Source organism: Neokomagataea thailandica NBRC 106555 (assembly GCF_001598495.1).
Lineage (GTDB): Bacteria > Pseudomonadota > Alphaproteobacteria > Acetobacterales > Acetobacteraceae > Gluconobacter > Gluconobacter thailandicus_A.
This window is the reverse complement of record NZ_BCZB01000010.1, coordinates 57,297-99,708: the sequence shown is the minus strand read 5'-3', so window position 1 is coordinate 99,708 and position 42,412 is coordinate 57,297. Positions and strand designations below refer to the sequence as shown.

Here is a 42,412-nt window from a genome sequence, read left to right as displayed (position 1 = left end):
CCTCACGAATTCTCTCTGACACTAACCGCACGATCCTTGGGATCACATGCGGATTTTTGGGTTTGTGCTGCGTGCAATAACGCCACCAGCTTCCCTTCAAGCTTAATGCTTGTGTAGGTACGTCCGCACCGAACAGGGCAATGACGTGATCAATCACCCTCGCGGCTTCAGCCACGAAGCGAGAGGGCTGATGCTGCTGCGAAGCAGCAAGGTGTCACGACTTGTGCCTAATGATTGTCGCCAAAGCCGCATTGGCCAAAAGAGGTTTTGGGCGGGTATTCTAGTCTTCCAACACACGCACTTTCTTCGCTTCTGAGACCTCAAGGCCGCCATAACGGGTTTTCCACTTGTAAAACGTGGCATCACTCATACCGTGCTTGCGGCAAAGATCTGGCACTTTCAGCCCATGCCTCATGCTCTTGCAGGATCTTGATAATTTGCTCTTTCGTAAAACGACAGCGTTTCATAGGTCCGCTTCCTTATCTAACGGACTCTACTTTAAAATGGATATAGAACCGGAGGGCACGTCATGATGAAATGATGGTACTTCACATCTACTCATTTGGTCATTTTGCCTCTTTATAGTTCATTAAGCCGCCCCTAACCGGGCGGCTTTTTTATGGATAAAATATACATCATACACATAGATTGTTTCCATTTGGTGTGTATAATGTGTATTAATAACTCATGGACAGCGCCAAACTACTCCGAGAGCTGAAAAAAGCAGGGTGGGAAAAAGTCAGATGCTGGGGATCATATCGCATATTCAAACATCGGGAACATGGCCATTCGGTCACGGTCTCCCATCCTAAGAAGGATTTAGGCGGGGGAGTGGTAGCGGTAATTAGAAAACAAGCCAGGTTGAAATAACCTGGCTGAAAGGCATTTATGAGATACCCCATCGTTATTGAGCATGGCACGGATACGACAGCATACGGCGTCATTGTGCCCGATCTTCCTGGATGTTGCTCGGCCGGTGATACACTAGACGAAGCTATTACAAACGCTCTTGAAGCGATTGCACTTTGGATTGAGACCGCGCTGGATGATGGCCAGTCGATCCGGCAACCGTCAGCGCTGGAGGAACTGCGTGCATTATCAGAATGGAGAGGGCCTGAGTGGATCTGGGGCTTTGTTCAGGTTGACCCTGCCATCTTCGACGAAAAGGCTGAGCGCGTAAATATCACTCTGCCACGCCGGGTTCTGGCGCGTCTGGACAGCAGAGCGAAAGAGGCCGGTGAGACGCGTTCTGGCTTTATCGCGAAATTGGCGATCAGCGCTTGACCGCGATGGCCGCCCTTCGGGGCGGCTTTTTTGCTAATTAACGGAGGTGGAGGGATCGCAGAACCGTTAATTGATGTGCCTTGGTTCTAACTTCGTGCTTTTGGCGTGCGGATTGACAGTTCGGACGAACAGCCCAGTCCGTGATTTCTGGTTGGTAATGTCAAGGCTGTATCCAATTGTCAAACCCAACCAATAAATGGCAGTAAATAGCGTTTTTTAGAATTATGGTGGACCCGACGCGATTCGAACGCGTGACCTTTGCCTTCGGAGGGCAACGCTCTATCCAGCTGAGCTACGGGTCCAACAGGGCCACTCGTTAAACGGTTCTAAGTGTTTTGCCAAGTCATTTCCGACATATTGAGGCATTTTACCGCATCTCAGTTGCTTTCCAGAGGGCCGCAGCGATGTCACCGCCGGAGGGGAGGGATTGTTGAGGGGCAAAAATCCACGACACAATATCTCTGGCGGTATCGCGTTGATCCCGTTCAAGGAGGTGATGCCCGGTGGGAATCTCATCAAGGCGAACGCTTGTGGGAAGTCGATTAATGAAGCGGCTTGTGTAGAGAGGCAACACGAATTGGTCTTGGCCACCGAAGATCATGAGTGTGGGCTGTGTGAGGCGCGGAGATGCTTGGTAAGCGCTACGCATCAAGTGGGTTAGGCCATCAACCGTGTGAAAGGTGGCTTGATGCGTAGTGAGTGGATCAAAATAGAGACGGCGTGCAGCAGCGATGTTGTCCGTGGCGATATGTGTGCCGGGGACGGATGAGCCATCAAGCCGTTTATGTGGTGCCAGAGTGGCAATAAGATCCAGTGTTTGCTGCCATGGGGGGCCAATATCCATCGCAGCAGGGGCTAAGAGAATAGTGCCCGTGATGGTTGGTGATGAATGGCTTGTGGTGAGGAGGAGAGCGACGGCACCACCCATACTCGAACCCATGATATAAAGGGGAAGGTGCGGGGCGTAGTCATGCGCCCAGAGAGCAGCGTCGTGTGCGTCTTCTACCATGCGTTCTGTGTTACTCCAGTCTCCGCGTTGTGGCGCTTGGCCGAAACCGCGTTGGTCTGGTGCGATGATGGTGATGCCAGCTTGGTTGAGGGCAGGAGAGATTGTTTCCCATGCGTCGCGGCTGTCGCCATAGCCATGCAGAGCGAGGATAAGGGCGTGGGGTGTGCCTGCTGCTGGGTACAGGCGCAGGGGAATACGGGCATGGTCGGACGCGTTGAAAAAAGCGCTTGGCGGTACGAGGGCTTGTTCTTGTGCTGTTGGCTGTAGATTGGGGCGGTGTGGTAGGTTGGTGCAGGCTGTAAGTAACATTACGCAGGCAAAGAGCGATGTATGGTTTGAAACGCGCGGGAAAGCGCCTATCATCTGGCGCAATATGCCGTGCCTATTCCATGTGGGCGAGTAAGGAGAGTTATTGGTGACGTCTGAAGCGCCCCATTTAGTATTGGTTGATGGTTCTGGGTTCATTTTCCGGGCTTTTCATGCTTTGCCGCCAATGAGCAACCCGGAAGGTGTTCCGGTCAATGCTGTGTATGGTTTTACCAATATGTTGACGCGTTTGCTACGTGACCATGTTGGAACCCATCTGGCTGTGATTTTTGACGCGGGGCGGCATACGTTCCGTAATGATTTATACCCTCAATATAAAGCGCATCGCCCAGAGGCCCCGGAAGATTTGCGCCCGCAATTTAGTTTGATCCGTGATGCAACGGCGGCTTTTAATGTGCCTTCCATTGAGCTCCCAGGGTGGGAGGCGGATGATTTGATTGCCAGTTATGCACGGGCGGTTGTTGAGGCGGGCGGGCGTTGTACCGTTGTTTCATCTGATAAAGATTTGATGCAGTTGATCCGCCCCGGTGTGGAGTTGCTGGACCCGATGAAGCAAAAGCCTATTCGGGATGCTGAGGTGGAAGCGAAGTTTGGTGTGCGCCCCGATCAGGTGGTGGATGTGCAAGCTTTGATGGGCGATTCAACGGATAACGTGCCGGGTGTGCCGGGTATTGGCGCAAAAGGTGCGGCCCAGTTGGTAAAGGAGCATGGGTCGTTAGAGGCGATTTTGGCGGCGGCTCCGTCCATGAAAACGTCCAAGCGTAAGCAAAATTTGATTGAACATGCGGAGGCGGCGCGTATTTCCCGACAATTAGTGTTGTTAGCGGATGATGTGCCTTTGCCGCAGCCTATTGATGGCTTGGTTTGCCGTGATGTAGAGCCGGATACGCTGCGGGACTGGCTGGCATCAATGGGGTTCCATTCTACGATTCAGCGTATGGGGATGAAGCCCGCGGCTCCTGCCGTAAAAAAAGCGGCGCCCTCTCAGGCTGATGCGGTTTCCGGCGAGAATGAGGCCGCTGTACAAGATACTGTGGTGCAGCGTCCATTCACGGGGTATCAAACCGTCATGGAGATGGATGCGCTCGACAAGTGGATTGCGCGCGCGCATGAGACGGGTGTGGTGGCCGTTGATACTGAGACAAATAGCCTCAATGCCCGTCAGGCTACGATGATTGGACTCTCTTTGGCTGTGGCCCCGGGGGAAGCCTGTTATGTGCCGTTTGGCCATGAAGGGACGTTGGATCAGCCTACAGGAATGCAACTTGATCGTACGGCCGCTTTGGAGCGTTTGGCGCCTTTATTGGCCGATGAAAGCGTTCTGAAGGTTTTTCAGAATGCAAAATACGATCTGACCGTTTTCCGCCGTGCCGGTATTGAAACCATTACTCCTATTGATGACACGATGCTGCTGTCTTACGCACAGTCAGCCGGTGAGCATGGGCAGGGGATGGATGAACTTTCAGCGTTGCATCTGGGTCATACGCCGATCAGTTATGATGATGTAACGGGTAAGGGGCGCAATCGTATTCCGTTTGCGCAGGTGGTATTGGACCGGGCTACGGAATATGCCGCAGAAGATGCCGATGTTACGCTGCGTCTGTGGGAAGTTCTGCGTCCGGGCTTGCGGACGCGTAAGGCATTGGCGCTTTACGAGGAAATGGAACGTCCGCTCATTGGTATTCTGACTGAGATGGAACATGCGGGCATCAAAGTTGATGCTGTTGAGCTGCGCCGTATGTCGGATGACTTTGAAAAGCGTATGCGTGAGATTGAAGCGGATATTCACGCGCAAGTGGGGCGAAGCTTTAACGTAGGTTCTCCGAAGCAATTGGGTGAAATTCTCTTTGATGAGATGGAGCTTCCGGGTGGCAAGCGTACGAAAAGCGGTTCTTGGGGGACAGATCAGTCAGTCTTGGAAAGTCTGGCCGAGCAGGGACATGACTTGCCGCAGAAAGTGCTGCAATGGCGGCAATTGGCGAAGCTGAAATCCACCTATGCTGATGCGTTGGTGGAACAGATGGACCAAGGGAGCCAGCGCGTTCACACATCCTACCAAATGGCGGTGACGACGACAGGGCGCTTGTCCTCTAATGAACCAAATTTGCAGAATATCCCCATTCGTACAGCAGAAGGGGCGCGTATTCGTAAGGCATTTGTTGCCGCGCCCGGTCATGTTTTGGTTTCCGCTGATTATAGTCAGATTGAGTTACGTCTTTTGGCGCATGTGGCGAAGATTGAGCCTTTGTTGGAGGCGTTTCGTTTAGGGCAAGATATTCATGCCCGTACGGCATCAGAAGTATTTGGTGTCCCCTTGGAGGGAATGGACGCTCTGACGCGTCGCCGCGCTAAGGCGATTAACTTTGGCATTATTTACGGCATTTCGGCGTATGGCTTGGCGCGGCAGTTGCAGATTTCTCCGGGGGAGGCGCGTAAATATATTGATGCATATTTTGCGAAATACCCCGGTATCCATGATTATATGGAGCGCACCAAGGAAGAAGCCCGTGAGTATGGCTATGTGCTGACGCCGTTTGGGCGGCGTTGTTATGTGCCGGGCATTAAGGAAAAGAATGGTGCGCGCCGTGGTTATGCGGAGCGTCAAGCGATCAACGCACCGTTGCAAGGTGGTGCTGCGGATATCATTAAGGCTGCGATGGTGCGTTTGGCGCAGAAATTGCCGGAAACGGGTTTGAAGGCGCGCATGCTTCTGCAAGTTCATGACGAATTGCTGTTTGAAGTGGCGCAGAATGATGCGGACGCTTTGGCCAGTTTTGTGCGTGAGCAGATGATGGCGGCTGCGTCTTTGGATGTGGCGTTGGACGTGGAAATCGGCATTGGCCAGAGCTGGGCTGAGGCCCATTAAGAAGAGGGATGTCGGTTATGGCGCAACGTAAAATGCGTATTAGCAAGTGGTTTGTCGCGGCTGTTTTTGTGGTGGCCGCGGCGGTTGGATATGGCGCCTTTGAAATCGCGTCACATGGCGGGACGGGGTGGCTAGTACAGTCTAACGGTAATGCTGTGGGCGGGAGTTTCCGGCTTGTTTCTCTTGGGGACAGCACGGTTTCTGAGGGGGATTTCCACGGGCGTTGGTTGCTTGTGTGGTTCTATGATGCGCGCACCCCTTTGCATGAAAGCCGCCCGATCTTGACGCGTTTAGAGGCGACGCGGAATGCGCTAGTGGCCAAGGGCCTACCCGTAACGGTGATTGCTGTGTCTTTGGACCCGAATATCGAGACCGATATGGCGAAGGCTTATATTTTGCCTATCGCACCGCATGTCATGCCGTTAATGGGCACGGAAAATATGATCCGCGCCATGACGGCGTTGTATCATGCACCTTACACGATGAAAGATGGGCATTTTGAGCAGGCCCCGCAGGTTGTGGTGATGGACCCGGGCAGCCATTATGCGGGTATGCTTGATACGTCTACGGATGACAGCACGTGGATTGAGCAGATTGATCACTGGGCGGCGCATTAACATGCGGCGCTGGGGGTTAGCCTGTCTGGCTGTCATGGCGGTGTTGTGTGGTGCTGTGCCGGTTATGGCGCAAGACCACTTGCCGCTGGATTGGAACGGTCAAACATTAGGCAGCCCCCATAGAGGCGGAACTTTACGCCTCACGGCGGACGGTCCGGGCGGTACCTTAGATCCGCAAATCAATTACGGCACGCAGTATATGCAGGTCTTCGTCGTGATGTATGACCCGCTTCTTGTGTATCGGCAGGCACCGGGAAAAGCCGGTTTGGAGGTCGTGCCAGATTTGGCGGAGGAGATGCCGCAGATTAGTGCAGATGGGCTTACATGGCGTTTGACGCTGCGGGAAGGGCTGAAATTTTCGGATGGTTCGCCCGTAGAGGTTGAAGATGTTGTCGCGTCGTATCGGCGTATTTTTCAAGTGGGGAGCCCGACGGCGGCCTCGTTTTATGGAAATATCGAGGGGGCGGCTGAGTGTTTGAAGGTACCGGAACACTGCCTTCTGCCCGGTGTTAGCGGTGACCCGAAAACACGGGTGATAACTTTTCACCTTATCCACCCTGATGGTGAATTTACCTATAAACTCGCTTTTCCTCATGCCGCGATTATCCCGCGTACGACGCCATTGCATGACCTAGGTATGCAGACAGCGCCCGGTACAGGGCCGTATCGCCTTACGCATTATGACCCAGAGCATGGCATGGTGCTGGAGCGCAACTCGTTCTTCCATGTATGGAACCCGCAAGCGCAAACCGATGGTTTTGTGGATCGTATTCAATATGACTTTGGTTTGTCGGATGAGGCGCAGGTTACCGCGGTGGAGCAGGGGCAGTATGACTGGATGCTGGATGCAAAGCCTGCTGATCGTTTAGGGGAAATTGGTGCGAAATATACGGGCCAGGTGCATATAGAGCCGCTTTTAGGGCTGTATTATCTGGCGATGAATAACCATGAAGTGCCTTTTACAGATGAGCGTGTACGCCGTGCCGTGAGCCTTGGGGTAAACCGCCACGCCATGACTATCTTATTCGGGGGGAGTGCGATTTCTGAGCCCTTATGCCAAATGGTGCCGCATGGGATTCCGGGGGCAGATTTGGGTATGACCTGCCCGCAAGACGTGGCCGAGGCACGGCGCTTGGTGCATGAGGCTGGAGCGGATGGGACGTCTGTGACGCTGATTGTGCCGAACCGTACGGTTGAGTTGGGCATGGGGACGTATCTGCGGAATGCTTTGTCTCAGATTGGTCTAAATGCGCAGTTGCGCCCCATTACGGCAGGTTTGGCCGATAGTTATGAGCAGAATACGGCGAACCATGTGCAGATTGCGCTGTCCTATTGGTTCGCAGATTATCCATCGCCTTCGACGTTTTTAGATGATCTGTTCGGCTGCGATAATTACCACCCGAATGCGTCCGTCTCTCCGAATTTTACGGGTTTTTGTGACCAGCATATTCAAAGCTTGATGGATCAAGCGCGGGAGCAGGTGGATGTTGCGAAGGCCAACCCGCTTTGGGAAGAAGCGGGCCGGGACATCATGGCGAAAATGCCGGGTGCACCAATGATCCAGATGAAAACGGTGGATTTTGTATCCCGTCGTTTGGGGAATTATACCTCAACGTGGCTGGATCACATGGTGTTTTCGCATGTGTGGGTGCAGTGATGCCGTGGGGGTGTTCTTCTTTTTCTGAAGAAAAAGAAGAAAAGCAATGAACGCTGAAGAACCCTAAGCCCTCAGTATATTCTGAGGGCTCGAGAACATAATCATTACAAACCAATATCCGTGCGGAAAATCTTATCCGCCCACTCAATTTTATCAGCGGCTTCATAAGCGCGCTTACGGGCTTCTTCTGCCGTTGCTGCACGGGCGCTGATGGTGAGAACGCGGCCACCATTGGCGACCAGAATACCATCGCTCAACGCTGTGCCAGCATGGAAGACGGACACGCCTTCAACGCTCTCAGCGGCTTCAATCCCACGAATGGCGCCGCCCTTTTTCGGGGCATCTGGGTAGCCATTAGCGGCGAGGACGAGCGAGATTGAGGCTTCATCGGTAAAGCGGGCCTCGGCATTGTCCAGTTTACCCTCTGCCAGTGCCGCCAGAACTGGAAGTAGGTCTGATTCTAAGCGGATAAGCAGTGCTTGAGCTTCTGGGTCACCAAAACGGACGTTGTATTCGATGAGGGATGGGCCGGTTTCGGTCAGCATCAAGCCTGCGAAGATGATGCCACGGAAGGGTGTGCCGCGTCGGTTCATTTCACGCAGCATGGGGCGCACGGTGAGGTCGAGTGCGTGTTCTTGTGCTGCGCGGTCAAAGGCTGGTGGTGGCGCAATCGCGCCCATGCCGCCTGTGTTGGGGCCGGTGTCACCATCGCCGAGGCGCTTATGGTCCCGCGCTGCGCCGATTAATACGGCTTTGTCATCCGAGCAAAATGCAAAGAGGGAGACTTCCCGACCAATAAGGCAATCTTCAATCACCAATGGCATGCCGAGCTTTTTGATCGCGTCTTCGGCTTCGTTCACGCTCTGCGCTACGACGACGCCCTTGCCAGCCGCAAGGCCGTCCGCCTTCACAACGATTGGGGCACCCTTGCGCTGGACGTAAGCGAGGGCGGCGGCCTCATCTTCAAAGCGTTCCCATGCGGCGGTTGGGATACCGGCGGCATCGGCCACGTCTTTGGTGAAGGCTTTGCTGCCCTCAAGCTGCGCGGCAGCTTGGGAGGGGCCAGCACAGGGAATACCCGCAGCAACGCAGGCATCGGCCAGACCAACAACAAGTGGGGCTTCTGGGCCGGGCACGACGAGGTCAATTTTCTCAGCCTTCGCAAAAGCCACAAGTGCCGATACGTCATCTGCCTTGATCGGCACAAGGGTCGCATGTGCGGCCATGCCGGGGTTGCCCGGTGCAGCGTATAGCGTGGTGAGGTGTGGGGAACGTGCCAAGCAAGTTGCTAGAGCGTGTTCGCGCCCTCCGGAGCCGACCAGCAAAACGCGCATGTCACTTTATCCTTTTCTCTGCGGGTGGCCCTATCATGGGGGGCTACCGTAATGGGGCTTCGTCTTTTCGCGTCCGTAGCATAGACTGGCGCAATGATGGAGAGTGAGAGCGCCCCGGCACGGGGAAATGTGCCCCAATTTAGCGTTTCTGAGATTTCTGGTGCCATTAAACGCACTTTGGAAACAGGTTTTGCGCGTGTGCGTGTGCGCGGGGAAGTGACCGAGCTCAAGCGGTATCCTTCCGGCCACGTGTATCTATCCCTCAAGGATGATGGAGGGAAGATTTCGGGTGTTATTTGGCGCGGTAGCGTGTCTCGTCTTGGGATGGTGCCGGAAAATGGCAATGAAGTCATCGCGACGGGGCGTGTGTCCTCCTATGGTGAGCGTTCCAGCTACCAACTGGTGATTGACCGTATGGAGTTCGCCGGTGAGGGTGCTCTTCTTGCAAAAATTGAGCGTTTGCGGCGGCAATTATTGGAGGAAGGTCTTTTCGCGCCAGAGCGTAAGAAGCCGATTCCTTTCCTTCCGCAACTTGTCGGGGTGGTGACGTCCCGTTCTGGTGCGGTGCTGCACGATATTCATACAACGATTGCGCGGCGTTTCCCGCGTGACCTTTTGCTCTGGCCTGTTGCCGTGCAAGGCGAAGGGGCGGCTGCACAGATTGCGGCCGCTATTGAGGGGATGGGCCAGCGCGCGCGTCGGCCTGATGTGCTGATTGTTGCCCGTGGTGGTGGTTCTCTTGAAGATTTGATGGCGTTCAATGATGAGCGGGTGCTTCGGGCCGTAGCAGCGTGTCCGATCCCTGTGATCTCTGCCGTCGGGCATGAGACGGATACGACGTTGATTGACCTTGTTTCGGATCAGCGCGCGCCGACACCAACGGCTGCGGCAGAAATGGCTGTGCCGCCTCGCTCTGATTTGGTGGCGGATTTGGCGCATCGTAATGCGCGTTTGGCGGGGGCATTAAGTCGTATTGTTCAGACTGCGCGTGCCCGGAGCGAGCAGGTGGCCGCGCGCTTGCCGGATTTGCCGAGCCTTATGGATACGGCGCGGATGCGTTTGGATGACCGGGGGCAGAGGTTGGATTTAGCACTTCCAGCCTTCGTGCAGAAAATGCGTGCCCGAAATGATCAGGTGGTCGCGCGTTTGCCAGATCTTCCGGGCTTGGTCGTAGCCGCTCGGCAGCGCTTTGAAGAGCGTGGGCAGAGGTTAGATCTTGCTCTGCCAGCGTTTGTGCAACGGGCGCGTGGTGCTTTGAATGCTCCGCAGCGGCAGTTAACGGCACCTCAATGGTTGATTGAACGGGCGACAGCACGTTTAGCCTCGACATGGCAAGCGGCTGAAGGCGCATGGGGAAAGGCTGAGCAAGGTAGGAAACTGAAGCTTGAGCGATTACGTTTAACGCCTGAACTGATGGCTGGCCCTTTGCGCTTACAGCGTACGCGTTTGGATGGTGTGGGGCGGCATCTGGAGGCGGTGTCTCCCCATGCTGTTTTGAGGCGTGGTTATGTTTTGGTGCAGGATACGCGTGGTCGTCCTGTGACGAGTGCGGACGCTCAGCCAGCGCATGGACGGGTGGTTTTGTCTTTTGCAGATGGGGAGCGTGGGGCTAAGTTGGATGTTCTACGCCCGGATGCGGGGCAGCAAACGGAATTGGAACTGTAAGCGTCAAGGATGGCGTATGTTTGAGGAAGCGGAGAAATGATGCGTAGTGTCTTAATGGGTTTTGCGCTTTTGCCGCTTCTGGCAGCGTGTGCGGATCAGCCGCCAGCATCGGCCCCTGTTCAACCAAAGATACCTCCCCAAGATTTTGCGCCAGGGTTGGTGCCAGGTGCAGAGCCTTTAGCAGCAGGAAATACGGTACAGAATGATCCGTCTGCTGCTGTTGATACGCCTCTTTGCGGTACGGCTTTGCGGGAAGCGAACCAAGCAGGAGCTGTGGTGTACCCTCAGCCGAAGATGGCGTCTTCATCTTGCCCGCGTAATGCGTGTTTTGACGCTTTGACAGGGACGTTCATTGCGGCAGATGGGCAGAGAAGTGTTTGCCGTTAAAGTCTTGCTTGTGATGGTCACTAAAAAAAGCCGCCCAATATAGGGCGGCTTTTTTTTGTATGTTCACGACAAGGGAGGTGGAGCGCTTTAGCGCTTCCACCAGCCTGCACGTGGTTTCTTAACGGCAACGTCATCAATGTTGATAGGCTGTAGTGCCGGAGCTTCTTCTGTGGTCGGAGCGGTGACTACGTCTGCGTCCGTTTTGCGGCCACGCGTACGGCGCGGTTTGGCCGGGGCGCTAGAGGCACTGTCATCAGATGCTGCTGATGTGTCTATACTCGGTACATCGGCTACTGCGTCTTGTGGTGCTGGTTTGCGGCGGCGCACCGTACGACGTGGTTTGGCGTCAGCCTCTGCAGTCGATGCAGCGTCTTGCGAAACACTGGCGGGTGCTGTGTTTTCAAGAGCAACAGGTGAGGCGCTTACCTCTTCCGTGTGTGTTCTGCGGCGACGGCCACGACCGCGCTTTGGCGCGGTGTATTCATCCGCAGCAGGAGCACTGTGCTGTTCGGGCTGCTCACGGTCATGAGGTTGGGCCGCGTATTCAGGCTCAATCGCCTGTGCTACGGGGCGTTCAACCGGACGCTCATGAATAGCAATCGGCTTGCTGGTGCGTACCGGTGCCGGACGTGAGGACTGAGACATTTCAGCTTGTTCGATGACATCGAAAATATCAAAGCTGCCGCCGAACGGATTTGCAGGGGTAGGGCCTGCGTAAGAGCGGTTAGGTGCTTTAGGTTTTTCTTGCTCGAAACGCTGTGGTTTGGGTGCCTCTGCTGGCGTGGTTTCATTATCCTTTTGCAGGCGCTTGAAACGTGTACGACGGCGGCCGGGAATTAACCCAGTTTCTGGATCAGCTTGCTCTGCGGTTGGTGCAGTACGTGCTGGTTCAGCAGCGCGCGGCTGTTCATTGGACTGCGCATCATGTGAGTTGTGCTCACGGGAATTGAAGTCGTTTTGCTCACCTTGTTCGTAGTCACGGCGGTTACGATTGCGGCGACGACGGCGGCGCTTACGGCCTTGGTCGTTACCGTTATCGTGCTCATCGCCTTGGAATGAGGCGTTGTAATCCGCGTTATAGGACGTGTTTTCCTGTTGAGCTTCCGGTGCAGGGCGCTCGATAGGCAGGGGAGCTACAGCGGATTCATGCTCTGGCTGTTGCCGGTGCGTGGGGGCTGCATCCTCAATAATGTCAACGGTTTTGACGTGACGTGGTGCTTGGTGCTGTGCTGGAGCAGGTGTCTGCGGAGCAATCCGCTCGATACGAATATCGGATGCAACCAAGTTGTCATCGGCTTCGAAGACCACGCGCATGCGGTGGCGTGTTTCGATATCCGTAAGCCATGCGCGTTTGTTGTTCAGAATGTACAGCGCAATGTTCGAGCGAACATAGGCAGCAATCTCTGAAGCGCGCTGACGTGCCCCTTCTTCATCAATAGCACGCAGAATGTGTAGAGCGGCGCTGTCTGTGCCACGGACAAAGCCAGTGCCTTGGCAATGTGGACAGGGGGACAGAACGGCTTCTGCAATGGAAGGGCGCAGACGTTGACGAGACATTTCGAGCAAGCCGAAATGTGAAATATGCCCGACTTGGATGCGTGCACGGTCTGAGCGCAGGGCTTCCTTGAGGCGCTTCTCAACCTGTGCATTGTGACGGCGGCTTTCCATGTCGATAAAATCGATCACGATCAGGCCCGCGAGGTCACGGAGGCGTAATTGGCGTCCTACTTCTTCAGCGGCTTCGAGGTTAGTCCGCAATGCGGTTTCCTCAATGTTGCGCTGAGAGGTGGACTTACCGGAGTTCACGTCAATCGAGACGAGGGCTTCGGTCTGGTTAATGACCAGATACCCACCGGAACGCAGGCGCGCTGTCGGGGAGAACATGGCATCCAGATGCCCTTCGACATTGTAATGTGCGAAGAGGCTTTGGCCACGGTTTTGCCAGAGCTTCACCTTGTTGGCGTTATGCGGCATGAGCAGGCGCATAAATTCGCGTGCGCTTTTCCATGCCTGCTCACCATCGACCATGACGTCATCAATCTCTTTCGAGAAGAGATCACGGATGGCGCGTTTGATCAGGTTCGCTTCCTCATAGATGAGGGTCGGCGCGACGGAAGAGAGGGCGTGTGAGCGGATATCGTCCCATAATTGGAGCAGATATTCGCAGTCGCGCGTGATTTCTGGGCCGGGGCGACCGGCTCCCGCTGTGCGGACAATCATGGCCATTGCGCGGGGGAGTTCGAGCTCTGCGATGATGTCACGCAGACGGCGACGATCGGACTCGGAGGTGATTTTGCGGGAGACGCCACCGCCGCGCAGGGCGTTGGGCATCAGGACGCAGTAACGGCCCGCCAAAGAGACGTATGTAGTCAGAGCCGCGCCCTTATTGCCGCGTTCTTCCTTAACGACTTGAACCAGAAGTACCTGACGGCGGCGGATGACTTCTTGAATTTTGTAGTTGCGTAAGAAGCGTGCCGTGCGGCGTGATGCGGCGTTTTCTTCGCCGGTATCGTGCTCACCGCCAACAATTTCTGGAAGGCGGCGATCGGCGTTGTCGTCGTCTTCGTTATGTTGTGGTTCAGGCTCAGGGCTGTCCTGTATTTCAGCAGCATCTTCCTCTTGCAGGCTCAGAAGTTTTTCGCGGTCTGCGATAGGAATCTGGAAATAATCAGGATGAATTTCGCTGAATGCCAAGAAGCCGTGACGGTTTCCGCCGTAATCGACGAAAGCGGCTTGCAGGCTCGGTTCAACCCGAATGACCTTAGCGAGGTAGATGTTACCCTTAAGTAGTTTGCGTGATGATGTTTCTACATCATAGTCTTCAACGCGATCACCATTCATGACCACGACACGCGTTTCTTCCGCGTGTGTGGTGTCGATCAACATGCGCTTGTTCATGGAAAGCTGAACTCCATGGCGCGGCCGCCTGCTCAGTGAGGCTGGTCTGCGCGCCAGATTGTGCGGGGTGACGGGGGCGCAACACACTGGACAACCGAAAGCTTGACCGGGTTGATTCCGGTGCAGCAGGGTTGCAGGTTGTGATCATGTCCTGAGACATTCGACCCCTAAAAATATTATCTGGCCCTGTTAAAACAGGGGCCACTCTCAAAATGCTCCACAAGAGATTACGCATCTCATATCGGTGGAGTTGCCTGACCAAAATGGCCAAATCAGGACAGGATGCCATCATATTGGGTGGCAGCCTATCAAACGACGTGGCTTTTTGGCCCATGGATTGTTGTATTGAACAGGGGGCGGGAGGATTATCGGGTCACCGCCGCTCAAGCCAAGAGACAACTTATCCGTGTGCAAGTGTGGCTGAAAGATTGAACTCTGGCAAGTCTCAGTTGAAACTGTTGTTTCTATTCGGTGTTTGCCATGATGCCGACATGGTTTGTGGCTGTAATGCCTGACAGATGTAATTGGCCGTTATAGAATGGTGCAGGTGGGTAATGACGCTGATACGCAAATCATCAAGTGCATTGATTGCCACGCCTGATGTGCAATCTGTACCGCCTGTATCGCGCCGTATTGTGGTGGGCGGTCTCTTGAGTGTGGGGTGCGCTGGTAGCGTGTCGGCACATTCTTTACATCATGGGCATCATGTTGCGCCGAAAGCATTGGCGGCACCATACGTCAAGCGTGGGATACAGCCGCCGCCGCCGTTGATTATGTTGGATCCGGGGCATGGAGGGAAAGACCCGGGAGCTATTGGCGTTTCAGGAACGTATGAGAAGCATATCTCAGAGGCTGCTGCAAAAACGCTGCATGATTCTTTGGTAGCAACGGGGCGCTACCGTGTGGTTATGACGCGTGCGGATGATCGTTTTATACCGTTGGATGGTCGGGTTGAACTGGCTCAGAAGCATCAGGCGTCTTTGTTTGTGTCTATGCATGCGGATGCCTTGCATGACCCAGAGGTACGAGGGGCGTCAGTCTATACACTTTCGGGGGGGGCGTCTGATGCGCAGACGGAGGCTTTGGCGCGTAAAGAGAACAGTGCTGACCGTTTTGCAGGGCCGGCGTTTCATGGTGTTTCGCCGGAAATCCAACAAATTTTATCCAGTTTAGTCTCGGAAGAGACGCGGCGCGGATCGGCGCATATGGCGGCAAGTGTGGTTGAATCTTTTCAAAATCGTATTGGGTTATTGGCGCATCCGTCACGTCATGCGGCATTTGTTGTGTTGAAGGCGGCTGATATTCCATCGGTTTTGGTAGAGATGGGTTTTATGTCTAATCGTATGGATGAAGCCGCTTTGCGCCAGCAGAGCCACCGGGCGCAAGTGGCTTCGGCCATGAAGGTGGCGATTGAACGTTATTTCGCATCCCGGCCGTCACTAGCGGCAGGGTAGGGGATTTATTTTTAAAACTTCCCTTGCGTCCTGCGCAAGAATCGTTCAGGTTCCGGCTCATGATTATTGCTATCCGTCTTCTGCTTCGACTTATTAGCCCCTGAACGCGTTTTCAGCCGGGTGCGAAGCCCATTGCGTTCAGGGGGAGTGGTTTTTGATACACCTGAACATATAGACGGTAGTTCTCATGGCTTTTCAGCATCCTTCTTTCGGTAGCATTTCAGACGATCGTGTCATTATTTTTGACACAACACTGCGTGACGGTGAGCAATCTCCCGGTTTCTCAATGAACATTGAAGAAAAGCTGCGGATGGCGCATGCGCTGGGTGAGCTGGGCGTTGATGTCATCGAAGCGGGCTTTCCGGTTGCTTCTGCGGGTGATTTTGAGAGTGTACGCCGTATTGCTGAGCATGTGCGTGGGCCTGTGATCTGTGGTCTGGCGCGCAGTGGCGGTAAGCGCGATATTGAATCTGCTGGTGAGGCATTGCGCCAAGCGGAACGGAAGCGAATTCATAACTTTATCTCTACATCCCCTCTGCACATGAAATACAAGCTGCGGATGGAGCCAGAAACGGTGCTGGAGATCATCGCAGAAGGTAACCGTAAGGCGCGTCAATTCACGGATGATGTTGAATGGTCTGCGGAAGATGGTTCTCGTACAGAAGCTGACTTTTTGTGTCGCTGCGTGGAAGCGGCTATCCGCAATGGTGCCACAACGATTAACATCCCCGATACGGTAGGTTTCGCGACGCCTGAAGAGATGCGTGCTATTTTCACGATGCTGCGTGAGCGTGTTCCGGGGGCGTCTGATGTGATTTTCTCAGCACATAATCATAACGATCTTGGTTTGGCGGTTGCGAATACGCTGGCTTCTGTGGATGGTGGTGCGCGTCAGATTGAATGCACGATCAACGGTATTGGTGAGCGTGCTGGTAATGCAGCTTTGGAAGAAATTGTTATGGCGCTCAAGACGCGTCATGATCAATATGGCCGTGTTACGGGGATTAAAACGCCGAAATTGCTGGGTATGTCACGTATGCTGGCCACGATTACGGGGTTTGATGTGCAGCCGAACAAAGCGATTGTTGGGCGTAACGCATTCGCGCATGAAAGTGGTATCCATCAAGATGGCGTGCTGAAAAATGCAGCCACTTATGAGATCATGACGCCAGAAAGTGTGGGGTGGACCAAGACGTCATTGGTTTTGGGCAAACATTCCGGTCGGGCGGCCTTCCGTGATAAATTGGCGCAATTGGGTTATGCGGAACTGGAGGATGAAGCGCTGAACGCAGCCTTTGCGCGCTTTAAAGATCTGGCGGACCGTAAAAAAGATGTGTTCGATGATGATATTCGCGCGCTGGTCGATGATGAGAGCCGTGATCATGAGCGTGTTCGCCTTGTTGCGTTGGAATTGAGTGGTGGTACCAAGCAGCAAGCGCATGTGAAGCTGGAAATTACGGTTGATGGTGCGGTGCAGTATGTTGCAGTGTCTGGGAATGGGCCGGTAGATGCGGCGTTCCGTGCTATTGGGCAGGCATTCCCGCATACGGCGGAGTTGGCCTTGTTCTCTGTGGCGAATGTAACGGAAGGCACGGATGCGCAAGCACGGACGACGGTGCGTTTGAAAGAGAATGGCAAACTGGTTGATGGGCAGGGGGCTGATGCGGATACGGTCGTTTCTGCAGTGCGTGCTTACATCCATGCATTGAACAAGTTGCTGGTAAAGCGTGACCGTGCAGAGCCGGAGGCGCTTTAATAATAACCGTTACAATTCGTGATATAAAATTATAGACAGAATCGTAACGGATGATAGTGTGATCTCCTTTCGGTAAGGGAGATCACGATGCCGCATGAGTGGCTTTATTCGGCATCCGGCCTGTTGGTAGGTTTTTTAGTGGGTGTCACGGGAGTTGGTGGCGGCTCATTAATGACGCCACTTCTCATTTTATTTTTTGGTACAAAGCCGCAATCTGCTGTGGGTACGGATCTTCTGTATGCGGCGATCACCAAAATTGTAGGTACGGCGCTAAATCGTCGTTTGGGCATGGTGCAATGGCGTATTGTTTTCCTGCAAATGTTGGGGAGCTTACCGACAGGCTTGGTATGTTTGTTGTTTTTGCATCATGCAGGGCCATCTGAGGCGACGTCGCATGTGATAAAACTTGTGCTGGCAATCGCATTATTGATTATAGCGCCACTTATTGTGTTGAAGCCGTGGTTGGGTCGTTTGGCGGCGGATCGTCCGCCTTTATCGTCACGGGTGGAAATCGGTTTGACGGTTCTGCTTGGGGCCGTGTTGGGGGCATTGGTGACGCTGACCTCCGTTGGTGCGGGGGCGATTGGGATGGCGGCTTTGACGGCGCTCTATCCACGCTTGAATACGCGAATACTCGTTGCAACGGATATAGCGCATGCTGTGCCGTTAGCCTTGCTGGCGGGTGGGGGGCACTGGTTGGAAGGTGCGGTTGATACAACGGTGCTGATTGCGCTGTTGTTAGGGTCTATTCCCGGAATCTTTTTGGGGACGTTGTTTGCGGACCGTCTGTCAGATGGTGTTCAGCGTTGGGTGTTGGGGATTTTGCTCTTTGTGATTGGTGTACGGATGGTTTGAGCTGCTAGGTTGGATGGGTAAGGTTGCGAAATAAAAAGTATGTGGCGGGCATGTATTTTCGGGGATTAAAACTGCTTGCGGGCTATACTGGTCAGTATGCCCGTTATTCAATATGGTACTGATATATAATAACGAGAAGAATATAATTTCGGATGATCATTTTTGTGTTAAGCTTTGGATATTAAGTCCAAAGCTTAACGTGGTATTTATGCAGCTATATTTTTATTTAAATTATCTATTTTAACGTAGATCGTTGATGATATTAATTCAATGGATAGAACTGAATTTGATGTGGTTTTTGTATGTGATATCGGAAGGAGAGATTGCCCAGATGTCCAGCGATTATTGCTGCTTTCGATCCCATGCCACCCATTAAGGTTTGAAACGTGTAAGTGGTCTTGAATTTTTTTTGTGCAGTCTTTCTCAAAGAGTGTGACCTCTCCGATGAGAACTCCTAATGTTCGTCTGTCATCTATAAATGGTCCAACGGTTATGCTGGGAGCGCTTGCATTCGACATAAGCCAGATATTGTGAGTGCCGGCTGGAACGTGGAAAATATGATGTTTCCCGTTGATGCGAACGGTATCAAGGCGTTCACCTTTTTCGGTCATAAGGTGTAGGTCGTGCTCTTCCGTGAGATGCTCTGGTGCAGCCTGCTTTGGGAGGTTGGACGATTGGGCGCGTGCAAGAATGTTTTTGAAGAGTGGTTCTACAAAATCACGACTGGTCGAGAGTGGGGCGGCAGCATTTTTCCAAGTCAGGTTCCGAGACGTCGGTAAGGGCATAATCTGTACACCCTCGTGAAAACGGTTAATGTTACCGGTATCGAGATAGCTTTCTGTAAGGACACCATCCGCAATAATTATGGCGTGATTTTCCATTTCAACATGATAGAATGTGTAAGAAGTAATTGAACGATCATAGAAAATTGAGTGATTATTGACGAGCATACGTACGGGAACAAAGTTCCCGTTGAAGAACAGGCAATGTTCGGCTGTAATCAGCATGTCTTTAAACGGTACACCATCAGCAAGAGCATCTTTGAGAACTCTCACTGGGTAGTTGGAGGCAGTGATATGTCGGCCTTGTCTAACGGTGCGAGATGTTTTCCCGACCCAACGGACGGCTTCTACTGTCTGTTCACCGTTTCTCAGAACAATGATCTTATCATTGGCTGTAAGAGTCTCAACGGCTTTGTAGCCTTCAGGCGTCTCTATCATAGATCCCGCGAGGAAGCAGGGGTCAAAATCATCATCACCGCCAGTTAGAGCAATATTTGTTCCAGTATTTGGATTTTTTACAAAAAATGTATTTGAATTTTGATCGTACTGATACTTAAGTTCATTTAGATTAATGATGTTTTGTGAAACAATATAATATTTTCCGTCTTTGTCCTGAAATATAAATTCTTTCCGGCCTTTCCCGTTCTGGGCTGTTCCACCATATTCAGTGCTTTCATTATAAAAAGGGTAGTATAACCTTGATGAATCATTGTTTAGGTAGAAAAATTTTGTGCCTTTTTGTGAAATTCCGAAGGTGATTTCGACAGAGTTTTGAACGTTAGAGACAGCGTAATCAGTATTGCTAGAATCTGTAGGGGTAAGCCTTCCTATATTAAGAATGTAAGTTCCTGACGTTGGAATCTGTTGGTGTATGTCAGGATTTTTTGTTGCGCTCATAGGGAACTTTCTCCGATATGCTGGTTGCCTTTAATTCGGAGTGCAGTAAGCGCAATAAAATTTCTAATCAATATATATTTTAATTAAAGAATTTTATTTTATTTATTTCATATTGTGTACGCGAGAAATATATCCATTTTTTTTAGGTAAAAAATTAACACATTAATTTTATTTTTTTATATATTGTTGTGTCTAATCATTTTTTTTCAATGGAATTGGGGAGCATTGTTTGGGGCGGGGTGTTTACTGAAAGTTTATGTGTTTTGTACATGATGTTGTCGCGTTTTTTTGGGAGGTGGCGTGATGCGGCGCTATGGTTTGCGTGCCCCGCCAATGGGAAGAGATTAAGAAACGTCACTTAGCTGAGGGGAGTGTCGGTAGCGCGGATTTTGACAGTCGCTTTATTATGGATGCGATGAGTGTTGATTTGGGTCTGTCGTTAATCCGCCGCATTGTCGTCCAATGCCTTGATTAGATGCTTTCGGATAGATTGCGGAAAGCCCGTTCGATCATGACCGTTGTGTATCAACGATGTAAATGCTGATGCACGCTTTTTCAGCCTCCAAAACGCACAAGGAGGTTACGCCGAGGGATGATGGAGTGATAACGGTATTATAAACGATCTCTCCAAGTGTCTTGAATATCGTTATGACTGCTCGTGTGGGCGCGTATTCGGTGTGAATCGGATGACGTTTAACGGATGGAGCTGTTGAATGTAGGCCCCGTTATTTCAAGTAATAGGGGCCTACAGCGCTATTATTGGGTGAGAGTATGCCTTAATAATCGTTGCGTGGATGATGGCGGCTCGGTGTTGTTGCCGCGCCGAGAGCAGCCCCTGTGCCGCCACCCGCGAGTGCGCCAATGGCCGCGCCATGACCGCCGCCGGCTATTGCGCCGAGAGCCGCGCCGGCCCCCGCACCGAGAAGAGCGCCACTGCCTGCGCGTGCGCCACTATCATAGGGGTTGCCGCATGCTGAGAGGGCAAGGGCACAGAATGTGAGGGCAGCGAGGCTGTGGGAGCGTGTAGGAGTCTGCATGATAAACGGGAACCTGTGTTGAATAATGCATAGACCTTCAAGGTGAAGTGTCTACATGAAAGATGGTAGCTCATGAACTGGGCTTAATAAGGTGCTGAGAAGGTGGCTGGATTGCGGCAAGATATAATTTTTTGTTGCGACTGGGCGATAAGTTCCCTTTTGGCTATCATTTGATGCTTGTTACACGATAGTTCCTCTTGTCGTATCGTAGTGGGGTCGGTAAGTCCCATTCTGAATTGGAACTGCGTTGCTGCCGCCTTAGCGTTGCGCCAGGAGTATTAAATGTTTTCTCGTTTGCTGGGCCTCATGTCGGCCGACATGGCGATTGACCTCGGCACTGCCAACACCTTGGTTTATGTTAAGGGCCGGGGTATCGTTCTTGACGAACCATCTGTTGTGGCTATCGCGGATGTACGCGGTAAAAAGCAGGTCTTGGCTGTCGGTAATGAAGCCAAACAGATGGTTGGGCGTACCCCCGGAAATATCACGGCCATTCGTCCATTAAGAGACGGTGTTATTGCGGATTTTGAAGTTGCTGAAGAGATGATTAAGCACTTTATTCGCAAGGTGCATAACCGTCGTGCGTTTGCGACGCCGCAAATCATTATTTGCGTTCCATCTGGTGCTACGGCTGTTGAACGCCGTGCCATTCAGGAAAGTGCGGAAAGTGCCGGAGCGCGCAAGGTATTGCTGATTGAAGAACCGATGGCTGCGGCGATTGGTGCTGGGCTTCCTGTGACGGAGCCGTCAGGCAGTATGATTGTTGATATTGGCGGTGGCACCACAGAAGTGGCGGTGATTTCTCTGGGTGGGATTGTCTATGCGCGTTCAGCGCGTGTTGGCGGTGACCAGATGGATGAAGCCATTATCTCTTATATCCGTAAGACATATAACTTGCTGGTGGGGGAGAGCTCGGCTGAACGAATTAAAATTGAACTGGGGGCAGCGATGCCGCCTGATGACCGCTCTAATCCGGATGGCCCACTGACGGAAATTAAAGGGCGTGATTTGATCAATGGCGTGCCACGGGAAGTGGTGGTGAGCCAGGCGCAGGTTGCGGAAAGCTTGGCAGAGCCGGTGCAGCAGATTGTTGATGCTGTGACGACGGCTCTGGAAAACACGCCGCCTGAATTGGCTGCAGATATTGTCGATAAAGGTATTGTTTTGTCGGGTGGTGGTGCTCTGCTTTATCGGCTGGATGAAATTTTACGTCTTTATACAGGGCTCCCGGTTACGGTTGCGGAAAATGCTCTCTCTTGTGTCGCTTTGGGCACTGGGCGCGCTTTGGAAGAAACGCGGCGTTTACGTAGTGTGCTGAGCAGTATGTATTAAGAGCCAAAACGGCTATTATGCTCTCTATTCATGCCAAACAGATTGTAGCACGGGCATCTTTGGCCGTGCTGGTGATGTTAGCGGTTGGTCTTCTTGTTCTGGGCTGGGCGAAGCGTTCAGCCGTAGATGAAGCGCGTTTGCTTGCGGCTGATCTGCTCGCGCCAGCTTATCATGCGATGGTGTGGCCGCAGATTCAGGTGAGGCATTGGGTTGAAGACCTACATGGCGCGACGGACTTGGCTCGTGAGTGCAGTCGTCTGCGTGAAGAAAATCGTGCGCTGAGGCATTGGTATGACGTGGCGGTGGTGTTGGCGAACGAAAATGCGCAACTGAAAGATAGTTTGCATTGGATTCCAGAGCCGGTGCCACAATATGTAACGGGGCGTGTTACGCGTGATGATGGGGGGCTCTACGCGCGTGCGGTTTTGTTGGATGTAGGGGATGGTCATGTTGTACGCGCTGGTGATGTGGCCTTGGACGCGGCGGGTTTGGTTGGGCGCGTAACGGAAGTGGGGCCGCACACAGTCCGTGTATTGCAAATTAATGATGATGCGAGCCGGATCCCGGTGACGCTTACGACATCGCGAGCGGATGCGATTATGGTGGGGGATGATGGGGCGATGCCGCGTTTGATGTATTACCCACAGGATCAGCATCCCATCGAGGGGGAGCGTGTGCAGACACGCGGGCAAAGCACAATGCCTGCGGGTTTGCCGATTGGGAGTGTGCATTATAGTGCGCCTAATCATCCTGTTGTTGTGCCGGATGCTGATTTGGCGCGCCTCGATATTGTTCGTATTTTTGATTATGGTGGTCAAAGTTTGGTGGCGCCGGACGCACCAGGACGTGTGAAAGCACGTGTTATGGATGCAAAGCCCCTTTCGTCAGACAGTGCGATGTTTGGGCTGCCGTTTTTATTGCAGTCTTTACCGGTTCCTGCGGCGAGTGGTCATTAAGTATGGTCGCTGAGCGTTCGACCCCAAGTTTGCATTCTGCCGTAGAGCCAAAGCAAACATGGCGTTTGGTTTTGGATCGGATGTTCCGCTCTGCAATGCCAACGCTGTTGCTGATCGCTGTTATCATCTTCTTATCGGCCCCGTTTGGTGTGCCGGGGCAGGAAGAGATGCAGTTGGGCGTGGCTTTGTGTGCTGTGTGGTTTTGGGGGCAGACGCGCCCACGTCTTATGCCTACGCCTGCGGTATTTCTGTGCGGAATTGTTTTAGAGCTTTACAGCTTTGGGCCGCCGGGACTGGCGGTTTTGGCGTTACTCGTCTTTTATGGTGTGGCGAGGCATTGGCGCTATGCACTGGCGCAGGTGAGCTTTATTTTGGTTTGGCTCATTTTTGCACTTTTTGTCATACTCACATGCTGTCTTCAGTGGTTGCTTGTTTGTATCCATGCTTTTGCGTTTTTGTCACCTATGCCCGGTGTCTTTCAGGCCGTGCTGACGGTTGGCCTTTATCCAAGCCTTATGGCTTTGTTCTCTTGGGGTAGTCGCACGTTTGCGAATCCTGACTGCGCTTAGGTTTGCTACTAGAGTAGCTTTTGTCGCTCTGCTTTTTCGGACTTGAACACGCACCTCATGTTTTCACGCACGCGCAAATCTCGTTTGTTGCAAAACCTCTTCAAAAGAGGTGATGGAGCCGTACGCTCGTCGCGCGGCGTGTTTACGCGCCGGGCTTTGGCCGTCATGGCAGTGCAGGCAGGGGTGTTGGGCGTTTTGGGGCGGCGTTTACATACGTTGCAGCTTCATGAAGGTGAGCATTTAAGGCAATTAGCCGAGAGAAACCGCACGAGTAAGCGTCTTTTGGCACCAGCTCGGGGGCCTATTCAGGATCGTTTTGGCCGTTCTTTGGCAGAGAATAAAGTGAGTTGGCGTGCGCTGCTGATGCCGGAAGAAACGACGGATGTGGCTGCGGTGATTGAACGATTTGGCACGTTTATTAATTTGGATGAGCATGATCACGCACGTATTGAGCGTGATCTGAAGCATTTGCGTAAGTATGTTCCGGTAACATTGCGGGAGTTTTTATCATGGGATGATATGGCAAAGATTGAGCTTAACGCACCATCTTTGCCGGGTGTTTTGGTTGATGTTGGTTCGACGCGTCTATATCCGCTAGGGGAGTTAACATCGCATTTGGTGGGTTATGTTGCCCCTCCGAATGAGGGAGATGTTGCGCATGATGTGACGTTATCTTTACCTGGAATGCGTGTCGGTCGTGCTGGTTTGGAGCAGACGCAGGAAGCATTGCTTCGTGGAGAGCCAGGCTCGGTTGAGATGGAAGTCAATGCTCATGGGCGGGTTATTGGGGAGTTGGATCGGGCAGAAGGTCAGCAAGGTACTACGGTACGTCTGACGCTGGATTCAGTGTTGCAAGAGCAAGTGCGGGCGAGCTTGGGTGACCGTGTGGCGAGTGCGGTTGTGATGGATTGTCGTAATGGTGAGGTCTTGGCGATGGTCAGCACGCCATCGTTTGATCCATCGCTTTTTGACTCAGGCGTGAGCCATGCCCAGTGGAATGCATGGGTGGAGGACCCTAAGACACCGCTCGTTGATAAAGCCGTTTCGGGGTTATATCCACCCGGTTCTACGTTTAAGCCAGCCGTTGCCATGGCCGCTTTGAAAGCAGGTTCTGTTTCTCCGCAAGATCGTTTTATGTGTCCCGGTTATTTTGATATGGGAGGAGTACGCTTCCACTGTTGGAATAAATACGGGCATGGTTCGATTGATATGCGTGAGGCGCTTAAGTATTCCTGCGATGTTTATTTCTACGAAGTGGCTCGCCGTTGCGGAATGGATCCGATTAAGGATGTCGCCAATACGATGGGGCTCGGGGTTCCGTTGGGGATTGAGCTTCCGCATGCTCGCTCGGGTGTGATTCCAACGCCGGAATGGCGGCGCCAGCATGGTTATCACTGGAATGGTGGTGATACGGTCAATGCAGGTATTGGCCAAGGTTTTGTGCAGGTTACGCCCTTGGCGTTAGCCACTTATGCGTCTCGTATTGCGTCGGGGCGGAATGTGCAGCCGCATCTTTTACGCACGATGAATGAGCATTTATCGTCCTTATCTGCGTCTGACACGGTACCTAATTTAGAGGTGCCACAGGAGCATTTGAGCGTGGTGCGTGCAGGGATGTTTGCCGTTGTGAATGACCAGCATGGGACGGCGCCGAAAGCACGCCTTGATTTGCCGAGTATTACAATGGCTGGGAAAACGGGGTCTGCACAGGTGCGCCGTGTGTCACGAGCGATGCGTGAATCAGGGCATTTTAACTCGGCTAATTTGCCGTGGGAATATCGCCCGCATGCGCTGTTTATTTGTTTCGCGCCTTATGATGATCCGCATTATGCCGTGTCGATTGTGGTTGAGCATGGGAATGCAGGTGCGGATGAAGCGGCTCCTCTGGCTAAGAAAATTATGACGGATACCTTGCTGCGTGATCCGGCCAATCAGGCGCGTCCACCGGGTCAGACGGTTGCTCGTACAGATTCAGGGCAAGGCTGATGCGTAATAGTTTAGGGTTTTTGCGGCGTGAAAAGCGCCTGTTGCGGGCTGAGCCAGATTTTCGGCCGTTGGCGCGTTTGATGCAGGTGAACTGGTTTTATGTTCTGTTGATTTGCATGTTGGCAGGGGTTGGTTACATCGCGCTGTATTCCGCCGGGGGCGGGTCATCTCATCCGTTTGCTGGGCCGCAAATGGTGCGCTTTGGGTTGGGGTTGGTCATGATGATTGGGGTGGCGTTAGTGCCGCCTCGTGTTCTGCGACTGATGGCGTGGCCTATGTATGGTGTTGCTTTGCTTTTGCTTGGGCTTGTTCTGAAAATGGGGCATGTCGGTAAGGGGGCGGAGCGTTGGGTGAATTTGGCGGGTTTGCAGTTTCAGCCATCTGAATTTGCTAAAATTGCGCTTGTTTTGGCGTTGGCTACATGGTTCCATCGTACTGGACCTGAGCGGTTAGGTAATCCATTACGGTTAATTTTCCCGGCGATTATTACTCTGCTTCCGGTTCTTTTGGTTCTTAAGGAGCCAAATCTAGGCACGGCAACTATTATTGGTGTAATTGGGGCAACGTTATTTTTCTCCGCTGGTATGCGGTTATGGCAAATTATTGCGCTGGTAGCGCCGATACCTTTTTTGGGTAAGTTTATTTACAGTCATTTGCATGATTACCAAAAGGCGCGTATTGATACGTTCTTGCATCCTGAGCGTGACCCCTTGGGGGCTGGATATAATATTATTCAATCCAAGATTGCTTTAGGCTCTGGTGGCATGTGGGGTGAAGGCTACCTGCATGGCAGTCAGGGGCAGTTGAGTTTTCTTCCGGAAAAGCAGACAGATTTTATCTTCACTATGATTGGTGAAGAATGGGGCTTTGTTGGCGGTATAGCGGTTATTGGTTTGTTAGGCACGCTGGTCTTGGGCGGTATGCTCATCGCTTTGCGGAGCCGTAATCAGTTTGGGCGTTTGCTGGGTTTGGGCATCGCTATGGATTTCTTTTTGTATTGTGCGGTTAATCTTTCGATGGTGATGGGGGCAATCCCGGTTGGTGGGGTGCCGTTACCGCTGATTTCGTATGGTGGCTCTGCGATGTTGACGATGATGTTTGGTTTTGGGCTTTTATTATCGTCATGGGTTCATCGGAATGAGATGGACCCTGAATAAAGTCGCATTGTTCTATGAGGTTATGTTGGACACTCCCCCTGAATAAGGGGGAGTGTTTTTGTTTTTAGCCGTCGATTTGGCTGAAATCCGCAATGAGACCAGTGGTCGTGCGGAATGTTGCCAGAAGGCGGAGGCGGTTTTTCCGAATATCAGCCTCTGGTGCATTCACAATGACGGCTTCAAAGAAGTGGTCGAGCACGGGGCGCAGGCTTGCAATGGCGTGCATGGCTTGCGTGAAGTTCTCGGCCTCTAGGGCCGTCTTGGTGTCTGAAACTGCCGCCGTGAGAGCGGTTGCCAGAGCGCGCTCTTCGTCTTGCGTGTAGAGAGACGCATCAGGCTCACCTGTGTGTGGGCCGTCCTTTTTATCTTCAATGCGCAAGATATTGGCTGCGCGCTTTGCAGCAGTCAGAAGATTTTTGCCATCTTCTGACTGGATCATGGCAGAGAGTGCATCTGTGCGGGCGAGTAGACGGACGAGGTCGCCATCCAGGCCGCCAGCCAAGGTTGCCGCGAGGACATCGTAGCGTGCGCCTTCGCTGCGGAGTTGTACGCGCAGGCGTTCTGCAATGAAGGATGGCAGGGTCTTTAATGTTTCACCATTACGGCCAGCGGCGGCCTCGGTGATGAGTGCCATCAGGTCAAGACGCAGGCCGTTATCGCGGATGGTACGGATCACGCCGAGTGCAGCGCGGCGCAGTGCGTATGGGTCCCCGGACCCGCTGGGTGTTTCACCGATGGCGAAGAAACCGGCCAGAAGATCGAGGCGGTCAGCCAAGGCTACAGCTATGGAGACAGGTGCTGTTGCCGTTGCGTCAGCTTGGCCGCGTGGCAGGTAATGCTCGGATACGGCTCGCGCGACGGCTTCTGCTTCACCGTCATGCGCTGCGTAATAGCCGCCCATGACGCCTTGCAGCTCTGGGAACTCCCCAACCATGCCGGTGGTGAGGTCCGCCTTGGACAGAAGGCCAGCACGTTCAGCATGGGTAATGCTGGTGGCATCGAGACCCATGGCCTGTGCAACCTTTCCAGCAAGGGCTGAGATGCGTTGTGCGCGTGCGCCTTGTGTGCCGAGTTTCGCATGGAATGTTACGGCATCAAGGGCAGCAACGCGCTCGGCAAGTGGGGTCTTGCGGTCAAGGTCCCAGAAATGGCGGGCATCGGCGAAGCGGGCGCGTAGTACACGCTCATTGCCTGCAATGGTGAGGGCGCCTTGATCTGCAAATGGTAGGTTCGCCACAAATGCGAAGAGAGGCGCGGCTTTGCCATCTTGTGTGCGGAGCGCGAAGTAGCGCTGATTGATCCGCATGGAAACCTGCATAACTTCTGGTGGCAGGTCCATGAAGGCATCGTCAATTTTGCCAATTAGCGGAGCCGGGAACTCTACCAAGCCAGCGACTTCACTCACCAGGCCTTCATCTTCCACGACGAGTGCATCGTGTTCTGCGGCACGCGCTGCAACGCCGTCGCGGATCATGGCGCGGCGTTCATCGGCATCGACGATCACGGAGCGTTCTGTGAGGGCGCTTCGCCATTGTGCCGCGGATGTGACGGTAAAGGCTTCGGGCGCGATGAAGCGGTGGCCTTCGGATTGTATGCCGGAGCGGAGGCCGTGAGCGTCATCACCATCACGGGTGAGGTCAAACTCGACGAGCGCACCGTCTAACAAGCACACAATGCGGCGCAGAGGACGGATCCATGTGAAGAGGGAGCCATTGCCCCAGCGCATGGATTTTGGCCATGGGAATTTCCATAGCAAGTCCGGCAGGGCTTCTGCGATGCGTGCGGAGGCGGGCACCGGCGGAAGATCTCGGTTCAGCACCCAGAACCCGTTTTCAAGCGTCAAATCATCGGGGGTGACGCCATGTTTGCGGGTGAAGCCTGCGAGGGCCTTCTCGGGGGCACCGTCACGTGGGCCGCGCTCAGAGAGCGTGCGTGCAGGGATTTCGGCATCAACATCCAATGTAATAGCGATACGGCGTGTGCCGTAAAAGGTGCGGATGTTGGATGGGTTCAGGCCATCCAGCGCCGTGGTCAGCAGGGAGGAGAGGTCGTTTACGGCCTTTTCCTGTGCGCCTGCTGGGATTTCTTCAGAGAAGAGTTCAAGGAAAAATTCAGCCATTGTTCTTGTCCTCTTCGCCTGCGTCTTCACCAGCTAGCCACGCTTCACAGGAGGCTTTTGCGAGAGTACGGACGCGGCCAATATAGGAGGCGCGTTCGGACACGGAAATGACACCGCGTGCATCGAGCAGGTTGAACAGGTGGGATGCTTTGAGGCACTGGTCAAAAGCAGGTTGTGCCACGCCAGCCTCGGCTAGGCGGATGGATTCCGCTTCACAATCTTTGAAATGCGCGAACAGCATGTCTGTGTTGGCAAGTTCAAAATTATGGCGTGAGTAATCTTTCTCTGCGCGGAGGAAGACATCACCATATTTCAGGCCTTTGCCGTTATAGTCGAGGTCATAGACATTCTCGACACCTTGAACGTACATGGCCAGACGTTCTAGCCCGTAGGTCAATTCTGTTGACGGCATGACGGTTGGAATACCGCCGACCTGCTGGAAGTACGTGAATTGTGTGACTTCCATTCCGTCACACCAGACTTCCCAACCGAGGCCCCATGCGCCGATGGTGGGGTTTTCCCAGTCATCTTCCACAAAGCGAATATCGTGTTTGTCGGGGTCGATGCCAATGGCACGGTAGCTTTCCAGCAAAAGCTGCTGGCTGTCTTCTGGTGTTGGCTTCAGCAGGACTTGGTATTGGTAGTAATGCTGAAGGCGGTTCGGGTTTTCACCATAGCGACCATCTGATGGGCGGCGGCAAGGCTGCACATAAGCGCAAGACCACGGCGTACGGCCGAGGGCGCGTAGCGTTGTGTGTGGGGATAGCGTGCCGGCACCGAGTTCGGTGTCATAAGGCTGAAGAATGGCACAGCCTTTATCGGCCCAAAAGCGATGAAGGCGCAGGATGAGATCCTGAAAACAGAGCGGCCGATTGTCGGACAAGGCGAAAGGCTCCGAAGTAAGCTAAAAAATGGCCCCTACCTTACAAGGGAAGGGCCAAAACCGAAAGGGTGCTTCGGTAGGTTTCAAGTTTTGGCTTGCTACAGCTTAAAACCACCGCATCCTTAGAGATGCATGACATGTTCCAAACTGGAGCACTGGGTGAGTTTTGGCGATGTCTCGTTGATTGGCAGCCTAGGGGAGAGGCCATCTTGCTATGCGAAGCAGTATGGTCTTTCCCCGTGTGAGGCAGTGGGTGATGTTCATGACGGGCAGAAAAATGCCGCGTCAAAAGGTGCCCGCCAATAGATGCATTCAGATTTGCGAGAATGAATGTACGTCTTGCATGATCTTGAATGTATTGAAAAATGTTCCTTAAAACTTAGCGCTCAGACTGAGATTGAAAGAACGCCCTAGGCCGGGAAGTGGCGAGAGGATGCCTGTGCTGCGGTAATCCCCTAAAGATAGGCCGCCGAGGGGGAGGAAATAATGCTGGTTCATCAGATTTTCGATGCTGCCTTCAAGTGTAAAGGCGCGCCAGTGGTAGGCACTACCTAAATCGAACAGGGCATATCCTGGTGTGTGAGGTTCGTTTCGTAGGAGGTCGACCGTACTTTTCTTTTTGACGAGTGTGAGTTCGGTATAGCCGCTCCATGCGCCGTAGGTTTCTTGGAAGCGTACGGAGCCGTTAGTCGGCATTTGTTGGTATAGACCTGTATGGGTGATGAGGTCTTGCCCGCGTACCCAGTTGAGATGCGTATGGAGCACGGCCTTTCCGTAATGTGTTGTGTTCCAGAGTTGGATGAAGGCGTTGCTATTGATGCCGTAACTTTGGGCATTGTGGTTCGCGAAGGCGAGTGTGCGGCGACCATTTGCGAGTGTGGCAAGAGGCATGACGTTTATGTAGTGATGCGTATACGTGTAGTAAGGCTGTATCTGGACACTCCAACGTTTGTTGCTTTTGTCATGCCAGTGGAGTGTCGTACTGACGGTATGAGCGATCTCTGGGGTGAGGTTTGGATTGCCGACATAGCCATTCCCGTCGCCGAACCAACCGACCATCTTCATCGCCATAATGCCGCGGCCCCATGCATAACGCTCATAAAGATTGGGGGAGCGGGTTTTGCGTGCGTAGCCGCCTTCTATGGAGAAGATATCGGTTGCATCCCAATGGGTGAGGGCTGTGACGTCAAAATTATAATCGGTCCGTCCGCGGGATGAGGTGTTGAAGTGTTTTGCTGCCATGGCGTCTGCCATGCTCATCATGCCAGTCCATGAATAGGGCGTGACGGGGCCTGTATTCATCATGATGATGTCGCTGCGGAGGCCGAGTTCTGTGGAGAGGCGTGGTGTCCAACCTGCGTGCCACTGCGCATAATGTCCGAGGTGGTTACGGTGTCCATTATTGATATTATGGAATGTGTTGGGGCCCATCATCATGCTGCTTGGAATGGCGGGCCACCAATCATTGAGGCCGCTATGCTCGAAGGAACTGCCGAGGCCAAGGGCTTGCTGGGAGGAAAGGTTGATGGTGGTTTTTAGTGTGTAGCCTGCTGTCCGTCCGTCCGTGTTCATTGGCATCCCGCGGGTCGCGCTGTGTCCGCCCTTATCCGAGAGCATATTCATGGCGTGAGAGACGCGCTGCCAAAAACCGCTCGCCTCTAATGTGCCCCAATGGAAGGTGTTGGTGTATTTCCCATTAACAAAGGTCGATCGGTTATTGGTAAGGTCCATATATTGGTTGGGAAAGCCTTCATAAGGCGTGTCTTGTTGCCCTGCGGTGAGGGTGAAGAGTTGTGCCTCGTGTTGTATGCCTAGGGTAACGGCGTGGTTATAGGTTAAATAATTTGTTGACCGTACGCGCTGGTCCGCGCCACCCGCATGGTAGTCACTGGCATGGGCGTAAGAGCCAGTGTAGCGCAGGCTTAGCCAGTCATTGGCAATGGTGAGAGAGCCTGATGCGCCCGATGCGCCACCGTTGCTGCGATAGGTGCCGCGTGCTTCTCCCGTGATGAGGAGCTTGGCGTTTTTTGAAAAAACCGGCGGTTTTCGTGTAATGGTGATGGTACCGCCAGTGCTGTCTCCGCCGTCACTGACGGAGGTTATGCCTGCGGTGGCAACGGCTGAGGATACGGAATCCGGGTCGATATAAGACATGGCCGGGTTCATATGGTTCGGGCAGCCTGCTGACAGGCGCATACCATCCACAAAGGTTGCGACCCGGTCATCCGCCATGCCGTTCAAAACGGGAAGAGAGGAAATGCCGCCGGCTGAATAGGCGCTGAACCCAAGGCTATTATGTAGCAGTTTTGTGGTGTCTGCCGATGTATTGTGCTGTCGGATGCCATTTACGGTGATGATTTCTGGGCGGTCAGCCGCGTGTAACGGGGTGTGAAGGAGTGTAAATGCGCAGCCGCATGCGAGCAGCGCCAGTCTGGAAAGACGGCGTGATGTTGGAATGAACATGAAAGGGCCTTCGGTGAAACACTATCGGTGGCGATGGATGCGCGTTCGTGATCCCGTACTTCGCTGTCAGGAAATGGGTTTTTGAGGCGCATCTAAAGCATGAAAAACGGAGTTTCAGGCGAAGGTTGGAGGTCCTGTTGAGGGCGGTAAGAAGCTCGCACGCTGGGCCGGTATGAGATGTGAAGGATGTGGCGTGTAACGTGTGGGAAGGCGTAGCCGCGCGATGAGGAGCGCAATGATTGCGAGGCCCAGAATGATCACTGGCAGGTGCAGCAAAGGGCATAACGGGCATGGTATGCCGTGATGATGGGCATGCTCGGGCGTATGGTCTGTCCGCATCTGCATCATAGCTGTGCAGTGCGCGTCCATGGCTTGCGCTGCGGGGCCAATATGAAGGCCTGTGAGGCGTTCGAGGGTTATGCGGGGTGCCTCATCTGGGAGGGCGTGGCTTTGTAGGGTTAATTGTCCGCCCAACCCAAGCACAATACATGCGAGCAGGATTGGCCGCCAAAGGGCGGTCATGAGTGCTCGGAAGGACTGTGGTAGAGCGGAGATCAGGTTTTTATGTCCTTTGCGAGGGTGTTTCAGACTTTTTAAAGGTATTTTTGATATATTTGTAAAGTTTTTATTTCAAAATTTACAAATATATAGGGGTAAATTTTCATTTTTTAAATTTACTGCATTCATTTTGAGGGATAATTCATGATTATGGACTTTTATGGTCCTATATTTATCTGAAAAATAGTCTTTATATACTGTGATTTATTGGAGTTTTTTTGAGCCCTTGCCGTGACGTTAGGAGTGCATCATATTTTCAGGATATAACCACTTCTCGTCTGGAAGGGCTGAGACGATGAACAACGAAGAACGCGAGCTAATTTCCCGCTTTATCGCGCGTGTTGGCGGTGGGGCGCAGGGGCAGCAAGGGGGGGCGTTTGGCTCTTTTGGCCAACAGCAGGCACCAGCATTGCCGCCGGTGGATCCGGAAGCTGATCGGTTTATCGCCGATAACTTCCAGCGTTACCCAGAAGCGCGATACCGTGTGACGCAGATGGCTGTGGTGCAAGAAGCGGCCTTGGCGCAAGCGCAGAACCGTATACGTCAATTGGAGTTCCAATTGCAGCAAGCGCAGTCACAACTCGCACAGGCGCAGCAGCAGCGTGGTAATGCGGGTGGCGGGTTGTTTGGCGGGCTGTTTGGTGGCGGTGCGCGGCAGCAAAATGCAGCACCACCTCCAGGTTGGGGGGCGCAAGCACCACAAATGCCGCCTCAACCGCAATATGGTTATCCGCCAGGTTATCAGCAGGGTATGTTTCAACGTGGTGGCTCTGGCTTTCTCGGTTCCGCGTTGACAACGGCTGCTGGCGTTGCGGGTGGTATGATGGCGGCTGATGCACTGGAAGGTTTGTTCAGTGAGCATCATCATGAAGGTGGCTGGGGCCAAGAGGGTGGCTTTGGCGGCGGTGAAACCATCATTAACAACAATTATGGTGATGCTGGGCAAGATCCGTTCGCGGGGTCAGGAACAGATGCCGGTGGTGGCTTCTCAGATTCGGACTTTGGCGGTGGTGGTTTCGGCGGCAATGATTTTGACGATAGTTTTTAACCGTGTGATTTGAACGTTTTGGAAGCCGTCCGGGAGTGAACTGGACGGCTTTTTTTGTGTTCATCTTGTGTCAGATATACTGTGTTAAAAGAGCTTATTGCTTGTGTATCGGAGGAGCGCCGCTCATGTCAGGTTCAGGGATTCAGGCTATGAAGCTTCATGATGTTGTGGCGTTGGATGAGCTGGAGAGCGGAAAGATACGCTCCTTTTCTGTGGGTGGACGCAGCGTGGTTTTGGTGCGTGACGGGGAGGCGGTTTACGCGTTAGCCGGGCGCTGTCCGCATAAAGATGCCCCGATGGAGCAGGGGGCTTTTTGTCATACGGCGGAGGGGGCAGGGGTGATTGTTTGTCCCTGGCATAAAGCTGTTTTTGACGTGGCTGACGGTTCACTGAAGGAGCCGGTAGCGCTGGATTCTTTGCAGTCTTTTCCCGTTGAGCTGCGTGACGGCCGGGTATGGGTTGGAGAGGTGCCGCATAAGCGGAGTGTACCTGAGGCCAAACAGCAGAATGAGCATGTTCTGATTTTGGGAGCGGGTGCCGCAGGCGTTACGGCTGCGGTGACCTTGCGGCAAGAAGGGTTTGCCGGGACCATTACGATGGTCACGGAGGAAAAAGATTTGCCTTATGACCGTACTGCGCTGAGTAAAACGGTTTTATTAGGGGATGGATCTTCAGCTCGTGCACCGGCTTTGCGCGATGAAAATTATTATCAGGTGCATGATATTCATATCGTTCATGCATGTTTACGGTCTTTTGACCCTATGACTAAAATGGCAACACTCACGAATGATGTTGAACTCTTTGGGGACCATGTCTTGATTGCCACGGGTTCAGTTCCGCGTGCTTTAAACATACCAGGAGATCACTTGGAGGGAGTATTTGCCTTACATCGTGAACATGATGCTGAGGTGATTGCTGCGCGTGTGCAAGATGATCATGCTGTAACAATTATTGGGGCTGGTTTTGTCGGGCTGGAGGTGGCGTCGTTATTGCGGCAACGTGGGGTTGGCGTGACGGTTGTTACGCCGACTAACATCCCATTGGAGCGTCATTTAGGACGGGAAATTGGCATAAGATTGCGGCAGTTGCATGAAGAAAATGGGGTGGCGTTTGTCTCTGATGCACATGCGGTCAAGATCTACGGTGAACAGCGTGCTGAAGGGGTGGAGTTAAGCGATGGGATGCGTCTGCCAGCGGCATTTATTCTCTTTGGTGCTGGGGTTGTTCCTGCGTCTGAGCCTGTAATGGGGCTGGAGCGCGATGATGAGGGCGCGATTATTGTTGATGAACGGATGCAGGCGGCGCCGGGTGTGTATGCGGCGGGGGACGTGTCGGCCACGCGGTATGGAGAGAAAGTTTATCGGATTGAGCATTGGCGGCATGCACAGGCGCAGGGGCGGCAGGCCGCTTTATCCATGATGGGAAAAACCAGTCGTTTACCGATGCCGTGGTTTTGGACGCAGCAATTTGGTAAAAAAATTGAAGTGCTAGGATGGGGGGAGGCGTTTGATTCTGTGCGTTTAAAGGGCGACATTCGCGGCTTTCACTTTTTGGCTACTTATATGCAAGGAGGGAAAGCTGTTGCGGTAGCTGGTGCGGGGTATGCGGCAGAATTGGCCCGGGCTGCTGTTGATCTTGAGGCATTTTTGAACGAAGAGCCCTGAAATTGATGTGTCGTTTGGTGCGGAAACGGTGGGTATGTGCGTTTCAAAGCGCTCCTATGCTTGACATTCAGCCTGCTACTCGGCTTCCTGCGCTCAATTCTTTTGTGCTGACCTGTGTCGGCTGTTGTTGTTACGTTTAGTGAGGTCTGTCATGCATCCTTATCGTACTCATGATTGTCGTGCTCTGAGAGCCGTAGATGCGGGGCAGACTGTTCGCCTGTCTGGCTGGATGCATAGTAAGCGCGATCATGGTGGTCTGCTCTTCATTGATTTGCGTGATCATTTTGGCATGACGCAGATTGTGGTGCCGTCTGGCTTGCTGGAAAAAGTAGAGCGTCTGCGTGTTGAGAGTGTCATTACCGTGACGGGGCAGGTTGTGCTGCGCGAAGATGGTCAGCGCAACGAACATCTGCCCACGGGTGATATTGAAGTGCGCGCGGAAGATATTGAAGTGCGCTCTAGTGCGGCAGTACTGCCCTTCCAAGTGACAGGTCAGGAAAACTATCCTGAAGAAATGCGCTTGAAATATCGTTACGTAGATCTGCGTCGTGAGAAGATGCACCGTAACATCATGCTGCGCAGCAAGGTTATTGCGAGCATGCGTCAGCGTATGAATGATCAGGGTTTTACGGAATTCCAGACGCCTATTTTGACGGCGTCTTCCCCTGAAGGTGCGCGTGACTTCTTGGTGCCAGCACGTCTGCATCCGGGTAAGTTCTATGCACTGCCGCAAGCGCCGCAGCAGTTTAAGCAGTTGGCGATGGTGGCGGGTTTTGACCGTTACTTCCAGATTGCGCCGTGTTTCCGCGATGAAGCATCGCGTGCGGACCGTAGTCCGGGTGAATTTTACCAGCTCGATTTTGAGATGGCTTTTGCCACGCAGGAAGATGTGTTCGGCGTGTTGGAACCTGTTTTGGCAGGGCTGTTTGAAGAGTTTACGCCAGAAGGTTGGAAGATTACGGATGGTGCGTTCCCGCGTATTCCGTATAAAGATGCAATGCGCGATTATGGCTCCGATAAGCCTGACCTGCGTAACCCACTTATCTTGAAAGATGTGACCGAAGCTTTTGCTGAGTCTGGCTTTGGTCTGTTTGCAAAGATTGCGGCTTCTGGCGGTCAAATCCGCGCAATTCCGGCGCCGGGTGCGGGGGATCGTCCGCGTGGGTTCTTTGATAAGCTGAACTCATGGGCGCGTGAGAACGGTGCCGGTGGTCTGGGCTATGTCATTTTCGAAGAGAATGGTGGTAAGGGCCCGATTGCTAAAAACCTTGAGGCAGATCGTCTTGAGAAGATCCGTGAGATTTGTGGTCTGAAGGCTGGCGATGCAGTCTTCTTTGCCGCGGGTAAGGGCGATGAGGTTGCGAAATTCTCTGGTGTTGTGCGCACCAAGGTTGCGACTGAACTTGACCTGATTGAGAAGAATGCGTTCCGCTTCTGCTGGGTTGTGGACTTCCCAATGTTCGAACTGAACGAAGAGACGGGTAAGGTTGATTTCTCTCATAACCCATTCTCCATGCCCCAAGGTGGGCTTGATGCGTTGAATACGCAGGATCCGCTGACGATTAACGCATATCAGTATGATATTGTGTGTAATGGTGTGGAATTGTCTTCTGGCGCTATCCGTAACCATTTGCCGGAAGTCATGCTGCGTGCGTTTGAAATCGCAGGTTATGGCCCCGAAGTTGTAGAAGAACGTTTTGGCGGTATGTTGAATGCGTTCCGCTATGGTGCGCCGCCGCATGGTGGTGCTGCGCCGGGTGTGGATCGTATTGTCATGTTGTTGGCCGATGAGCCGAACATTCGTGAAGTGATCTTGTTCCCTCTGAATCAGAGCGGTGAAGACCTGATGATGGAAGCGCCTGCGCCGGTTGAGCCTGCGCGCTTGAAAGAACTGCACCTTGCTTTGGATTTGCCAAAGCCGAAGCCCGCTCTGTCTAAGTAGGATTGGGCTAAAGGTGTTTTTGGAGAGCGCGGTTCCGAATGGAGCCGCGCTTTTTTGTTGTGAGAGTTATTCGAACATGCGACCGATGAGAGAGGCTGCTCCTGCCACGCCGCCTGCTTCGGCGGCATCTGTTGCGGTTTCTACGCCCATATAGGGGGCGAGTGCGTGGGCCAGGTTAGGCATGGTGAGTGTTTGTAGCCATACGCGGCCGGGGCCGGTGAGGCGTGCCATGAAGAAGCCATCGCCACCAAAAATTTTGTTGCGAATACCGGGGAGCATGGTGATGTCGAAGTTCACGCGTTCTTCAAACATGCCGACATGCCCGGGGTGAACGTCCAACTGTTCTCCCGGTCCGAGGTCTACAGGGATGATTTCTCCGCCGAGCATGGTCCAGAATTGGCCATAGCCAGAAATGCGTTGGAGGCGGAAGCCATCACCCCCGAAAATACCAGCGCCTAATTTGCGTTGAAAGCCGAGGTCTAGTGTCACGCCATCTGTGCTGGCCATGTAACCGTGGCGGTGGACCATATAGCTGGTTGTACTATCAACGGTATGTTCCACAATTTGGCCTGGAATTTTTGCTGCGAAAGATACCATGCCGGGGCCACCTTCGGAGAAAAACTCGGTCATGAATAAGCCCCCGCCTGCAATGGCGCGAGAAATTGCTCCGAAAAAACCGCTATTCCCGGCGCCGGATGTAGTGGTGCGCAAAGAAATATTGGGCGTTTTCCATGAGAGCTCGCCGGTTTCAGCAAAAAGACGCTCACCGGGATCAAGCCTGATACTCAGGACGGGAAGGGTTGTTCCTTCAATTTTGCTTTGCATGGCACGATTCCATAGTGAGGCATAATCATAACATTACGGGTTCGATTACTTTTTAGGAAGTGATGCTTGTCATGTTCCGAAGATGACGGCTTATTTTGGTGGAATTATGAGTTTTTGGGGGTGGTGTAGGATATTCACAGCATAGAGATTTAGAAAATCACGCACTCTTCTCTAGAAATGCTGAAAGCCCCACTCGATAGAGTGAGGCTTGTAGGGTTTGGGAGAGTTTTTCTAAGAATTAAAAACCCGCAGAGAGTGTGACAAACATGGACCGTCCCGGTGCCCATGCGCAGGCAACGGAGCGTGTGCACATCGCGACGTATTTACGGTTCGCCAAGTTCGTTCCGTTTAATTGGATACGATAATTTTGATAATCGGCATGGGCTTCTAGATCCCAGACGAGTTGGCTGGGTACGTTGAAGGTAGCGGGCAGAGAGCCTGCGGTATTGCCTGTATAGCGGAAGCCACTGCCAAGCCCTGCGCGCCAGTTGGGTGTGAGTTGGACATCACGTTTCGCGAAGAGGGAAGCCATATGGGCCGGTACAGCAACCGGGCGCTGGCCAATTTGTGCGGCGATGCTGGAATGCGTGATGGTTGTCGCTTGGGTCGTGAAGGACGCGATAATGTCAACAGCGCCCGGGAGGCGGCCCATGGCTTCCAACTCTAAGCCACGGGACCGCTGCTGCCCGACTTGGATGCTATAGGTGGAATCCATGGGGTCAGACATCAACTCGTTTTTCTCAACGAGGTTAAAGACATCGGCTGTGATTAAGAGATTGCCCCAGCGTGCGTTGGATGGGGTGGCGTATTTTATACCGGCTTCGATTTGGCGGCCACGGGTTGGCACGAAGGCTGTATTGAGGCGTGTAACTCCGATTTGGGGCTGGAATGACGTGGAGTATGCCGCGTAGGGCGATAGACCGAATGGTGTACGGTAGAGCAGGCTTGCGCGGCCTGTGAAGGCGTTGTTCTTTTGTGCCGTACGGCCATTTTTGGTCGCGTTATTATCGACGGTTAGGCTCTGCGTGAAGTCTTCTCTGCCGGAAACCGTAAGGTAAAAATTCTGCCAATTGAGTTGATCTTGGGCATAAAGGCCCGTTTGCGTACCTGTCGCGTTCGTATTGGTGCGGCTGGCATAGGTCGGCCATGTGATGCTGCGATAGACAGGCGTATAAAGGTCAAGATTGGGAGCTGCACGTTGGCCACGGCGTAGGGCTGTGAAGTCACTGCGGAAATCAACACCCAAGAGCAGGTCATGATGTATGGGGCCTGTGGAAACGTGGCCCTCTGTGCGGGTGTCGAGGGTGACGGTGTTGTAATTGCCGGATTGCAGAAGGGCTTGGCGTGTGATGCTGCGCTGATCTGCTGTGAGCGCGTTTGTGGTGACAAAGCGATAGAGCAAGTCTAGATGCGCGTAACGCATGTTCTGATTGATGGACCAGCCGGGCGCGAATTCATGATGCACGCTATAGCCGATGGTTGCTTGACGTTTGGAGTATACGTCATAAGCAGCATCGCTGCTGAGCATGCTGCGTGAAATCTGCCCCCAACGGCTAGGGAGAAGGGTTCCTTGTGCGGGTAAGAATTGAGCGGTTGACCCAGCGTCAAGTTGTTCAAAACTTGAGAGAAGGGTGATGTCTGTATTGTGGTTTGGGGCCCATCGCAGAGAGGGAGCCACAAAGATTTCGTTATTGAGAATATGTTTGGCGTATGTATCGGATTTACGGATCAGGCCATTAAAGCGCCAGAGCAGGGTATGCTCTTTATTCAGGCTGCCGCCGAGATCTGCGGCGCCTTGAATACGCCCGTAAGAGCCGGTTTGTATAGCGATTGTGTTTTTCTGATCAAGGCGAGGGCGTTTGCTGACGGCATTGATAATACCGCCGAGTTGCCCGGAGCCATAGAGGGCGGCTGTTGCGCCGCGTAAAACATCTATTTCTTCAAGGCCCCAAGGTTCAATCGCCAGAGATTGGGATGTTGCGGCATTGGGTGTGCGGGTGCCATCTAGATAAATATCCGGGCTGAAACCACGAATGGTTCCGAAATAACCGCGCGGGTCATCTTTGGAGCCATAATCAGACACGCCTGCAGAGTAGCGGATGGCTTCAGATAGGGAGCGGCTGTTGAGCAGGGATAAGCGGGCTTGTGTGATGACGGTCACATTTTGCGCTGTAAGTTCAAGCGGTGTGTGTGTTTTGGTTGCGGAGCTGGTGCTTGTGGCGAGTAGGGAAGAGCGGACGCCGTGAACAGTAATTTTTTCGGCTCTATGCTGTTCAGGGGATTGCGGTGCGGTTGCTGATGGGGGACTCGCTTTTATGATTGGCGTGCAGAGGAACGACCCGAGGAGGAGGGCAAGGCGTAAGCGCATGGGTATGTTTTGAGGCCGGTGGGGCGCCTCATCCTTTTATGCGAATAATTATCAATTACGATTTCGTTTAGCGGAAGTTTAAAATATTTTTAAATGACAAAGAATGTCTCGGGCGGAAGCTTGTGATTGCCCAGTTCACAGTTGCGCTTTGTTTCAATGCGCCGGGTGCGTTGAGTGTAATGCTGTGCTGAAGCGGTGTTATCGTCTGAAATATGCAGCAAGGGCGTGAATATAATCTGGGCCAATACCGCAGAAGCCGCCAATGATATCTGTGCCTGAATCCCGCCATTGCGTAGCCAGCGCTGTATAACGTGAGGGGCCTAAATCTTCACGGAGGGGGGAGGTGACTTTATTGGCGGCGTCTGTGCTGTCATGATAATGCGGCGTGAATGCATTGGCATAAGCGCCGATTTTAGGCTGTTTACGCCGCAAGTTCGATGATGACGGGCACGTGGTCTGAACATTTTTCACGAGCGCGTTCATCGCGGTCAATGGTGATGCTCGTGAGGCGCTCTGCCGCGCGGGGGGATAGGAGAGCGTGGTCAATGCGCAGGCCAGAATTGCGCTGGAATGCAGCGGATTGATAATCCCAGAAAGTATAATATGGCCCGGTTGGATGCAGAGCGCGTAAGCCATCGGTTAAGCCTGTCCAGAGCAGGCGGCGGAATGCAGCGCGTGTCTCTGGACGGACGAGTGCATCACTTGCGGAGAGGGCTTTGGGGGCAAGGTCTTCATCGGTTGGACAGACATTATAGTCCCCGATGAACGCAAAGCATGTATGCGTGCTTAGTAGCGTGCGTGCGCGCTCTGTCAGCCCGTCAAAAAAGGCCAGTTTGCGTGCGTAGCCTTCTTCGCCGCCGGAATTTCCGTTCGGGAGGTAGAGGTTGCCTAGGGTGAAGCCATCACACTCGATCTCAATATAACGAGACGAAGGGTCCGTAACGCCGGGGAGGCCCGTCATGGTGACAGTGAGTGGGCGGCGGGAAATGATTGCCACGCCGTTATAGGCTTTCTGCCCCAATATCGCGACGTGGAAGCCAGCCTCGGCAAATGACGTGGGGAACTGGTGTTCTTCGCACTTAATTTCTTGGAGGGCGAGGAGGGTGCAGTCCGGGTTACGGTCTAGCCAATCATGGACCAGATGGGCACGTGCTCGGATAGAGTTGATGTTCCAAGTCGCGAAGCGCAGCGGGGTATTGCTCACAGGATTTATGCCAATGAAAAGCTGGTGCCACATCCGCAAGAGGATGCTGCATTGGGATTGGTGACGGTAAAGTGAGCGCCCATGAGTTTGTCAATAAAGTCGAGTTCAGCGCCTTCGAGGAGGTCAAGGCTGGTTTCATCGACAATAACGTCAGCACCGTCTCGGGTGAGGCGGTGATCATCGGCATTTTGTGTGGTGTCGAGCTTGAATTGGTATTGGAAGCCATTGCAGCCGCCAGCCAAGACCGCAACGCGTAGCGCAAGGCCCTGCGGGTCTGGTTGGGCGGCAATGATTTCGCAAATACGGGCTGCGGCGCTGGCAGAGATGGAAAAATTGGGTATGTCAGACATGTGGAGGATATCCGTTCCGGCTGGTCCGTTCCGTGTGGTGGATTGAGGAGTAGCACACTCCCATATGGCGATGGAATGCGTAGAGACCAAGAGCTGGAGTTGCGTCATGCCGTATGGAGCGTAAAATGGGATCGCCAGGGTTGTCCCTGACAGAGACCCAGCC

At 53.2% G+C, this 42,412-nt stretch carries 33 protein-coding genes, 1 tRNA gene and 1 pseudogene; 19 read left to right on the top strand and 16 right to left on the bottom strand.

The genetic code is table 11. From position 1 onward, the window contains the following. Positions 1 to 283 precede the first annotated feature (283 nt). A pseudogene (locus NTH01S_RS12065) lies at positions 284 to 467 on the bottom strand (transposase); the annotation flags it as partial. 220 nt (positions 468 to 687) lie between these two features. On the opposite strand from NTH01S_RS12065, the gene NTH01S_RS11575 reads away from it, so the two are divergent. After that, the gene (locus tag NTH01S_RS11575) at positions 688 to 870 is read left to right on the top strand and encodes a type II toxin-antitoxin system HicA family toxin (protein ID WP_084367011.1); all 183 of its coding nucleotides are present in this window, start codon (positions 688 to 690) and stop codon (positions 868 to 870) included. Between the two features lie 18 nt (positions 871 to 888). Then, entirely contained in the window at positions 889 to 1,284 is a 396-nt protein-coding gene (locus NTH01S_RS05015) for a type II toxin-antitoxin system HicB family antitoxin (RefSeq protein ID WP_068170394.1), read from the top strand. A gap of 225 nt (positions 1,285 to 1,509) precedes the next feature. Here NTH01S_RS05015 and NTH01S_RS05010 read toward each other — a convergent pair. Together NTH01S_RS05010 and NTH01S_RS05005 are read right to left on the bottom strand one after the other, a co-directional pair. Further along, positions 1,510 to 1,586: transfer RNA gene (locus NTH01S_RS05010), tRNA-Arg, on the bottom strand. Between the two features lie 65 nt (positions 1,587 to 1,651). Next, on the bottom strand, positions 1,652 to 2,656 hold the full coding sequence (locus NTH01S_RS05005; RefSeq protein ID WP_084367009.1) for an alpha/beta hydrolase: 1,005 nt from the start codon (positions 2,654 to 2,656) through the stop codon (positions 1,652 to 1,654). 52 nt (positions 2,657 to 2,708) lie between these two features. Between NTH01S_RS05005 and polA the strand changes: the two genes are divergently transcribed. Genes polA through NTH01S_RS04990 form a run of 3 tightly spaced genes read left to right on the top strand, consistent with a single transcriptional unit; the run spans position 2,709 to position 7,760 of the window. Continuing rightward, positions 2,709 to 5,486 carry a DNA polymerase I gene (gene polA, locus NTH01S_RS05000; RefSeq protein WP_068170388.1) on the top strand — a complete coding sequence of 926 codons (2,778 nt, stop codon included), beginning with the start codon at positions 2,709 to 2,711 and terminating at the stop codon, positions 5,484 to 5,486. Between the two features lie 17 nt (positions 5,487 to 5,503). Beyond that, complete coding sequence (locus tag NTH01S_RS04995) at positions 5,504 to 6,103, top strand: SCO family protein (RefSeq protein ID WP_245642188.1); 600 nt, start codon at positions 5,504 to 5,506, stop codon at positions 6,101 to 6,103. 34 nt (positions 6,104 to 6,137) lie between these two features. Further along, positions 6,138 to 7,760: an ABC transporter substrate-binding protein gene (locus NTH01S_RS04990; RefSeq protein ID WP_068170420.1), complete on the top strand. Its 1,623-nt coding sequence runs from the start codon at positions 6,138 to 6,140 to the stop codon at positions 7,758 to 7,760. A gap of 104 nt (positions 7,761 to 7,864) precedes the next feature. Here NTH01S_RS04990 and purD read toward each other — a convergent pair whose 3' ends face one another. Then, positions 7,865 to 9,094: a phosphoribosylamine--glycine ligase gene (gene purD, locus NTH01S_RS04985; protein WP_068170383.1), complete on the bottom strand. Its 1,230-nt coding sequence runs from the start codon at positions 9,092 to 9,094 to the stop codon at positions 7,865 to 7,867. Between the two features lie 93 nt (positions 9,095 to 9,187). Between purD and xseA the strand changes: the two genes are divergently transcribed. Both xseA and NTH01S_RS04975 read left to right on the top strand, forming a co-directional pair. After that, positions 9,188 to 10,759, top strand: a complete 1,572-nt coding sequence (xseA, locus tag NTH01S_RS04980) for an exodeoxyribonuclease VII large subunit (protein ID WP_068170373.1) — start codon at positions 9,188 to 9,190, stop codon at positions 10,757 to 10,759. Positions 10,760 to 10,798: 39 nt separating this feature from the next. Further along, entirely contained in the window at positions 10,799 to 11,146 is a 348-nt protein-coding gene (locus NTH01S_RS04975; RefSeq protein ID WP_068170419.1) for a hypothetical protein, read from the top strand. Between the two features lie 87 nt (positions 11,147 to 11,233). Here the strand turns inward: NTH01S_RS04975 and NTH01S_RS04970 are convergent, their stop codons facing one another. Next, positions 11,234 to 14,044, bottom strand: a complete 2,811-nt coding sequence (locus NTH01S_RS04970; protein WP_068170364.1) for an Rne/Rng family ribonuclease — start codon at positions 14,042 to 14,044, stop codon at positions 11,234 to 11,236. Between the two features lie 554 nt (positions 14,045 to 14,598). Here NTH01S_RS04970 and NTH01S_RS04965 point away from each other — a divergent pair. The 3 genes from NTH01S_RS04965 (at position 14,599) to NTH01S_RS04955 (ending at position 18,109) form a co-directional block, all read left to right on the top strand. Beyond that, entirely contained in the window at positions 14,599 to 15,498 is a 900-nt protein-coding gene (locus tag NTH01S_RS04965) for an N-acetylmuramoyl-L-alanine amidase family protein (protein ID WP_068170361.1), read from the top strand. A 187-nt stretch (positions 15,499 to 15,685) separates the two neighbouring features. Next, positions 15,686 to 17,254: a 2-isopropylmalate synthase gene (locus NTH01S_RS04960; protein WP_068170358.1), complete on the top strand. Its 1,569-nt coding sequence runs from the start codon at positions 15,686 to 15,688 to the stop codon at positions 17,252 to 17,254. Positions 17,255 to 17,341: 87 nt separating this feature from the next. Continuing rightward, positions 17,342 to 18,109, top strand: a complete 768-nt coding sequence (locus NTH01S_RS04955; RefSeq protein ID WP_084367005.1) for a sulfite exporter TauE/SafE family protein — start codon at positions 17,342 to 17,344, stop codon at positions 18,107 to 18,109. A gap of 206 nt (positions 18,110 to 18,315) precedes the next feature. Here NTH01S_RS04955 and NTH01S_RS04950 read toward each other — a convergent pair whose 3' ends face one another. Beyond that, complete coding sequence (locus tag NTH01S_RS04950; protein WP_068170355.1) at positions 18,316 to 19,788, bottom strand: Hint domain-containing protein; 1,473 nt, start codon at positions 19,786 to 19,788, stop codon at positions 18,316 to 18,318. A gap of 322 nt (positions 19,789 to 20,110) precedes the next feature. Here NTH01S_RS04950 and NTH01S_RS11745 point away from each other — a divergent pair, with 322 nt between their 5' ends. Continuing rightward, on the top strand, positions 20,111 to 20,263 hold the full coding sequence (locus tag NTH01S_RS11745; RefSeq protein ID WP_169802045.1) for a hypothetical protein: 153 nt from the start codon (positions 20,111 to 20,113) through the stop codon (positions 20,261 to 20,263). 301 nt (positions 20,264 to 20,564) lie between these two features. Here NTH01S_RS11745 and NTH01S_RS04945 read toward each other — a convergent pair whose 3' ends face one another. After that, positions 20,565 to 20,825: a hypothetical protein gene (locus tag NTH01S_RS04945; RefSeq protein WP_068170353.1), complete on the bottom strand. Its 261-nt coding sequence runs from the start codon at positions 20,823 to 20,825 to the stop codon at positions 20,565 to 20,567. A 282-nt stretch (positions 20,826 to 21,107) separates the two neighbouring features. On the opposite strand from NTH01S_RS04945, the gene NTH01S_RS04940 reads away from it, so the two are divergent. Genes NTH01S_RS04940 through rodA form a run of 5 tightly spaced genes read left to right on the top strand, consistent with a single transcriptional unit; the run spans position 21,108 to position 26,825 of the window. Then, positions 21,108 to 22,157 (top strand): rod shape-determining protein, encoded by a 1,050-nt coding sequence (locus NTH01S_RS04940; protein WP_068170350.1) that lies wholly within the window; start codon positions 21,108 to 21,110, stop codon positions 22,155 to 22,157. 17 nt (positions 22,158 to 22,174) lie between these two features. Further along, complete coding sequence (gene mreC, locus NTH01S_RS04935; RefSeq protein ID WP_068170345.1) at positions 22,175 to 23,113, top strand: rod shape-determining protein MreC; 939 nt, start codon at positions 22,175 to 22,177, stop codon at positions 23,111 to 23,113. 2 nt (positions 23,114 to 23,115) lie between these two features. Next, positions 23,116 to 23,682, top strand: coding sequence for a hypothetical protein (locus NTH01S_RS04930; protein ID WP_068170337.1), 567 nt, complete (start codon positions 23,116 to 23,118; stop codon positions 23,680 to 23,682). A gap of 57 nt (positions 23,683 to 23,739) precedes the next feature. Continuing rightward, entirely contained in the window at positions 23,740 to 25,668 is a 1,929-nt protein-coding gene (gene mrdA, locus NTH01S_RS04925; protein ID WP_068170335.1) for a penicillin-binding protein 2, read from the top strand. Beyond that, complete coding sequence (gene rodA, locus NTH01S_RS04920) at positions 25,668 to 26,825, top strand: rod shape-determining protein RodA (protein ID WP_068170332.1); 1,158 nt, start codon at positions 25,668 to 25,670, stop codon at positions 26,823 to 26,825. The genes mrdA and rodA overlap by 1 nt, the downstream gene beginning before the upstream one ends. A gap of 64 nt (positions 26,826 to 26,889) precedes the next feature. Here rodA and glyS read toward each other — a convergent pair whose 3' ends face one another. From glyS to NTH01S_RS04900, 4 genes are all read right to left on the bottom strand, one after another. Further along, on the bottom strand, positions 26,890 to 28,944 hold the full coding sequence (gene glyS / locus NTH01S_RS04915; protein WP_068170330.1) for a glycine--tRNA ligase subunit beta: 2,055 nt from the start codon (positions 28,942 to 28,944) through the stop codon (positions 26,890 to 26,892). Further along, the gene (locus NTH01S_RS04910) at positions 28,937 to 29,827 is read right to left on the bottom strand and encodes a glycine--tRNA ligase subunit alpha (RefSeq protein WP_068170317.1); all 891 of its coding nucleotides are present in this window, start codon (positions 29,825 to 29,827) and stop codon (positions 28,937 to 28,939) included. Before NTH01S_RS04910 ends, glyS begins: the two co-directional genes overlap by 8 nt. A 372-nt stretch (positions 29,828 to 30,199) precedes the next feature. Continuing rightward, a complete protein-coding gene (locus NTH01S_RS04905) occupies positions 30,200 to 32,290 on the bottom strand; it encodes a TonB-dependent receptor (RefSeq protein ID WP_068170314.1) in 2,091 nt (696 codons plus the stop codon). Positions 32,291 to 32,404: 114 nt separating this feature from the next. Beyond that, positions 32,405 to 32,812: a hypothetical protein gene (locus NTH01S_RS04900; RefSeq protein ID WP_068170311.1), complete on the bottom strand. Its 408-nt coding sequence runs from the start codon at positions 32,810 to 32,812 to the stop codon at positions 32,405 to 32,407. Between the two features lie 331 nt (positions 32,813 to 33,143). Between NTH01S_RS04900 and NTH01S_RS04895 the strand changes: the two genes are divergently transcribed. The 3 genes from NTH01S_RS04895 (at position 33,144) to aspS (ending at position 37,502) form a co-directional block, all read left to right on the top strand. Continuing rightward, complete coding sequence (locus NTH01S_RS04895) at positions 33,144 to 33,896, top strand: DUF2076 domain-containing protein (RefSeq protein ID WP_068170309.1); 753 nt, start codon at positions 33,144 to 33,146, stop codon at positions 33,894 to 33,896. A gap of 125 nt (positions 33,897 to 34,021) precedes the next feature. Then, on the top strand, positions 34,022 to 35,560 hold the full coding sequence (locus NTH01S_RS04890; protein ID WP_245642186.1) for an FAD-dependent oxidoreductase: 1,539 nt from the start codon (positions 34,022 to 34,024) through the stop codon (positions 35,558 to 35,560). A 151-nt stretch (positions 35,561 to 35,711) separates the two neighbouring features. Further along, the gene (aspS, locus tag NTH01S_RS04885) at positions 35,712 to 37,502 is read left to right on the top strand and encodes an aspartate--tRNA ligase (protein ID WP_068170306.1); all 1,791 of its coding nucleotides are present in this window, start codon (positions 35,712 to 35,714) and stop codon (positions 37,500 to 37,502) included. Positions 37,503 to 37,568: 66 nt separating this feature from the next. Here aspS and NTH01S_RS04880 read toward each other — a convergent pair whose 3' ends face one another. From NTH01S_RS04880 to NTH01S_RS04860, 5 genes are all read right to left on the bottom strand, one after another. Beyond that, positions 37,569 to 38,327, bottom strand: a complete 759-nt coding sequence (locus tag NTH01S_RS04880) for an AIM24 family protein (RefSeq protein WP_068170303.1) — start codon at positions 38,325 to 38,327, stop codon at positions 37,569 to 37,571. 238 nt (positions 38,328 to 38,565) lie between these two features. Beyond that, positions 38,566 to 40,695 (bottom strand): TonB-dependent siderophore receptor, encoded by a 2,130-nt coding sequence (locus NTH01S_RS04875; protein WP_084367003.1) that lies wholly within the window; start codon positions 40,693 to 40,695, stop codon positions 38,566 to 38,568. A 198-nt stretch (positions 40,696 to 40,893) separates the two neighbouring features. Next, positions 40,894 to 41,127, bottom strand: coding sequence for a homocysteine S-methyltransferase family protein (locus NTH01S_RS04870; protein WP_068170301.1), 234 nt, complete (start codon positions 41,125 to 41,127; stop codon positions 40,894 to 40,896). Continuing rightward, a complete protein-coding gene (locus NTH01S_RS04865) occupies positions 41,117 to 41,932 on the bottom strand; it encodes an exodeoxyribonuclease III (RefSeq protein WP_084366999.1) in 816 nt (271 codons plus the stop codon). Before NTH01S_RS04865 ends, NTH01S_RS04870 begins: the two co-directional genes overlap by 11 nt. Next, the gene (locus tag NTH01S_RS04860; protein WP_068170298.1) at positions 41,905 to 42,249 is read right to left on the bottom strand and encodes a HesB/IscA family protein; all 345 of its coding nucleotides are present in this window, start codon (positions 42,247 to 42,249) and stop codon (positions 41,905 to 41,907) included. The genes NTH01S_RS04865 and NTH01S_RS04860 overlap by 28 nt, the downstream gene beginning before the upstream one ends. Between the last annotated feature and the right edge of the window lie 163 nt (positions 42,250 to 42,412).

What these genes read in the sequence shown, in the direction of transcription:
- NTH01S_RS11575 (WP_084367011.1), top strand. Translation starts at nt 688, where the DNA reads ATGGACAGCGCCAAACTACTCCGAGAGCTGAAAAAAGCAGGGTGGGAA.
- NTH01S_RS05015 (WP_068170394.1), top strand. Translation starts at nt 889, where the DNA reads ATGAGATACCCCATCGTTATTGAGCATGGCACGGATACGACAGCATAC.
- NTH01S_RS05005 (WP_084367009.1), bottom strand. Translation starts at nt 2,656, where the DNA reads ATGATAGGCGCTTTCCCGCGCGTTTCAAACCATACATCGCTCTTTGCC.
- NTH01S_RS04995 (WP_245642188.1), top strand. Translation starts at nt 5,504, where the DNA reads ATGGCGCAACGTAAAATGCGTATTAGCAAGTGGTTTGTCGCGGCTGTT.
- NTH01S_RS04990 (WP_068170420.1), top strand. Translation starts at nt 6,138, where the DNA reads ATGGCGGTGTTGTGTGGTGCTGTGCCGGTTATGGCGCAAGACCACTTG.
- purD (WP_068170383.1), bottom strand. Translation starts at nt 9,094, where the DNA reads ATGCGCGTTTTGCTGGTCGGCTCCGGAGGGCGCGAACACGCTCTAGCA.
- xseA (WP_068170373.1), top strand. Translation starts at nt 9,188, where the DNA reads ATGATGGAGAGTGAGAGCGCCCCGGCACGGGGAAATGTGCCCCAATTT.
- NTH01S_RS04975 (WP_068170419.1), top strand. Translation starts at nt 10,799, where the DNA reads ATGCGTAGTGTCTTAATGGGTTTTGCGCTTTTGCCGCTTCTGGCAGCG.
- NTH01S_RS04970 (WP_068170364.1), bottom strand. Translation starts at nt 14,044, where the DNA reads ATGAACAAGCGCATGTTGATCGACACCACACACGCGGAAGAAACGCGT.
- NTH01S_RS04965 (WP_068170361.1), top strand. Translation starts at nt 14,599, where the DNA reads ATGACGCTGATACGCAAATCATCAAGTGCATTGATTGCCACGCCTGAT.
- NTH01S_RS04960 (WP_068170358.1), top strand. Translation starts at nt 15,686, where the DNA reads ATGGCTTTTCAGCATCCTTCTTTCGGTAGCATTTCAGACGATCGTGTC.
- NTH01S_RS04955 (WP_084367005.1), top strand. Translation starts at nt 17,342, where the DNA reads ATGCCGCATGAGTGGCTTTATTCGGCATCCGGCCTGTTGGTAGGTTTT.
- NTH01S_RS04950 (WP_068170355.1), bottom strand. Translation starts at nt 19,788, where the DNA reads ATGAGCGCAACAAAAAATCCTGACATACACCAACAGATTCCAACGTCA.
- NTH01S_RS04945 (WP_068170353.1), bottom strand. Translation starts at nt 20,825, where the DNA reads ATGCAGACTCCTACACGCTCCCACAGCCTCGCTGCCCTCACATTCTGT.
- NTH01S_RS04940 (WP_068170350.1), top strand. Translation starts at nt 21,108, where the DNA reads ATGTTTTCTCGTTTGCTGGGCCTCATGTCGGCCGACATGGCGATTGAC.
- mreC (WP_068170345.1), top strand. Translation starts at nt 22,175, where the DNA reads ATGCTCTCTATTCATGCCAAACAGATTGTAGCACGGGCATCTTTGGCC.
- NTH01S_RS04930 (WP_068170337.1), top strand. Translation starts at nt 23,116, where the DNA reads ATGGTCGCTGAGCGTTCGACCCCAAGTTTGCATTCTGCCGTAGAGCCA.
- mrdA (WP_068170335.1), top strand. Translation starts at nt 23,740, where the DNA reads ATGTTTTCACGCACGCGCAAATCTCGTTTGTTGCAAAACCTCTTCAAA.
- rodA (WP_068170332.1), top strand. Translation starts at nt 25,668, where the DNA reads ATGCGTAATAGTTTAGGGTTTTTGCGGCGTGAAAAGCGCCTGTTGCGG.
- glyS (WP_068170330.1), bottom strand. Translation starts at nt 28,944, where the DNA reads ATGGCTGAATTTTTCCTTGAACTCTTCTCTGAAGAAATCCCAGCAGGC.
- NTH01S_RS04905 (WP_068170314.1), bottom strand. Translation starts at nt 32,290, where the DNA reads ATGTTCATTCCAACATCACGCCGTCTTTCCAGACTGGCGCTGCTCGCA.
- NTH01S_RS04900 (WP_068170311.1), bottom strand. Translation starts at nt 32,812, where the DNA reads ATGACCGCCCTTTGGCGGCCAATCCTGCTCGCATGTATTGTGCTTGGG.
- NTH01S_RS04895 (WP_068170309.1), top strand. Translation starts at nt 33,144, where the DNA reads ATGAACAACGAAGAACGCGAGCTAATTTCCCGCTTTATCGCGCGTGTT.
- NTH01S_RS04890 (WP_245642186.1), top strand. Translation starts at nt 34,022, where the DNA reads ATGTCAGGTTCAGGGATTCAGGCTATGAAGCTTCATGATGTTGTGGCG.
- aspS (WP_068170306.1), top strand. Translation starts at nt 35,712, where the DNA reads ATGCATCCTTATCGTACTCATGATTGTCGTGCTCTGAGAGCCGTAGAT.
- NTH01S_RS04880 (WP_068170303.1), bottom strand. Translation starts at nt 38,327, where the DNA reads ATGCAAAGCAAAATTGAAGGAACAACCCTTCCCGTCCTGAGTATCAGG.
- NTH01S_RS04875 (WP_084367003.1), bottom strand. Translation starts at nt 40,695, where the DNA reads ATGCGCTTACGCCTTGCCCTCCTCCTCGGGTCGTTCCTCTGCACGCCA.
- NTH01S_RS04865 (WP_084366999.1), bottom strand. Translation starts at nt 41,932, where the DNA reads ATGTGGCACCAGCTTTTCATTGGCATAAATCCTGTGAGCAATACCCCG.
- NTH01S_RS04860 (WP_068170298.1), bottom strand. Translation starts at nt 42,249, where the DNA reads ATGTCTGACATACCCAATTTTTCCATCTCTGCCAGCGCCGCAGCCCGT.